Origin of the sequence: Nocardioides zhouii (assembly GCF_004137345.1) — a bacterium.
Lineage (GTDB): Bacteria > Actinomycetota > Actinomycetes > Propionibacteriales > Nocardioidaceae > Nocardioides > Nocardioides zhouii.
The window spans coordinates 227,094-282,259 of record NZ_SDWV01000002.1 but is presented as its reverse complement, the minus strand read 5'-3'; the positions used below and the strand labels follow the sequence as shown (position 1 = coordinate 282,259).

Below are 55,166 nucleotides of genomic sequence, written 5' to 3'. Positions count from 1 at the left end.
CGAGGCCAACGAGCTCGCGTGGCGGCTGGCCACCGAGGCGACCGGCGGCACGGGGGCGCTGATCGTCCAGCACTCCTACCACGGCACGACGCGCTGGATGGCGGACCTCAGCTCCAACGAGTGGCCACCGGGACACCGGCCCGACGCCGTCGGCACATTCCGCGCGCCCGTCGACCCGGGCGACCTCGGCATCGGGAGCACGACCGACCAGGTGCGCGCGGCCGCTCGTGCGCTCGCCGACGGCGGGCACCGCCCTGCACTGCTGCTCGCCGACTCGGGCTTCACGAGCGAGGGCGTGCACGACGCCCCCGCGACGTACTTCCAGGGACTGCTCGCCGGCGCCCACTCGGAGGGCGCGCTCTACCTCGCCGACGAGGTGCAGATCGGCTACGGCCGCACCGGACCTGGCCTCTGGCGGTTCGCGCAGTCGGGCGTCGTGCCCGACCTGGTCACCCTCGGCAAGCCCATGGGCGCGGGCTACCCGGTGGGCGCGGTCGTCACCCGGCGCGATCTCGTCGACCGGTTCGCCGAGCGCTACGACTACTTCTCGACCTTCGCCGCCACCCCCGCGGCCGCGGCCGCCGGCAACGCGGTGCTCGACGTGCTCGAGGACCGACGCCTCCCGGAGCGAGCCCTCGTCACCGGCGCCCACCTCCTCGACCGGCTGCGCGACCTCGCGCCTACGACGGACGTGCTGGGCGACGTACGCGGGATGGGCCTGGTCGCCGGTATCGACGTGGTCGACCGACCGACCGCGCGCCGCCTGCTCGAGGCGCTCGTCCGGCAGGGCGCGCTCGCCGGCCTCACCGGACCGGGTGGCGACGTGCTCAAGGTGCGCCCGCCGCTGGTCTGGGACACCTCCCACGCCGACCTCTTCGTCGACTGCCTTGGCCGGGCGCTGGAGGACCTGTCGGGCTCCTCGACGCCGGGGTAGTGACGCCGGGGTAGTCCAGTGAGGGATGGCTGCAGAACGGTCAGTCCTTCAGCCAGATCTCACTGGACTACTACGCCGCAACAGCCAGAAGTCACTGGACTACATCGGGCGGACACGTAGCGGCTCCGGGCTAGCCTCGGGCGCATGGCACCCACGATCGCGACCAACACCGAAGTCGGCCTCGAGCAGCTGCTGGACTTCGTACGCCCACGGCACCGGATGGTCCTCCTGACGCGGCGCAGCGACGGCGGCCCGCAGGCATCGCCGGTCAGCGGCGGCGTCGACGACAGCGGCCGCATCGTCATCGCGACGTACCCGCAGCGCGCCAAGACCAGGAACGCGCGGCATCGTCCCGAGGTGTCGGTCGTGGTGCTGTCGGACGAGTGGGACGACGCGTGGGTGCAGGTCGACGGGGAGTGCGAGGTCCTGGACGCCACTGACGGCGACGAGGCGCTCGATGCGTTCGTGGAGTACTTCCGCAACATCTCGGGCGAGCACTCCGACTGGGACGAGTACCGCGCCGCCATGGTCGACCAGGGCAAGTCGTTGCTGCGGATCACCCCGACCCGCTGGGGGACCGTCTCCACCGGAGGCTTCCCCGCCGAGGTCGCCGCGCGCCGGCAGGAGTGACGCAGGCGCGACGGCGCTTTCACCCCCTTTGTCACGATGGAGGGCATGCAGACCGCGCAGCGCCACGACGCTTGGCAGCAGTCGGCGGTGCTCGTGGGCGCCTTCGTCGCCGTGCTGTGGGGTCTCGAGATCCTCGACACCGCGTCTGACCACGCCCTCGATGCGTACGGCATCCAGCCCCGCTCCGAGGAGGGACTGGTCGGCATCGCGGCCGCCCCGCTGCTGCACTTCGGCTTCGGCCACCTGGTCAGCAACACCGTGCCGGTCGCGGTCCTCGGCTTCCTGACCCTCGCCACCGGCATCGCCCGCGGCCTGCTCGCCACCGCGATCATCTGGGTCGTCGGCGGCCTCGGGGTGTGGGTCTTCGCGCAGCCGGACAGCAACCACGCCGGCGCCTCGGTGCTGATCTTCGGGTGGATCGTCTACCTCGTCGTGCGCGGCTTCCTCAACCGACGCTCGACCGAGATCCTCATCGGCGTCGTGGTGTTCCTGCTCTACAGCGGCGCGCTGCTCGGCGTCCTGCCCGGCCAGCCGGGCGTCTCCTGGCAGGGCCACCTGTTCGGTGCGATCGGCGGGTTCGTCGCGGCGCGACTGCTGACGAACCGCAGCCGCGACGACCTCGCGTACTGAACCCCGAGCGCGGTGAAGACCTCGCTGGTGGGTACGGGACCGCATGACACGCACCCCACGTCCGCTCGCCGGAGACAGCCGCGTCGTCCTCGTGACGGGGGCCTCGAGCGGCATCGGTGAAGCCGTGTGCCGGGTCGCGGCCGCGCATGGCGAGCACGTGGTGCTGCTGGCCCGTGGCCGCGGCTCGCTGGAGCGGGTGGCCGAGGAGTGTGACCGGCTGGGTGCGGCGTCCACGCTCGTCACGCCCGCCGACATCGGTGACGACGCCGCGGTGGCAGCTGCCGTCTCTGCCGCCGTGGCACGCCACGGGCGTCTCGACGTCGTGGTCAGCTGTGCGGGAGTCGTCGCCTACGGCTCGCTCGTCGACGTCCCGGCCGCCGTCTTCGACGGCGTGATCACGACCAACGTCCTCGGCCCCGTCAACCTCGCTCGCCACGTGCTGCCCGTGCTGCGCGAGCAGGACGCAGGGAGCATGGTGCTCGTCGGGTCGGTCATCGGTCACGCCGCAGTGCCGGACATGGCGGCGTACGTCGTGAGCAAGTGGGGTCTGCGCGGTCTCGTCCGTCAGCTCCGCGTCGACAACCGCGACCGTCCGGGCATCCGCTTCGGGTACGTCGCGCCCGGGGGAGTGGACACCCCGATATACCTGCAGGCGGCGACGTACGGCGACTCCGTGGGCCGCCCGCCCTTCCCCGTGGCCTCGCCCGAGCGGATCGCCGGCCGCGTGCTCGCGGTCGCCGACCACTCGTGGCGCGGTGGCCAGGTCGGCATCGCCAACCAGGTGATCCGTCTCGGGTTCAGCACGGTGCCGTGGGCCTACGACCGCCTGGTCGGGCCGCTGTTCGCGGTCGCCGCCCAGGACCAGGTGGCTCCCGTGGTGCGCGGACCGGGCAATGTGCTCGAGTCGCAGCAGGACGGCAACCGGTTGCGGGGTGGGCAGGGCAGCGCCGTGCTCGGGACCTTCCGCAACATCGTCGCGCTGGCACGGCGTCGCGCCCGCCGTCGCGTGCAGCGCCGACGCTGACCGCGTTCGGTCAGCTCGAACCTGGCGTCAGGAGTCCGTCGCCGGCCCGGTCGGGTTGGCGCCGCCCTCCGACTCCCAGCCCTCGTCCTTGCCTGCGTCGTGGGCAGGGTCGTCGTCGGCGTCGGGCACGTTCGTGGGGTCCTGGTCGAACTGCGACTGCGGGTCGCTCTGGGTGTCAGGAGTCGTGTCGTCGGGGGTGGTCATGGCGTTTCCTCAGCGATGGCGTACGTGTGTCTGTCCCGTACCCCGTGGCCACAGAAAAAGTCGTCACATGCTGCATGCCTCTCCGGTCGATGGGTACGAGCAGATCACGTCGGGGCCGCCTCGCCGCGGCCTCGACGGCCGGTCTCACACGAGACCCGTCGGGGATGCCCTCCCGTACGCCGTGCGAGGGCTCCCCGACGCTCGTGCATCGGCTCGGCGGGGATGGGGTACGGCCGTCACATGAGCGACCTCACCTGCCTCGTCCTGAACTGCACCCTCAAGTCGTCTCCCGCGGAGTCCAGCGCCCAGCTGCTCGGCTCGCAGGTCCTCGAGGCCTTCGGCGACCTCGGCGTGACCGGCTCGATCGAGCGGGTCGTCGACCACGACGTCCGCTTCGGGGTCAGCACGGACGAGGGTGACGGGGACGGGTGGCCGGCCCTGCGCCAGAAGATGCTCGACGCCGACATCTTCGTGCTCGTGACACCGATCTGGATGGGGCAGCCCGGCTCGGTCTCGAAGATGGTGCTCGAGCGGCTCGATGCCGAGCTCTCCGAGACCGATGACGAGGGGCGGCTGCTGACCTTCGGCAAGGTGGCGGGCGTGGGTGTCGTGGGCAACGAGGACGGCGCCCACCACACCAGCGCGGAGCTCTTCCAGGCCCTCAACGACGTCGGCTTCACGCTGCCCGCGCAGGCGGTGACCTACTGGGTCGGTGAGGCCATGCAGGCCGTCGACTACCAGGACCTCGACGAGACGCCGGAGAAGACGGCCGGGACCACCGAGGTCCTCGCCCGGCACGCCACCCACCTGGCCCGGCTCCTGAAGCAGGCGGCGTACCCCGTCGGCGAGTGATGCTCCGGGTCGGATCGGACCGCCCCGCCGGTGCCGATGGTGGGGGCGTACCCCGTTGGACGGGACTCATGCGCGCACGCCCGGGCGGGTGTGGTGGCCGCTGGGTGGGGGGAGGAGAGTCGACGTTCGCACCCATCGACGTCGAGGGGGAACGCATGGAGCTGCTGCCCCAGAGCAAGGAAGCCCTGGACGAGTACGTCACGCCGTCAGTCGACGACGTGGAGGGCTTGCTGCGGGTGATCGAGGGCTGGGCCGTCCGCACCGTGCCGGAGTGTGTCGCGCTGAGCGTCACGATGCTCGACGACGACCTCACCTTCACGCTTGTCGACACGGATGCCGGCGCCGACCTGACGGTCGCACCGGGACGAGAAGACGCGGGTGCTCGTTCCGACGACCTGCACTACCTGATGGACGAGGGCGGCTGGGCCGAGATGGCGCGCGAACGCGCCTTCGCCGGCATCGCCAGCACGATCTGCCTACCCGTGGTCGAGGCGGGGCGCGCCGTGCTCAACATCGACCTCTACGCCTCGACGGCGCATGCCTTCCACGACCGGATCGACGGCCTGGTCGCAGCGCTGGGTGCGTGGCAGGCGGGTGCCGTGACCAACGCCGACCTCGGGTTCGACACCCTCCGGCGAGCCCAGGCGGCTCCCGCACGCCTGCGTGAGCAGCGCCTGGTGGACGTCGCCATCGGGCTGGTCGCCGCCCGCGTGGGCGTCACCACCGACGACGCGTGCGGGATGCTGGAGCAGGCAGCTGAGGAGGCCGGCATCACCGAGGCCCAGGTCGCAGCCGTTGCCCGGGTCCTGCTCGCCTGAACGACCGCCGTTGCACGTCCCACCACTCGGTGGCGTATGTGCCACGCCCATCGGGGTACGTCAGGTCATGGAACGACACGGAAACCCCCCCGCCAGGCACATCAAGGTCGCCCTCATGGACGAGAGCGAGCTGGTGGTGCACGGCATCCGCTCGATGTTCGAGCCGCACTCCGCGGTCATCTCGGTAGTCGCCTACCGCACCGCCGGACCGGCTCCGCTGTCCGACCTCACCCTCTACGACCCGTCCGCCCACCGGCGTACGGCGGGAGCGCGCGGCGTGCCCGGGCGGTTCCCGACCCGCATGGTCGCCTACGGCTGGGACTGCAGCCCCGAGGCCGTCTCCACCGAGATGTCGCGCGGCGCCGCGGGCTTCGTCAGCAAGTGGCTGCCCACCCGCCGACTCATCTGGAACCTCCTGCAGGCCGCCGAGGGCCGCGTCGTCGTCGACGCCTGGACCGGTCGGGGCGAACCGACCCGTCCCACCAACGACACCTGGGCCCTGACCCACCGCGAGACCGAGGTGCTCTCGATGATCGCCTCGGGCCTGGCCAACCGCGAGATCGCCGAGCAGACGAACCTCAGCATCAACTCGGTGAAGTCCTACATCCGCGGCGCGTACGCCAAGATCGAGGTCACCTCGCGCTCGCAGGCGGTCCTGTGGGCCATCCAGCACGGGCTCCTGATGTCCCCGAACACCGAACCTGCCGCGCCCCGCATGGTGCGACCTGTCGGCGCGCGGCTGAGCGCGTCTGCCTGACCGCGACCGCACGCTAGTCGTACTCGGGGTCGCCCTCGACATCTGCCGGCCGGGCCTCGTGGCCGTCGCGGCCCCTGGTCCGGCGCAGCTCCTTCATCTCGGCCTCGAAGACGTGGCGCTGTCCCTCGACCAGCTGGTCGAGGGCACGCTGGTGGAGCTCCTTGGCCCGCGCGTAGAAGCCGTCGTCGAACAGCTCGACCATCTGGAACGACCACATCCCCGGCAGCGGATTGGCGCCGAGCAGGTCCCGGTCGATCGCTCCTGCCAGGTCGTCGTGCCCGGCGTCGCGCAGGTGGTCGTACGCCTCCTCCATCGTGCTCTCGGCGCTGCCCATCAGCCGGTGGAAGGCGAAGAGGTGGCCACGGGCGTCCTCGACGTGGTCGAGCGCTGCCGACAGCTTGCCGAGCGCCTCGACCGTCTCGTCCGTGACGCCCTCCGGACGGCGGTGCTCGGGAGCCGGCTGGTCGGGGCGTTCGTCGTCGGTCACGGTCCGAGGGTCGCAGCACATCTATCGATCCCGTCACCCCACAATGGGCGGGATCGCCCGGCCCGAGCGCATGCTCACCTGCGGGTTGGGCACTGTCCAACCATGAGAGCAGTCACGTGGCAGGGCAAGCAGGACATGCAGGTCATCGAGGTTCCGGACGCGGTGATCGAGCAGCCGACCGATGTCGTCGTGGACATCACGTCGACCGGACTGTGCGGGTCGGACCTCCACCTCTACGACCCGTTGTCGCCGTTCATGACGGCGGGCGACATCGTCGGCCACGAGTCGATGGGGATCGTGCGCGAGGTGGGCTCGGCGGTCCAGACCCTGCAGGTGGGCGACCGGGTCGTCGTCCCCTTCAACATCAGCTGCGGGTCGTGCTGGATGTGCGACCGCGGGCTGTTCAGCCAGTGCGAAACCACCCAGAACACCGACACCGGCACGGGCGCCAGCCTCTTCGGCTACAGCAAGCTCTACGGGCAGGTGCCCGGCGGGCAGGCAGAGATGCTGCGCGTGCCCTTCGGCGACGCACTGCCGATCAAGGTCCCGCACGGGCCGCCGGACGACCGGTTCCTCTTCCTCTCCGACGTCCTGCCCACTGCGTGGCAGGCCGTCGAGTACGCCGACGTCGAGGACGGCGGCACGCTGGCGATCATCGGCGCGGGTCCGATCGGCGACATGGCCGCCCGCATCGCCCTGCACCGTGGCCTCGACGTCATCGTCGTCGACTCGGTCCGCGAGCGGCTCGCCCGCATCCACGGCCGCGGGGGCAGCACGATCGACCACACCGAGGTCGACGGGGTGGGGGACGCCATCCGGGAGATGACGCACGGCCGCGGTGCCGACGCCGTGATCGACGCGGTCGGCATGGAGGCTCATGGCTCGCCCGTCGCCGAGACCGCCCAGAAGGCGCTCGGCCTGCTGCCGAAGAAGGTGCAGGAGAAGGTGATGCTCAACGTGGGTAGCGACCGGCTGGCAGCCCTTCTGAGCGCCATCGACTCGGTACGTCGCGGCGGCACGATCAGCATCTCCGGCGTGTACGGCGCCCCGACCGACCCGCTCCCGATGTTCGAGCTCTTCGACAAGCAGATCCAGCTGCGCATGGGCCAGGCCAACGTCCACCGGTGGAGCGACGAGATCCTCGCCCTGCTCCAGCAGGACGAGGACGTGCTCGGTGTCGAGACGTTCGCGACCCACCACCTGCCGCTCACCGACGCCCCCGAGGCCTACCGGAAGTTCCGCGACAAGGAGGACGGCATGGTCAAGGTGGTGTTCACGCCGTGAGGATGCCGAAAGCTCGCGGGCCGCTCAGTGAGTGGGTCGTGGCCCGGCTCGCCGAAGGCGATACTTACCTTGGTGGGTCCGCACCGCTGCCTGCCGATCAGGACGACGAGGCCATCGCCCTCTGGACCCTGCATGAGCTGTCCTACCGCGGCTTCGAGGACGCGTCGGACGACGCCGAGCGCAACCCCGTGGTCGTCGTCGTACGCCATGACCTCGAGTCGTCGCTCGAGCGACGGCTGCGCGGCCGGTGGGACCACGCGGACAGGCCGAACCTGCCTGCCGCTGCCGACGTGCCGGCCGAGCTCGAGGAGCTGGTCGCGTCCGACGACGGACCCTCCCTGGCCGACCACGTACGTCGCTCCGCCGACGTGGACCAGGTCCTAGAGCTGCTGCGCCAGCGCTCGGTCTACCAGCTCAAGGAGGCCGACCCGACCGCCTGGGTCGTGCCGCACCTGCCGACCCGGGCCAAGGCGGCGCTGATGGAGCTGCAGTTCGACGAGTACGGCAACGGCAATCCCAACCTGCTGCACGCGCACCTGTTCGCGAAGGGCCTCGAGTCCGTCGGCCTGCGCTCGGAGTACGGCGGCTACGTCGACGACGCCCTGCCCGAGACCCTCGAGCTCAACAACGCGCTCTCGATGTTCGGCATGCAGCGACGCCTGCGAGGCGCGGCGATGGGTCACCTCGCCGCCTTCGAGATGACCAGCTCGCTGCCCGCCCGCAAGATCGCGCAGGGCCTCGGTCGTCTCGGGCTGGACGGCGACATGGTCGGCTACTACGACGAGCACGTCGAGGCGGACGCCGTCCACGAGCAGCTGGCCGCACGCGACATCTGCGGCACCCTCGCGGAGGACGAGCCCGACCAGGTCGCGGAGATCCTCTTTGGGGCGTTCACCTGCCTGGACCTCGAGTCGCGGGTCGCGACGGCGCTCTTCCGCGCGTGGGGTGTCGAGCGATGAGTGAGGCCGACTTCGACCACCCCGACATCGTGCTGGAGCCCCACGGGCCGATGCTGGTGCGCGGCGCATCGACCATCCGGGACGCCGAGGGCACGCTGCACCGCGTCGAGCGGCCGGTGGTGGCGCTGTGCCGCTGCGACAAGTCGAGCCGGAAGCCGTGGTGCGACGGGACGCACAAGGTCATCCCGCGCCGCTAGGGCGTACGTCGTCGCCGCGCCAGCCGCGTGCGGTGGTGCCACAGGGCCGCACGTGCGGCATTCGCGCCGGCTGCGCCGTGGACGCCGCCGCCGGGGTGCGCCGATGCCGAGCTGAGGTAGAGCCCGGCCACACCGGTGGCCGCCCGCCCGCGCATCGCCGGCACGGGTCGGAAGACCAGCTCCTGGTGGAGCTGCGAGGTGCCTCCGTTGACGGCACCGCCGATGAGGTTCGCGTTGCGCGCCTCCAGCTCGTGGGGACCCAGCACCCGGCGGGCGGCGACGAGGGCGCCGAAACCGGGCGCCCTCGTCTCCAACCGTGCCTGCATGCGGTCGGCGAACCGCTCCAGGTCGTCGTGGCCCCAGCGGCCGCTGACCTCACCGCCGGCGTCGCTCCGGGTGGCACCGGGTTGCGGCACGTGCGTGTAGGCCCAGAACGACTCGGTGCCGGCCGGGGAGCGCGAGGCGTCGCTGGTCGTCATCTGGCCGGTCAGCATGAAGGGACGGTCGGGCACCACGCCCGAGGCGACCTGGGCGAGCGTCTGCGTCATCTCGTCCACGGAGTCCGCGACGTGCACTGTTCCGGGCGCGGCGGCAGGGGCAGGTGCGCCGGCCCAGGGGACGGCTCCGGTCAGGGCCCAGTCGACCTTGACCGTGCCGGGGTCGAGCTCGAAGTCCCGCATCCCGCGCACCACCCGTGCCGGCAGGTCCTCCTTGCGCACGAGCCCTCCGAAGAGGCGCGGGGCCACGACGTCGGCGACGACCACCGGGGCGTCGTACCGCTCGCCGTCCCGGGTCGCGACACCCGTGACCGCACCACCGCGTACGACGACGCGAGTGACCGGTGTGCCGGTCTCGAGCCGGCCGCCGAGGCTGGTGAACCGTGCGACGAGTGCGTCGGTGAGGGCCTGGGCGCCACCCTGCGGGACCGGGAAGCCGACGGTCTGTCCGAGCATCGTCATCAGGACCCCGAAGCCCCCGGACCCCGGCGATGACAGCGGGAAGTCGGCATGGCCGGCGTTGCCGGCCAGCAGCAGTCGTGCGGCGGGTCCGCCGAAGAGCTCGCGACCCAGCGAGGCGACCGGCGTGGCCATCATCCGGACCGTGTCGAGGCCACCCGACCGCGCGAGCCCCGGCAGCAGCCGAGCGCCGGCCCGCACCGGCGGGAACGGCGAGGTGAGGGCGTCGACCAGCGGCTCTCCGATGCGGTCCCAGGTGCGGCAGAGGTCCAGCCATGCCTCGCCGTCACCGGCGTGCAGCGCATCCAGCCCGGAGGCCGTCAGCTCCCGGTCGCGGTGCAGCAGCGCCCACTGGCCGTCACCGAACGGGTGCCCGAGCACGGCCGGGGCGTGCTCCCACACCAGGCCGTGCTGCTCGAGCTGTAGCGAGGTCATCGCCCGCGAGGCCACGGCCAAGGGGTAGAACGCGCTGAACGTGTCGTGGACGAAGTCGGGGTGCAGCTCACGATCGCTGCGTACGGCGCCTCCCGGCGTGGACTGCGCCTCCAGCACCAGGACGTCCCACCCGGCGTCGGCCAGCAGGTTGGCCGCGACGAGGCCGTTGGGACCCGCCCCGATCACGATGGCGTCGTGGCGGTGTCCCGACGTCACCGGGTCCGGCCCTCCACCAGCATGGCGAGGCGGCGCAACGTCTCGATGTTGCGCACGTGCAGCTGCACGTCCTGCACGGGCTTCGGGATGAGGGCTCCGGGGCCGGAGGTCGCCTGCTCGACGATCGTCACCATCGTGTCGGTGCCGCGGGGCTCCAGGATGATCTCGACATGGGCCTGGCCGGCCGGCCATCCACGCGCCAGCAGCAGCAACCGATGGCCCTCCTCCACCTCCAGCACCTCGGTCGTGTCGTCGATGAGCAGTGGCCACGAGCCGACGCTGTGGTGCAGTCTCGTCCCGACCGCGGGCCAGCCCGCGTCGACGTCACGCATCCGTGCCGCACCGACGACGAACAGGGCGTAGAGCCAGCCGTCGGCGAGCACTGACCACACCTGCTCCGGGGTCGCGGACACCGGACGGCTGGTCGTGCTCATCTGCTGCTCTCCTGCATGCCTCCGCCGTACCCCGACGGCACCGACACATACGGCCGCGCTTGACCGCGATCCAGCACGACATGCTGCGAAGATGTTGCTGTGCGGGAATCGTTGACCTCGCGATCCGACGCGACGACGTCGGACCTGAGTGACGCGCCGCCCCGGACGGGGTCGCGGGTCGGCCGCCGCATCGGTGTCGCCGTCCTCATCACGATCGTCCTCGCGGCCGGCTTCGACGCGCTGGGCCCCCGCGCGGGTGACACCTCTGCTGTCGGCGGTGGATATGCCGTGGGCCTCGAGTACGCGCAGATCGCTCGAGCTGGCGAGCCGGCGCCGCTCACTCTGACCATCACCACCGACACCGGGTTCGGCGACTCGGTGCAGGTCCGCTTCTGCAGCACGTACTTCGACCATCTCGACTTCCAGTCGTGGTACCCGAACCCGTCCGCGGAGACGTCCGAGGCGGACTGGGTCGTCTACGAGTTCGACCCGCCACCGGCAGGTCGGTCGTTGCGCGTCGCGCTCGACGCCAGGGTGGCGCCCGGGCAGCTGGGCGGTCTCGACAGGTGCGAGGTCAGCGTGCTCGACAAAGACGAACCTGTGGTCACGGCGACCTGGACGACGTGGAGGATGCCCTGATGGACATCCTGGTCCGCTCGCTCGTGATCTTCGCGTTCCTGTGGTTCGTGGTCCGGGTCGGCGGCAAGCGCGAGGTCGCACAGCTCTCGGCGTTCGACATGATCCTGCTGATCACGGTCGGCGACCTCGTCAGCCAGGGGATCGTGCAGGAGGACTATTCCGTGACCGCGGCGATCATCGCGGTCGCAACCTTCACTCTCGCCGGCATCCTCCTCAACGACCTGACCTTCCGGTTCCCGCGCTTCCGGCCGTGGCTCGCCGGCCGTGCGCGCGTGGTCGTCCGTGACGGTGAGCCACTCCTCCAGACGCTCGCCGGCGAACGGATGACCATCCAGGACCTCCACGAGGCGGCACGGCAGAACGGCATCCGCAGGCTGCGCGACATCGAGCTCTGCGTGCTGGAGAACGACGGCTCGTTCTCCTTCTTCACCCGCAACGACGACAAGGACGACAAGGACGGATCGTCCGGTGGTCCGGACCCCCTCGGCTAGGCGGCCGGGGCTCAGCCGGGCAGGGCGCCGTGCTCGAGGACGTGCTCAGCGACCTCGCCGATCTTCGTACGCCGGCTGCGCGCGGCCGTACGGAGCGCGTTGAAGGCGACCACCGGGTCGACCGACTGCGTGGCCATCACGTAGCCGACGGCGCGCTCGATCACCACCCGGTAGTCGAGGGCGTACTGGAGCTGTCGGGCCAGCTCGCCGGCCGTGTGCGCCTGCAGCGCGGCCGTGAGCGTCGTGGCGATCACCTCGGCGTACTGCGCGAGGGCAGCCACCTCGCTGTCGTCCCAGTCATGGGCCGACTCGCGGTAGACGTCGAGCGTGCCGACGGGCACGCCGCCGATCCGCACCGGAGTGCCGAGCACCGCGCGCACCGGCAGGTCCACCATCGCTCGCGACAGCACCGGCCAGCGCTCGGTCTCGGCTGTGACGTCGCTCGACGTGACCACGCTCGCCGTCACGTACGCCGAGGTGCACGGTCCTTCGCCCGCGTCGGCCTCCGTCTTCTCCAGGACCCGCCCGGCGCCGTCGCTCGCCGCGACGTAGCGCAGGAGGTCCTGGTCGTCGGCGACGAGGATCCCGGCGCCGTCCACGGCGAAGAGGGCGACGCAGGCGTCCAGCACCTGCTCGAGGGCCCCCACGACACCGTCGTGGCCCTGCCCGGTGGTGGCGAGCTGGCGCAGGCTGACCGCCAGGGCGGCAGCGTCGATGCTCATGGTCGCGATCCTAGGTGGACGGGCCTTCGGGCCAGCCGGAGGCGGGGAGCTGGTCCTCGAACCTCTCCAGGACTTGTTGGTCCTCGGGTCCGGACGTGCCGTCGTGGACGGTGACCAGGACGTGCGCGACCGTACGGACCTTGGTGTTGCTGTCCTGCGAGACCCGGAGCATGGTGCGCCACGCCTGCTCGGTGCTGCAGCCGAACTTCGCCGACAGGAGCCCGATGGCCATGCCGATGTCGCGCTGCGACTTCATCGCCTCGTGGAGGTGGGCCACCTCGTCGCGCAGGGCGTCGGGAGCGTCGGTCGCCCGGAGTGGCTGGGAGGGCTCGCCGGAAGGTGTGTGCTTGCCAGACATGCGCGTCACCTTTCAATGACGTCAGGTCCGCGGACACAGGGCGGAGCTATCGGGCTCGAATGCTCCGATATTACCCACTGCGCAACCCATCCCTAGGGGTGAGTATCCCTCGGGACGACTACCATATGCGGTGGCTCGAGAAATGGGCCACTGGCTTCGTCTCCGGGAGGGTGGACGTGCCGCACGACCGCGCGCGCAGGGGTTCACCTGCCGTCTTCGGCTTCGAGGGTTCGGGCGACGACGCCCGGGTCTGGCTGGACACGGTCTACGGCACCAACCTGCGGCTCACGGGCCCGCTCGGTGGGGTGCAGCACGAGCGCACCAACCACGGCATCGTTGCCTTCGACCACATCAGGATCGACGCGGCGTACACCTTCGACTCCGACCCGATGCCGATGCTCGTGGTGGTCGACGTCCTGCGCGGCGCCGCCGCCTACGTCCGTGACGGCATCGAGGACCAGGTGCAGGACGGCGACTCGGTGCTGGTGACTGGGTGGGACATGCCCTTCTCGGGCTCCTGCGACTTCCCCGAGCTCCGCACCACCTCGCTGTCGGGGTCGGGCCTGCTCGCTGCAGTCGAGGAGGCCGACCCCGACTTCGGCCAGCGCCTGATCTTCACCTCCTACCGCCCGCACTCGGCAGCCGCCGGTGCGCGCTGGCGGGCGACCGTCGACCAGATCACCTCGATGCTGCCCGTCGACGCGACCGCGGAGCAGGAGGAGGCGGCCGCCTGTCTCCTGGGCCACACCCTGCTCCACACGTTCCCCAACAACGTCGTCGTACGAGCCACGCTGCCCGGGGTCGACCACGACGCCGCGGACGACTCGCCCTCGACCGTCAGGCGTGCCGCCCGCATCATCGAGGCACACTCGTCCGAGGAGCTGACGCCGGGTGACCTGGCTCGCGAGTGCGGCGTCACGCCCCGCGCGCTGCAGTACGCCTTCCGCAACCACCTGGGCTGCACCCCGCAGGACTACCTGCGGAGGGTCCGCCTGGACCTTGCGCGCCGCTCCCTGCGCGACGGCACGTGGCCGTCGGTGGGCGACGCGGCAGCGGCCCACGGGTTCTTCAACCCCGGCCGATTCGCCACCTACTATCGGGAGCTCTTTGACGAGAATCCTGGACAAACCTTGGATCGAGCGGATATTTGACCGCCTGACTTCGCTTTGCGGCTGTTGCACAGGTCTGGACCAGTGGATAGTCGAGGTACTTGCTGGAGACAACGGTGAGCGAACTGCCGCCGGAAGGAACCCCATGGTTCCCGTCTCACTCGTTCCTGCACCGCCCGTACATCGCACACCGTCGTCGCCCCTCGAGGGCGCGGCCCGCTCCCGCCGCACCGATGGCATCGTCGCCGACCTGAGGCTGGTGCAGCCCCAGTCGTCGGACTCGCGTGGCCTCACGGTGACGCTCATCGAGACCAACGCCGGCGTCGCCCGGTCGATGGCGAGTCGCTACCGCAACCGCGGCATCGATCTCGACGACCTCGAGCAGGTCGCGCTGCTGGGCCTCACCAAGGCCGCCCAGCGCTTCGACCCCGGTGCCGGTCATGACTTCCTGTCGTACGCCGTCCCGACCATCCGTGGAGAGCTGCGGCGACACTTCCGCGACTCGGGCTGGATGGTGCGCCCGCCGCGCCGGGTGCAGGACCTCCAGTCCCGTATCTCTCGTGCGCAGGACGAGCTGGAGCCACGCCTCGGTAGGTCCCCCCGGCCCACCGAGGTGGCGACCCACCTGGGCGTCGGCCTCGAGGACGTCGTGGAGGCCCTCACTGCTGACGGCTGCTTCACCCCGACGTCACTCGACGGGCCGGTCGGCGACGGCTCGGCGTCCCTCGGCGACCTCCTCGGTTTCGACGACCACGCCGTCGTGGCGGCCGAGGCGCGGATCGTCCTCGAGCCCGTCATGCAGAGGTTGACCGGCCGCGACCGCCGCATCCTCCACCTGCGCTTCGTCGAGGAGCGCACCCAGCAGGAGATCGCCGAGGAGATCGGGCTGACCCAGGCCCAGGTGTCCCGCGTGCTCACCCGCATCCTGGCGAGCCTCCGGGCCGACCTGACCGAGCGCCCGCCCGCCGCCTGATCGCCTGGCCCCGCGCTGTAACGCCGGGTTACTGCTTGTACCCACCCTGATGCACGGGGGTGGGTACAAGCACCAACCCTGCGTTACAAGGGCAGCGGGGGCGTCAGGAGTCGAAGCCGAGGCCGGCCGCGTCGAGCGCGCGCAGGTACGGGTTGCGACGACCGCGGCGGTGGTCGGCCCGGTCGAGCGACCAGCGGGTGAGGTTGATCCCGGCGTACGCGAACGGCTCGGGCGGGAACGGCAGCGGTCGCTCGCGCACCATCCGCAGCGACGTCCGCTCGGTCGGCTCACCGGCGAGCAGGTCGAGCAGGACCTCGGCGGCGAAGCGGGTGGCGCCGACGCCCAGCCCGGTGAACCCGGCGGCGTGGGCCACGCGGTCGTCGTGGGTGAGCCCGTAGAACGCGGTGAACTGGGTGCACGTGTCGATCGCGCCGGCCCAGCGGTGGCTGAACCGCACGTCCTCGAGCTGCGGGAAGGTCGCGAGGAAGTGCGACGCGAGCCGGGCGTGGCTCTCGGGCCGGTCCTCGTGGCGCGCGGCGAGCCGGCCACCGGCCGGGTAGATGGCGTCGTACCCGCCCCACAGGATGCGGTCGCCGGCCGTCCGCCGGGAGTAGTGGAACTGGTTGGCGAGGTCGCCGAGTCCCTGCCGCCCGGCCCAGCCGATCGACGCCAGCTGCTCGGTGGTCAGCGGCTCGGTCATCAGGACGTAGTCGTAGACCGGCACGGTCATCAGCCGGTTGCGGCGCAGCAGCGACCGGAACACATTGGTGGCGAGGACGACGTGGTCGGAGGTGATCACGGCCCGGTCGGTGTGCACCTGCATGCCCGCGGACGTACGCCGCAGCGCGGTCGCGGCCGAGTGCTCGTGGATCTCGACGCCGAGGTCGGCAGCCACGCGGGCGAGCTCGAGCGCCAGCTTGGCCGGGTGCACCAGCGCGTTCTCGTCGGGCTCGAACGAGCCGGCCAGGAAGAGCGGGCTGTCGATCTCGGCGCGCACCTGCCCGGTGTCAAAGAAGTGCGGCTCGTCGCGCACCCAGTCCACCTGGTGCTCCTCGACCGCCACGGAGAGGGTGCCGGTGCGCTCCCACTCGCAGTCCAGGCCGAGGTCGCGGATGTCGGCCTCGAAGCCGGCGAGGTTCTCGTGGCCGAGCCGCGCCAGCACGTCGTACTCCTCCGGCCAGCGCGATCGACCGTTGTCCTCGCCGTGGGTGAGCGAGGCCTCGCAGAAGCCGCCGTTGCGCCCCGACGCGGCCCAACCGATCGTGCGCGCCTCGAGCAGCACGACCCGACGCCCGGGCTCGCGACGCTTCGCGTGCACGGCGGTCCAGAGGCCGAGATAGCCGCCGCCGACGATCGTCAGGTCCGTGCGCGTCGACGCGGTGAGCTCGGCGTACGTCGCGCGGGCATCGATGTCGTTGAGCCAGAAGACCGACTGCTCCGTGGCCGCGAGCGAGCGCTGCACCACCCGGGGATCGGGGGCGTGGCGCTCGTACGCGGTGCGGTGGGCGGGCACGCGAGGTCAGGCGGTCGCGTCGAGCGCGGCGTCCAGGATCGCCAGTCCCTCGCGGGCCTCGTCTTCGGTGGTCGTCAGCGGGGGCACGACGTGGATCCGGTTGTAGTTGGCGAACGGCAGCATGCCGCGCTCCTGGCAGGCCTTCACGACCGCCGCCATCGCCGGGCTGGACCCGCCGTACGGCGCCAGCGGCTCACGGGTCGCGCGGTCGCTGACGAGCTCGAGGGCCCAGAAGGCGCCGGTGCCGCGCACCTCGCCGATCCGGTCGTGCTTCTCGGCGAGCGCCCGCAGGCCCGGGCCGAGGACGTCCTCGCCGAGCCTGGCCGCGCGACCGACGACGTCCTCGTCCTCCATCGTGCGGATGGTGGCGACGGCGGCCGCGCACGCGAGCGGGTGTCCGGAGTAGGTGAGGCCGCCGGGGTAGGTGCGGTGCGCGAACGTGGAGTAGATCTCGTCGCTGATCGCCACGCCACCGAGCGGGACGTAGCCGGAGTTGACGCCCTTGGCGAAGGTGATCAGGTCGGGCGTGATGCCTCCGTGCTCGACGGCGAACCAGCGGCCGGCGCGGCCGAAGCCCGACATCACCTCGTCGGCGATGAGCACGATGCCGTGACGGTCGCAGATCTCGCGCACGCCGGCGAGGTAGCCGGGCGGCGGCACCATGATCCCGGCGGTGCCGGGGATGGCCTCGAGCACGATCGCGGCGACGGTTGCGGGACCCTCGAGGGCGACGACCTGGTCGAGGTGCTCGAGCGCGCGCTGGCACTCCTCGGCCTCGGTGGTGGCGTGGAAGGCGCTGCGGTAGAGGAACGGGCCGAAGAAGTGGACCGTCCCGGTCGAGCCGTGGTCGCTCGCCCACCGGCGCGGGTCGCCGGTCATGTTGACCGCGAGGTGGGTGCCGCCGTGATAGCTGCGGTAGGTCGTCAGCACCTTGTGGCGGCCGGTGTGCAGCCGCGCCATGCGTACGGCGTGCTCGTTGGCGTCGGCGCCGCCGTTGGTGAAGAAGACGTGGTCGAGGTCGCCCGGGGTGTGGCTTGCGATGAGGCGCGCGGCCTCCGAGCGCGCGCCGTTGGCGACCGCCGGGGCGATCGTGCAGAGGTGGGCGGCCTGCTCCTGGATCGCGGCCACGATCCGGGGGTGCTGGTGGCCGAGGTTGGTGAAGACCAGCTGCGAGCCGAAGTCGAGGTAGCGCGTGTCGTTCGCGTCCCAGACGTGGCTGCCCTCGGCGCGCGTGACGACCATCGGCGTGATCTCGGCCTGGGCCGACCAGGAGTGGAAGACGTGCGCGCGGTCGAGCTCGTACGCCCGCGCGGCGTCGTACGTCGTGGCGAGGTCACTGGCGGTGGAGAGGACGTCAGTCATTGCGCGGGAATCCCAGCTCGAGGCCGCCCTCGGGGCGGTTGGCGGGGTCGATCCACCGGGTGGTGACGACCTTGCCGCGGGTGAAGAAGTGGACGCCCTCGGTGCCGTGGGCGTGGGTGTCGCCGAAGAGCGAGCGCTTCCAGCCGCCGAAGGAGTAGTAGGCGACGGGCACCGGGACGGGGACGTTGACGCCGATCATGCCGACCGTCACGTCGGCCTCGAAGCGCCGGGCGGCGCCGCCGTCGTTGGTGAAGACCGCCGTGCCGTTGCCGTACTCGTTGGCGTTGACCAGGGCCACCGCCTCCTCGTACGACTTCGCCCGTACGACCGAGAGGACCGGGCCGAAGATCTCCTCGCGGTAGATGTCCATCTCCGGGGTGACGTCGTCGAAGAGCGTCGGGCCGAGCCAGAAGCCCTCCTCGCCACCGCGGGCGGCCACGTCGCGGCCGTCGACGACGACCTTCGCGCCCGCCGCCTCGCCGGAGTCGATGAAGGAGCTGACCTTGTCGCGGTGGGCCTTCGTCACGAGGGGACCCATGTCCGCTTCCTTCTCACCTCCGGTGGCCTCGCGACCACCGTCACCGATCAGCAGGGTGCGAGTCCGGTCGGCGATCCGGGCGACGAGCTCGTCGCCGATCGGGTCGACCGCGACGAGCACGCTGATCGCCATGCACCGCTCGCCGGCGCTGCCGTAGCCGGCATTGACAGCCGAGTCGGCGGCGAGGTCGAGGTCGGCGTCGGGCAGGACGACCATGTGGTTCTTCGCCCCGCCGAGGGCCTGGACGCGCTTGCCGTGGCGGCTCGCGGTCTCGTAGACATACTCCGCGATCGGGGTCGAGCCGACGAAGCTGATCGCCTGCACGTCGGGGCTGGTGAGCAGCGCGTCGACGGCCGTCTTGTCGCCGTGCAGCACGTTGAAGACGCCGTCGGGAAGACCGGCCTCCTGCCACAGCGCGGCGATCCAGTTGGCGGCGCTCGGGTCCTTCTCGCTGGGCTTCAGCACCACGGTGTTGCCGGCCGCGATGGCGATGGGGAAGAACCACATCGGCACCATCGCCGGGAAGTTGAACGGGCTGATGATGCCGACCACGCCGAGCGGGACGCGCTTGGAGTGCACGTCGATGCCGGTCGACGCCTCCTCGCTGTGGCCGCCCTTGAGCAGGTGGGAGATGCCGCACGCGAACTCGACGACCTCGAGGCCGCGCGAGATCTCGCCGATCGCGTCGGAATGCACCTTGCCGTGCTCTGCGGTGATGAGCTCGGCGAGCTCGTCCTTGCGGCTGTTGAGCAGCTCGCGGAAGGCGAACATCACCTGCGTACGCCGCGCCAGCGAGGTGGTGGCCCAGCCGCGGGCGGCGCGGGTGGCCGCGGCGATGACCTGCGCCGCGTCGGCCTCGCTGGCCAGCGCGAGGCGGCCGGTCACCTGACCGGTGGCGGGGTTGGTCACGTCGGCCCAGCCGGAGGGGGAGCCGGGCAGTAGTGCGCCGTCGGCCCAGTGCACGATGTCGTTCGTCATGCGCTCATCCTGTGTGCGCCCGCCGGCGCCGACGGGTGTCGGATCGTAGGATTCACGCGCCCCGTTCGGACAATCCGTCGCCCCGTCCCCGCGTAGGCTCACGTGTCATGGCCGAGGTGACGCCGGGTGTGACGCTCCAGGAGGCACTGGGGCTGCCCACGTTCCGGCGCGCCGTCCCCGCGGTGGTGGCGGGCGCCGCCGGCCTCGACCGGCCGATCCGCTGGGTGCACGCCACCGAGAGGCTCGACGCCGGTGAGCTGCTCCGCGCGGGCGACCTGCTGCTCACCATGGGCACGGGCCTGCCCGCCGACGACGACAGTGCGGGGCTCGCGGCCTTCGCCGAGGGCCTCGTCGACGTCGGCGCGGTGGGCATCGTGGTCGAGCTCGGCCGGCGGTGGGCCGCAGACCTGCCCCCCGCACTCGTCGAGGCGTGCGAGCGGCACGGGCTGCCGCTGGTGGCGCTCGGCCAGGAGACGCGCTTCGCCGCCCTGGCCCAGGAGATCGGCGAGCGCGTCGTGGACCGCCAGCTCAGCGAGCTCCGCGAGGCTCAGCGCGTGCACGAGACCTTCACCGAGCTCAGCAACAGCGGGGCCGGTCCCGTCGAGATCCTCCAGGCGGTGCAGCGGATGGCCGCCGGTCCTGTGGTGGTCGAGAACGCCCAGCACCGGCCGCTCGACTACTTCGCCGGGCCCGACGAGGCCGGCGGCTTCCTCGACGGCTGGCCGGCGCGGTCGCGCCGGGTGGAGGTCGCCGGCCGCACCGGCTGGGACGCCGGCAACGGCTGGCTCGTCACCCGGCTCGGCACTGCCGACCAGGTGTGGGGCCGGCTCGTGATCGGCTCGCCCACGCCACCGTCGCAGCGACTCGTCGCCGTTGCCGAGCGGGCCGCCGCCGCGCTCGCCCTCCACCGGCTCCATGACCGCGACCGCGGCACGCTCATGCGGCGTACGCACCTCGAGCTGCTGTCCGGCCTCACCGACGACCCCGACTCCGACGAGGTGCTCGGGCGCTGCGAGCTGGCGGGTTTCCCGGTCCGGCGTCGCGCCTTCGCGGGACTGGTCGTCCGCCCGCGGATCGGTTCCTCCGCGCCGGCCGACCTCGACGAGGTGGCCGCCACGGTCGTTCGGGCGGCGCACGGCCTGCGGCTTCCGGCGCTGGTCTGCGAGGTCGAGCGCGACCTGCGCGTGCTGGTCTCGGCCGCCCCCACCGCCGACGCCGCCGACCTCGTCGACCGCCTCGCCGGGCGCGTCCTGGCCCACCACGACGTCGTGCTCGCGGCGGGCCGGGTGGTGCCCGACCGTGCCGGCATCGCGCGTACGGTCACCGAGGCCGGCCAGGTCGCCGACGCGGCGCCTCAGGTCCGCCGCGAGCAGGACCCCGACGTGCACCGGCTCGCCGACCTCCACCTGCGCGGACTGCTCGCGCTGCTCGGCGAGGATGACCGGCTGCGGCTGTTCGTCGACCGCGAGCTCTCCGCGCTCCAGCAGCACGACCGCGCCGACGGAGCGCGCACCGACCTGCTCGCCGCGCTGCGGGCGCTGGTGCTGCACCCGGCGAGCAAGACCGAGGCCGCCGCGAGCCTGCACCTGTCGCGGGCGGCGTTCTACGACCGTCTGGCCCGGATCGAGGCGATCCTCGATGCCGACCTCGACGACCCCGACGTACGCGTGTCGCTCCACGTGGCCCTGCTGGCGGCCGAGCTGTCCGGCACAACGTCCGGTCGAGAGGCGAAGTGACGACAGATCGTCGGCCGACGCCCGCCTCGGACACGGGGGACGATGGCCAGATGTTCCGTGTGCTCGATGTCGCCGCCGCGGTGCCGACGTCACCCCTCGACCCCGGCACCGTCCTCGACGGCGCCCCCGAGGCGGGCTCGCGCGCACTGGCCGCCGTCGCCGGCGTCGAGGTGGGCGTGTGGGAGATGAGTCCCGGCACGGCCACGGACGTCGAGGTCGACGAGGTGTTCGTGGTGCTGTCCGGCTCGGCCACGGTCACCTTCGAGGACGGCGAGCTCGTCGAGCTCGGTCCCGGCAGCGTCGTACGCCTCCGGGCGGGCGAGCACACCACCTGGGTCGTCCACGAGACGCTTCGCAAGATCTACGTCGCCTGAAAGGCACACCTCACATGACCGAGACGATCCGCAACTTCATCGACGGCGAGCTCGTCGAGTCGGCAGCGACCGACTTCATCGACCTGGTCGACCCCGTCACCGGCGAGGTCGACGGGCGCTCCCCGGTCTCGACGCCGGAGGAGGTGGACCGGGCGTACGCCGCCGCGGCGCGCGCCTCGGAGTCGTGGAAGCGGCTCACGCCGGGTCGCCGCCAGGCCTACCTGCTCGACCTGGCCACCGCGGTCGCCGAGCGGCGCGACGAGATCAGCGAGGTCCAGGCGCGCGACACCGGCCAGCCGGTGCGCTACATCGCGAGCGAGGAGGTCGACCAGGGCGTCGACCAGCTGCGCTTCTTCGCCGGCGCTGCCCGGCTGCTCGAGGGCAAGTCGGCGGGGGAGTACCTCGAGGGGCACACCTCGAGCATCCGCCGCGAGCCGATCGGCGTGGTCGGCCAGGTGACGCCGTGGAACTACCCCTTCGCGATGGCCATCTGGAAGATCGCCCCTGCCCTCGCCGCCGGCAACACGATCGTCCTCAAGCCGAGCGACACCACCCCGCGCTCGACCGTGCTGCTCGCCGAGATCGCCGGGGCGATCCTGCCGGCGGGCGTCCTGAACGTCATCAACGGCGACGCCAGCACCGGCCGGCTCCTCGTCGAACACCCGACGCCGGGCCTGGTCGCCATCACCGGCTCGGTGCGGGCCGGCATCGAGGTCGCGTCGTCGGCCGCGAAGAACCTCAAGCGTGCGCACCTCGAGCTCGGCGGCAAGGCGCCCGTCGTGGTGATGCCCGACGCCGACCTGCCCCGCGCAGCCGAGCTCATCGCGGCCGCGGCCTACTTCAACTCCGGCCAGGACTGCACCGCCGCGACCCGCGTCATCGTGCACGAGAGCATCCACGACGAGCTCGTCGCGCTGCTCGTCACCGAGGCCGAGGGCACGCGTCCCGGCCCGCCGTCCGACGCCGAGGCCGACTACGGCCCGCTCAACAACGGCGCCCACTTCGCCAAGGTCGAGGCGTTCCTCGCCGACCTGCCCGACCACGCCGTCGTACGGACCGGTGGCAAGCGCCACGGCGACACCGGCTACTTCTTCGCGCCGACCGTCGTCACGGGCGTACGCCAGGACGACCGGATCGTGCAGGAGGAGGTCTTCGGGCCGGTGCTGACGGTGCAGGCGTTCGCCGAGGAGGCGGAGGCGGTCACGTTGGCCAACGGCGTGCCGTACGGCCTGGCCGCCAGCGTCTGGACCCGCGACCACGGCACCGCCGATCGGCTGACCCGCGAGCTCGACTTCGGGTGCGTGTGGGTCAACACCCACATCCCGTTCGTCTCCGAGATGCCGCACGGAGGCTTCGGCCACTCCGGCTACGGCAAGGACCTGTCGGGCTACGGCTTCGACGACTACACGCGCATCAAGCACGTGATGACCGCGCACTACTGACCCGTTCTCAGGCGGGGGATCCCACGTCGAAGACGTCGAGCAGCTGGGCGAGCGTGCGGTAGCAGCCGACGAGCACCACGAGCTCGGTGATCGTCGTGGTACCGAGGACCCCGACCAGCTCGGCGTACTCCTCGTCCGTGAGGCGCGGGCTGTCGGCCAGCAGGCGCCGGCAGAGCATGTACGCCGCCTCCTCGACCGCGTCGGTCGAGCCGAACGTGCCGCCGGCGAGGGCGCCGATCTCGACGTCGGTCAGTCCGACGGATCGGCCGACGCGCTCGTGCGCGTGCCGCTCGAAGGCGCTGTCGGTCGCCGCAGCGACCGTGAGGATCGCGATCTCGCGCACCCGGTCGGTCAGCCCGGTGCCGTAGCGGATCGCGCTGCCGAGCTCCTGGAGCGGAGCGCCGAGGGCGGGCTCGTGGAGCATCACGCCGAACGGGCCGGTCAGCGCGCCGTCGGGCGTGGTGAGTGCGAAGTGCTGCGGCCCGCTGCCGCGCGGCCCGCCGACGATGTCGTCGTACAACGCCCGCTGGGCGTCGCTGAGGTCGGCAGGGGTGAGGTCGGGCAGGCGCATGCGGTGATCTCCTCGTGACGGCGCCCGGCGCGGAGGCCGGGCGCCCTCATGATGCCTGCGAGGTCACTTCTTGAAGGCGTCCTTGACGTTCTCGCCGGCCGACTTCAGGTCGGAGGCAGCCTGGTCCTTCTTGCCCTCGGCCTTGAGCTCGTCGTTGTTCGTGACGTCGCCCGCGACCTCCTTGGCCTTTCCGGCGATGTCCTGGGCGGCGTTCTTGGCCTTGTCGGCGATACCCATCGTGGGCTCCTTCTCTCGGTGTGGTGGTGCTGTCGAGGGTTGGTCGTGCGGAGCCGGCCAATCGTCACGCGAGTGTGAGTCAGGTCTCCTGCTCGGGCATGCTGGTCCGCATGCGCTTCACCGAGCACGAGCTCACCGTCGCCGTCACCTCGGCCGCCAAGGTCGTCGCCGGCGGGAAGGTGCGCCGCAAGGCCAAGGACGACGCGTGGGAATCGATGAGCAAGATCGAGCGCTACCACCTGCTCGAGGCCGTCGGCAGCCAGGTGCTGCCCGTCCTGCTGGCACTGCCCGACATCGAGGTGCCGGCCGGGACGCGGCCGTCCTTCACTGACGCGCAGATCGCAGCCGCCGTCGAGGGGACGCTCGGGGAGAGCGGCGTCGGTCGGCTGCGGCAGAAGGTGGCGGTGGCCGCGCGCCTCACCCTCGTACGCACGGCGCTCGCGCAGCTGCCGGTCCGGCAGGACCCGGACGCGCTGATCGTCCCCGACTCGCTGTGACCCGGCCCACTTCTCCCACGTGACCTGAGAACCCTGAGACGGGCGCTCAGGTTGGGTGCGTACGGTCGATGGCGATGAATCACCTCATGTTTACCCGTAGTGTCCTCGGCCTCGTCGCCGCCACCAGCATGCTCGTCCTGTCCGCCTGTGGCGGCGGGAGCGACTCGTCCTCCTCGGGCTCCTCCGACAAGGACGCCTCCGCGAGCGAGTCGTCGAGCGCCAGCGCCGACCCCTCAGCCGACGCCGCCGGAGGACCGGACCTGTCCGGGATCCCCGACGTCGTCGCCGAGGTCAACGGCGAGGAGGTCACCAAGGACGAGTTCGTCCCGATCTACGAGGCGGCATTCCAGCAGGCCGCGGCCCAGGCGCAGACGAGTGGCCAGGCTCCCGACGAGGAGGCGCTGCGGCAGGAGACGGCCGACAACCTGATCTCGGCCGAGCTCCTCGCGCAGGAGGCCGAGACGCGCGGCATCGAGGTCAGTGACGGCGAGATCGACGCCGAGCTCACGAGGCTCGCCGAGGAGAACCAGCTGCCCTCTGCCGAGGAGCTGCTCGCCGCCATCGAGAAGAACGGCGTCAGCGAGGAGCAGGCTCGCTCCCAGGTCGAGACGCAGCTGCTGGTCGAGCAGCTCGTCGAGGACGAGGACGGCGGCCAGGGCCCGACCGAGAAGGAGCTGCGCGCGATCTACGACCAGGCCAAGCAGCAGGCGGCCGCCCAGGAGGGCGGCCAGAAGATCCCGCCGTTCGACCAGGTCCGCGACCAGATCGAGGAGCAGGCGAAGACCGAGCAGGTCAGCAAGGTCGCCAACGCGCTCGTCCAGGACCTCCGTAAGGACGCGGACATCACGATCAACCTCTGAGCCTCGCCTCTGTCGCGATCCCCGGATAACCGGGGAAACTGAAGCTTCCAGTGCGAAGTTTCGCGGGTGAGGCTCCAGTTTCCCCGGGTACCCGGGGAAACTGACAGGGCTCCGCCGCGTCTGCCGGCTCAGACGTTGCGCCGGTACTGGCCGCCGACCTCGAAGAACGCCTCGGTGACCTGCTGGAGCGAGCAGACGCGGGCGGCGTCCATGAGGACGGCGAAGACGTTGTCACCGGCGATCGCGGCGTCCTTGAGCCGGGCGAGCGCCTCCTGAGCCTCGGCGCCGTGCGCGGCCTGGAAGGCGCGTACGCGCGAGAGCTGCGACTCCTTCTCGGCCTCGGTCGCGCGGGCCAGCTCGATCTCGTGGGGCTGGGCGTCGGCGGCCGACTCCTTCACGAACGTGTTGACGCCGATGATCGGCAGCGAGCCGTCGTGCTTGCGGTGCTCGTAGAGCATCGACTCGTCCTGGATCCGGCCGCGCTGGTATCCGGTCTCCATCGCGCCGAGCACGCCACCGCGCTCGTTGATCGAGTCGAACTCGGCGAGCACCGCCGACTCCACCAGCTCGGTGAGGTCGTCGATGATGTACGAGCCCTGGAGCGGGTTCTCGTTCATCGCAAGACCCCACTCGCGGTTGATGATCAGCTGGATCGCCAGCGCGCGGCGTACGGACTCCTCCGTCGGGGTCGTCACCGCTTCGTCGTACGCGTTGGTGTGGAGGCTGTTGGCATTGTCGTAGATAGCGATGAGGGCCTGCAGCGTGGTGCGGATGTCGTTGAAGTCCATCTCCTGCGCGTGCAGCGAACGGCCGCTCGTCTGGACGTGGTACTTCAGCTTCTGCGAGCGCTCCGAGGCGCCGTACTTCTCCTTCATCGTGACCGCCCAGATGCGGCGGGCGACGCGGCCGAGCACGCTGTACTCGGGGTCCATGCCGTTGGAGAAGAAGAACGACAGGTTGGGCGCGAATTCGTCGATCTTCATCCCGCGCGCGAGGTAGGCCTCGACGTAGGTGAAGCCGTTGGCCAGGGTGAACGCGAGCTGGCTGATGGGGTTCGCCCCCGCCTCGGCGATGTGGTAGCCGGAGATCGACACCGAGTAGAAGTTGCGCACCTGCTGCTCGATGAACCACTCCTGGATGTCGGCCATCATCCGCAGGCAGAACTCCGTCGAGAACAGCGCCGTGTTCTGGCCCTGGTCCTCCTTGAGGATGTCGGCCTGCACGGTTCCGCGGACGTTCGCCAGTGCGTACGCCGCAACAGTGGCGCGCTCCTCGGCTGACGGCTCGCGGCCCTCGCGGTCGGTGAAGGCCGCCACCTGCTGGTCGATCGCGGTGTTGAGGAAGAACGCCAGCACGGTCGGGGCCGGGCCGTTGATGGTCAGCGACACCGACGTGGTGGGCGCGACGAGGTCGAAGCCGTCGAACAGCTCCTTCATGTCGTCGAGAGTCGCGACCGAGACGCCGGACGTGCCGACCTTGCCGTAGACGTCGGGGCGCGGGTCGGGGTCGCGACCGTAGAGCGTCACCGAGTCGAACGCCGTCGACAGGCGGGTCGCGTCGTTGCCGTGGCTGAGGATCTTGAAACGGCGGTTGGTGCGCGCCGGGTCGCCCTCGCCGGCGAACATCCGCGCCGGGTCCTCGTTGTCGCGCTTGAACGGGAAGACACCGGCGGTGAAGGGGTAGTAGCCGGGCAGGTTCTCGTTGCGCCAGAACTTCACGAGCTCGCCGTGGTCGGCGAAGCGGGGGAGCGCCACGCGGGGGATCTTGTTGCCGCTGAGCGACTCCCGGGTCAGCTTGGTGTGGATCTCCCGGTCGCGGACGACCACGACCTGCTCGTCCCCGGAGTAGGACTCGACGACCGCGGGCCAGCCCGCGATCTGGTCGGCGACCTCGTGGGGGACGGCCTTGCGTGCGGCCTCGAGCAGCGCGGGCACGCCGCCCGCGTCGGCCTCGCCCAGGGCGTCGGCGACGTACTGGACGCGCTGCAGGTTGCGCGCCGCCTCGGCCAGCTCGGACGTACGCCCGTGGTAGCCGCGGACGGTCTCGGTGATCTCCGAGAGGTAGCGCACGCGGTCGGCGGGGACGACCTGGCGGATGCCGGAGGAGTGGCGTACGTCGACGTGCGGCAGCGTGCCCTCCTGCACCTCGAGCCCGGCGTCGGCGAGCTCGGCGCGGAGGTGCTGGTAGAGCGCCGTGACGCCGTCGTCGTTGAAGGTCGCGGCGCTGGTGCCGAAGACCGGCATCTCGTGGGGCTGTTTGCCGAAGGCGTTGCGGTTGCGGACGAGCTGGCGGCCGACGTCGCGCAGCGCGTCCTTGGCGCCGCGGCGCTCGAACTTGTTGATCGCGACGGTGTCGGCGAAGTCGAGCATGTCGATCTTCTCCAGCTGCGACGCGGCGCCGAACTCCGGCGTCATGACGTAGAGCGAGTGGTCGACGAGCGGCACGATGCCGGCGTCCCCCTGGCCGATGCCGGGCGTCTCGACGATGACCAGGTCGTGGCCGGCGGCCTTCATCACGTCGATCACGTCGCCGAGGTGCTCGGGCACCTCGTGGGCGCCGCGGGTGGCGAGCGAGCGGAAGAAGACCCGGTCGCCGTCGAGCGAGTTGGCGCGGATCCGGTCGCCGAGCAGCGCCCCGCCGCCCTTGCGGCGGGTCGGGTCGACGGCGATCACCGCGATGCGCAGCTTGTCCTGCTGGTCGGTGCGGAAGCGGCGTACGACCTCGTCGGTGAGCGACGACTTGCCCGAGCCGCCGGTGCCGGTGATGCCGAGCACGGGCACGACGCGACGCTGCGCTGCCGCCCGGATCTCGGTGAGCATCGCTTCGTCGAGGCGACCACCCTCGGCCCCGGTGATCGCGCGGGCGACGGCGAACCGGTCGCCGCTCAGCACCTGCTCGACGGTGACCGCGCCCTGCGCCCAGAGATCGACGTCGCAGTCGGCGACGACGGAGTTGATCATCCCGACGAGGCCCATCTTCTGGCCGTCCTCGGGCGAGAAGATGGTGACGCCCGACTCGCGCAGGCGGGTGATCTCGGACGGCACGATCACGCCGCCGCCCCCGCCGACGACCTTGACGTGGCCGGCGCCCTGCGCGCGCAACGACTCGACGAGGTACTCGAAGTACTCCACGTGCCCGCCCTGGTACGACGACACCGCGACCCCCTGCGCGTCCTCCTCCAGCGCAGCGGTGACGACCTCCTGCACGGACCGGTTGTGCCCGAGGTGGACCACCTCGCAGCCCTGGCTCATGAAGATCCGCCGCATGATGTTGATCGACGCGTCGTGGCCGTCGAAGAGCGCCGAGGCGGTGACGAGACGGATCGGGTTCACGGGGGTGTGCAGGTCGCTCATGGGTAGATAGTAGGACTTCCAACTATTACGCGCGAGTATCCGGCCGACCGCCGCTGTAACGCCGGGTTAGGAGCTGTACCCACCCCGGAGCACGGGGGTGGGTACAAGCACTAACCCGGCGTTACAGCGGGTTGGTCGGTCGGGAGGGCGGCGCTCAGGCGGAGTCGCCGAGCCCGGTCCGGAGGGCGGTCAGCCGGTCGGTCAGCTCGCGTACGTCGAGCTCGGGCAGGCCGGGGGTCTCGAAGACCTCGCCGTTGAGGGCCGTCGTGGCCTCGTCGACCGCCACCCGGCCGGCGGTGGTGAGCACGGCGCGTACGACGCGGCGGTCGGCGTCGTCGCGTACGCGCTCCACGTACCCCTGGGCGACGAGCCGGTCGACGGCGCTCGTGACGCTCGTGGGGTGCACCTGCAGCAGCGACCCGAGCCGCGACATCGGCATCGCGGCCTCGCGGGCGAAGGACAGCAGCCGCAGGACCTCGTAGCGGGCGAACGTCAGCCCGCGCGGCCTGAGCACCGCGTCGATCCGCTCCATCAGCAGCTGCTGCGCGCGCACCACCGAGGTCACCATCGCCATCCCGTCGGCGGCGTCGGACCAGCCGTGGGCCACCCACTGGCGGTGGGCCTCGCCGATCGGGTCGCGGGTCATGGCTGGAGGTTAGCCATCGATCGAGGCCAGCACGGCGTACGCCTCGACCATCGCCGGGCCGTACCAGGTGAGCAGCCGGCCCGACACCAGCCGCGTCGGGGTGGCGAGGGCCTCGGGCCCGTCCTCGGCGGTGAAGACGTAGGGCTCGTCCGGGAGGAGCACGACGTCCGCTCCGGCGTCGTCGATCTCCGCGGTCGTGACCGTCGGATAGCGCCCGTCGAGGCCGGCCAGCACGTTGGCCAGCCCGGCCCGGGAGAGGAGGTCGTCGGTGTAGGTCGACGAGCCGACCACCATCCACGGGTCGCGCCAGATCGGGACGGCCACCGAGAGCCGGACGGGAGCAGGCGTCGACCAGAGGGCCCGCGCCTCGATCAGCCACGGGGGATCGGAGAGGCCCAGCGCCGTCGTGAAGAGCCGCGACATCGAGTCGAGCGACTCCTCGACCGTCTCGATCCGGGTCACCCACACCGCGATGCCGGACTCGCGGAGCCGGCGTACGTCGAGCTCGCGGTTCTCCTCCTGGTTGGCGACGACCAGGTCGGGGGGGAGGGCGCGGATCGCCGCCAGGTCGGGGTTCTTGGTGCCGCGCACCCGCGCGACGTCGAGGTCGGCGGGGTGCGTGCACCAGTCGGTCGCGCCCACCAGGACGTCCGGGGCGGAGGCCGCCAGCGCCTCGGTCAGGGACGGCACGAGCGAGACGACGCGGACCGCCGAGCCGGTCAGCGGGACGTCGTGGCCCAGGTCGTCGCGCATGACACGAACGCTACTGGCCGAGGGGGTGATGGGCGCGGGGCCCGGGACGTGGTGGAGTTGGCCCTATGAGCAAGCACGCCCGGTCCGCGGCAGTGCTCCCCGTCGACGGCGTGGAGCAGGCAACTGCCGAGGAACGGACCTTCCCGGCCGTCAACCCCGCCGACGGCGAGGTGCTGTGGCAGGTGCCGGACGCCGGGCTCGCCGACATGGATGCCGCCGCTGCGGCTGCCCGCCGCGCCTTCATGGAGACGACGTGGAGCACCGACACGGCCCTCCGCGCCGACGCGATCCGTCGCCTGCAGGCCGCGCTGGCCGACCGGTCGGACGACCTGGCCCTGCTCGCCGCGACCGAGACCGGCGTCCCGGTGGCGCTCCGCGCCGACCACCTCGACGCGCCGATCGCCCAGCTCCGGGTGCGGCACCCGGACCAACAGGCCGGCGTCGCGGTCGTCCTGACACCGGCGACCTCGCCCTTCGCCGTCGCGATCGCCGAGATCGGCCGCATGCTCGTGGCCGGCGGCACGGTCGTCCTCAAGCCTGCTCCCGAGGCGGCCAGCGCCGCCCTCGAGCTCGGCCGGATCGCCCTGGACATCCTGCCGCGCGGGGTGCTCAACGTCGTCACCACCCGCGACGTCGACGCCGCGATCGCGCTCGCCCTCGACCCCCGCGTCGACGAGGTGTCCTTCACGGGCTCGTCGGTCACCGGCGAGCGGGTGCTGGTCGCGGCGGGCCGCGCCGGCAAGGTCGTACGTGTCGACGTCGGTGGCCAGGTCCCACTGCAGCTCACCGACGACGACGACCTGGCCTCGCTCGTCTCGGCGGCGGCACTCGCGGTCGCCGCGAACGCGGGCCAGGGCTGCCGGCTCCCGTCCACGGTGGTCGTGCCCGAGCACCGCTACGACGAGGCCCTCGCCGCCGCGGTCGCCGCGATGGAGCAGGTGGCGGTCGGCGACCCGGCCGACGACAGCACGCTCTGCGGTCCGGTCCGCTCACGGGTGGGCCGCGACCGGGTCCTGCGCTACCTCGCCCTCGCTCGCGCGGAGGGCGGTGAGGCGGTCCTCGGCGGTCAGCCGCTCGACCGCGCCGGGTGGTGGGTCGCGCCCACCGTCATCGGCGGGCTGACCACGAACTCGCGCCTGGTGCGCGAGGAGCTGCTCGGCCCGGTTCTCATGGTCGTGCCGGACAAGTGAAACACCGTTCAGAGTGCGCCGGCGCCCCCACGTCTCGCACGCAATGAATCCCCTTTGGATACAGTCCCGGGCCGGTCGCGGCGACGCCGTTTTTATTGCGTGAGACCTAACCAGACCCTGTGGTAATCGACGCGCTCACAGACCATTGACCCTTTGGTGACCCGGCGCTACTCTGGCCATTCCTCGTACGCTTGGAAGGCCTTGAACATGAGCAAAACGCGTCAGCCCGCGCTTTCAGCGATAGTTTCCTTGTTCATCGTGTTGGCGTGGGCGGCGCCTGCCTCCGCAGCGGATGGGTATCAGGAGACGTATGCGGGTATCCCTAGCAGTTCTTTCGGATGTGATGACTTCACGTCAATGCTGGGGAAAGACACGCCGAGCCTAAATGACCCCGCGTGGGGCCAGGCTTGCTTCTACTTCGACACCGACGAATGGTACGTGTTGGACAAGCAGTCCGACGGGAGGTCGGTGGGCGTTCAATGGCGATTGATTGACGGCTCAAGAAGTGGACTCATTCGGGACAAGCTCGGCGCGGGTGTGAACTCGATCTTGAACAAGTCGTATCCCAATGGCACCGCAGTCAAGTGGCGTATCGGGCACTGCAACACCTCGGGCGGCAAAACGTGCACCAATGCGTCTGACTTCACATGGCAGGCAGGAACTCTTTGTTCAAGGACGTCGACGCCCGGCGGTTACGCCTGCCAGTGGTGAGGGGACTGTGGAGCCGCATCATCTCTGGATTCCTCTCGAGACCTTTGTCGTGGCGATATGGCTTCACGAGTTCAAACTCACCGTCGTCTGAACAAAGCTAAGGCGCTCGACTTCTAGCGATAGTTGCCGCTTGAAGGCTGCTCTATGTCGGCGCGGATCTAACCATCGGCACGTGCATGATGCCGTCCTCGTCGAACTCAGGACCGGTCACCTCGAAGCCGTAGCCCGCGTAGAACCCGGTCAGCCCGGTCTGCGCGTCGAGCCGCACCTCGCGATCGCTGCACACGGCCATCGCCTCGTCCATCAGCCGCGCGGCCAGCCCGCGACCACGCGCCACCGGGGCGACCACGACCCGGCCGATGCGCGCCCACCCGCCGTCGTCGAGCACCCGAAGCGTGCCGATGACGACGTCGTCCTCGACCAGCACCACGTGGCGGGTCGCCGGTTCGAGGTCGCGCCCGTCGAGGTCGGGATAGGGGCAGTCCTGCTCGACCACGAAGACCTGCTGCCGCAGCCGCCACACCTCGTACGCCGTCCGTGGCGCGAGGTCGTCGAAGGATGTCGTCAGCACACGGACCGTCATCGCAGGAAGTCCACGACCTGGGTGAAGGCTCGACGTGCCTCCGGGATGAACGGCAGGAGGCCGTAGACGTGGATCAGGTCGGGCTCCTCGATCGAGGTCAGGTCCCAGCCGGCCTCGGCCGCACGTCGCGCCAGCAGCCGGCAGCCGGGGTGGAGCAGGTCGCGCGTGCCGTAGAGCATGAGTGACGTCGGCAGGCCGGACAGGTCGGCGAGTGCGGGCGAGACCTCCGGGCGACCGAGGTCGTCGGCCGAGCCCGCCCACCACAGCGCGTACGCCTCGAGCTTGCTGTAGAAGAGCCATGGGTCGATCGCGTCCGCCGCGCGCGTCTCTGGGGTCGAGGTGGTGAGGTCGACCCAGGGGGCGTGGAGCACGAGGTGGGTCGCCGGTGCGAGGCCGCGGTCGCGCATGGACAGCGCCATCGCGAGCGCGAGGCCTCCACCCGCGGAGTCGCCCGCCAGCACGATGCCGCCCGGTTCGGCCGCCCAGTGGGCGGCATCCGCGACGAGGGCGTCGTGGGAGTCGGCCCACGTGTGCTCGGGAGCCAGGGGGTAGTCGGGCATCACGATCCGCGCGCCGATCGCATCGGCGAGCCGCGTGGCGTACTGCACGTGGACCGCGTCGATCGGCGCCATGAAGGCCCCGCCGTGCACGTAGTAGAGCGTGCGGTGGACGTGCCGGTGGCGCGGCGTCAGGACGTAGGAGGGGAAGCCGATGTCGGTGACGGTGACGTCCCAGTTGCGGGCGAAGCGGGGCGTCCCCCGCGTCGGCAGGCTCCGTGACAGGGATCGGTGCTCGGTCTCGACCCGGGCCCGCTCGGCCGGCTCGCTGTCGAGGTCGCCGGCCCTGCGGAGCCGCGGGATCACCCGGGCGAGGAGCTCGTGACGGCGGCTGGGCATGCGGGCAGCGTAGGGGCCCGGCTGCAGCAGCAGTACGCTGGCGGCACAAGACAGGGGAGCACGCGCAGGCGTGCTGAGAGTGCGGACCAGCCGCAGACCCTACGAACCTGATCCGGTTAGCACCGGCGATAGGGAGTCACCATGCACCAGTCATCCGTTCGCGCTGCCCTCACGACGGCGGTGGCCGCTCTGGCCCTCGCCGGCTGCAGCCTCAGCGGCGGCGACCCGTCGGGGCCGACGACCTCGGCGGCCGACGGGTCCGACGGCACGACCGGCGGCACCGTCGTCCTCGCCACCCACGAGTCCTTCGCCCTGCCGAAGAAGCTCATCCGCCGCTTCGAGGAGGAGAGCGGCTACACCCTCGAGGTCCGCGCAGCCGGTGACGCCGGCACGCTCGCCACCAAGCTCAGCCTGACGGCGGACAACCCGATTGCCGACGCCGCCTTCGGCATCGACAACACCTTCGCCTCGCGACCGCTCGGCGAGGGCGCGTTCGCGCCGGTGACGCCGTCGGTCACCCCGCCCGAGGAGTACGCCCTCGCGGAGGGCGGCGACCGGCTCGTACCGATCGACTCGGCGAGCGTGTGCGTCAACGTCGACACCGCCTGGTTCGACGCCGAGGGGCTCGAACCCCCGCAGATGCTCGACGACCTCACCGACCCGGCGTACGCCGACCTGCTGGTGACGCCGGGCGCCTCGACGAGCAGTCCGGGCATGGCGTTCTTCCTCGCGACGGTCGCCGAGCACGGCGACGACTGGCCCGCGTACTGGACCGACCTGCTCGCCAACGGCGCCAAGGTCGTCGACGGTTGGGAGGACGCCTACTACGGCGACTTCACCGCCGGGTCCGAGACCGGCACCCGCCCGATCGTCGTGTCCTATGACTCCTCCCCGGCGTTCACCGTGAAGGACGGCCGGACCACGACGGCGGCCCTGCTCGACACCTGCTTCCGCCAGGTCGAGTACGCCGGCGTGCTGGCCGGCGCCGACAACCCCGAGGGCGCGCAGGCGCTCATCGACTGGATGCTCAGTGACGAGGTGCAGAGCGCCCTGCCGGAGTCGATGTACGTCTTCCCCGTCATGCCCGGCGCGACGGTGCCGGACGACTGGGCCGAGTTCGCCCCGCAGCCCACGGACCCGTACGAGGTCTCGCCGGAGGAGATCGCCGCGAACCGCGAGCAGTGGCTGACGGAGTGGACCGACGTCGTGTCGCGATGAGTCTCGATACGACCGCGCTCGTTCCTCGCGCGGTCACTCGACCACCGAATCGGAGGGTCGTCGGGCTCCTGCTGCTGGCCGCGGGGCCGGTGCTGGTGCTCGGCCTGCTCTTCGTCCTCCCGGTGACGGGCATGGTCGCGGAGGGGTTCGTCGTCGACGGCCGCTTCGCCCCCGGCGCCGTGCTCGAGGTGCTGGCCCGCCCGCGCGTGCACCGGGTCGCGTGGTTCACCGTGTGGACCTCGGGCGTCGCGACCGCCCTCGCCGTCGTCCTCGGCCTGCCGGCGGCGTACGCCCTCCACCGGCTCGCGCTGCCCGGCCGCGCCGCGGTGCGCGCCGCGCTGCTGGTGCCGTTCGTCCTGCCGACCGTCGTCGTCGGGGTCGCCTTCCGCCAGCTGCTGGGGGAGGGCGGGCCGCTCGGGTCGCTCGGCCTCGACGGCACGCCGTTCGCCATCGTCTGCGGGCTGGTCTTCTTCAACGTGGCCGTCGTGGTGCGCACCGTCGGCGTCGCGTGGGAGGCCCTCGATCCCCGGCCCGGCCAAGCCGCGGCCGCGCTGGGGGCGTCGCCGTCGCAGGTGCTGCGCACCGTGACGCTGCCTGCCCTGCGGCCGGCGATCGTGGGCGCCGCGAGCATCGTCTTCCTGTTCTGCGCGACGGCGTTCGGCATCGTGCTGACCCTCGGCGGCGTCCGCCACGCGACCGTCGAGACCGAGATCTACCTGCTGACCACGACCGTCTTCGACCTGCAGGCCGCGGCCGCACTCTCGGTGCTGCAGATCGTCGTGGTGGTCGGGCTCCTGGCGCTCGCCGCGCGACTGCGGGCCGTGCCGGACCCGACTGCCCACCGGACGGCGACGCCCGCCCGGCCAGTACGTCGTGGCGACACGCCCGTCGTGGTCGCGACGCTGCTCGTGCTTGCGGCGATGCTCGTGCCGATCCTCACGCTGGTCGTCGGCTCGCTGCGTGTCGACGGCGGATGGGGCCTGGCCAACTACCGCGCGCTGTCCGGGACCGGGGACGACCAGGCGCTCCTCGTGCCCGTCACCTCGGCCCTGGCGACCAGCCTGCGTACGGCCGTCGACGCGACCTGGATGGCCCTGCTCGTCGGCGTTGTCGTCGCCGCGATCGTCACGCGCCGCTCGCACTCGGTCGCCGAGCGCCGGGTGCGCTCGACGCTCGACGGCTTCTTCATGCTGCCGCTCGGGGTCAGCGCGGTGACGCTCGGCTTCGGCTTCCTGATCACCCTCGACCAGCCGCCGGTGGACCTCCGCGACTCGCCGTTCCTCGTGCCGATGGCCCAGGCCCTCGTCGCGCTCCCACTGGTCGTACGGACGCTGACGCCGGTGCTCGGCGGCATCGACGACCGGCAGCGCCAGGCCGCCGCGTCGCTGGGTGCGTCGCCGTGGCGCACCCTGCTGACGGTCGACCTGCCGGTGGCGTGGAAGCCGACGCTCGCCGCGGGTGGCTTCGCGTTCGCGGCGTCGCTGGGCGAGTTCGGCGCCACCTCGTTCCTCGCGCGCGACGACAGCCCGACGCTGCCCGTCGTGATCTTCCGGCTCATCGGGCACCCCGGCGCGATGAACTTCGGGATGGCCCTCGCCGCCTCCGTCGTCCTCGCCGCCACGACCGCTGTCGTGATGCTCGCCGTCGAGCGGCTGCGCGTGCCCGGTGTGGGAGCGTTCTAGCGATGCTGAACCTGACGGACGTGACCGTTTCCTACGGCGAGACCACCGCCGTCGACGACGTGTCCCTCGACCTCGCCACCGGTCAGGTGCTCGCGGTGCTCGGTCCCTCCGGCTGCGGCAAGTCCACCCTGCTCCGCGCGGTCGCCGGCCTCGAGCCGGTCGCGTCGGGCTCGATCGCCTGGGACGGCACCGACCTCGCGGGCACGCCGACCCACAAGCGCGGGTTCGCGCTGATGTTCCAGGACGGCCAGCTCTTCGCCCACCTGACGGTGGCCCGCAACGTGGCGTACGCCCTCCGGCTGCGGCGTACGCCCTCGGCCCGGACGGCCGCCCGGGTCGGCGAGCTGCTCGAGCTGGTCGGGCTCGCGGGCTACGACGACAGGCTGCCCGGCACCCTGTCCGGCGGCGAGCGGCAGCGGGTCGCGCTGGCCCGCGCCCTGGCGGTCGAGCCGCGGCTGATCCTGCTCGACGAGCCGCTCTCGGCCCTCGACACGAACCTGCGCGAGCGGCTGGCGGGCGACCTGCGCACGATCCTCCGCGCTGCCGGCACCACCGCGCTCCTGGTGACGCACGACCACGAGGAGGCCTTCGCCCTCGCCGACCGCCTCGCGGTGATGCGGGACGGGCGGGTCGTGCAGTCGGGCGCGATCGACGAGGTCTGGCGCGAGCCGGTCGACGAGGCGACGGCCCTGTTCCTCGGCTACGCCCGGGTCGTACGAGGCGACGCTGCGAGCCGGGTGCTGGCCGCGGCGGGGATGCCCCCGGCGTACGCCGTCGCGCTGCGCCGCTCGGCGCTGGTGCTCGACGAGGCGGGCACCCTCGCGGCGCGCGTCGAGTCGGCGCGGGTGACTCCCGAGCAGGTGCGCCTCGTCGTGGAGGTCGACGGCATCGGCGTCCTCGACGCGGTCGCGCCGCTGGGCAGCCGGGTGTCGCCCGGCGACGAGGCCACGCTCCGCGTCGATGTGACACGTCTCGCGGCTCTGCCGCTCACGCCGATCAGGTCAGCGCCTTGACCGCTCCCTAGACTGACCCGCGTGTATCGACCCGCCTATGCCCTGCTCGTGGGAGTCGCCGCCACCATGGGCGCTCTCGCGCTGGCGGCGTCCCTCACCCTCGACCGGCCGCTCGTCGACCCCGAGGGCTTCCTGGGCCCGGCCGTCGTACGCCTGCCGCTGATCGTGCTCGGCGCCTTCCTGCTCGACCTGCTGCCTCGCACGCTGTACGGCTCGCGGATGAAGCCGGCGCTGATGCCGGCGATCGCCAAGGAGCGGGTGCGCACCCACTGGGACCGTGAGCGGATCACCCTCACGGTGCTCGGGCTGGTGTCCTTCTACATCACCTACGTCTGCTACCGGAACCTCAAGTCGTTCCTCCCGTTCATCATGGGCGAGGACATCAAGGACAAGTACGACCGCTCACTGCACCTCGTCGACCGCGCGCTGATGTTCGGCCACGAACCGGCGACGATCCTCCACACCATCTTCGGCTCGGGGATCTCCGCGCACTTCCTGTCGACGATCTACCTCTGGTTCCTGCCGCTGGTGCCGCTGGCGCTCGCGGCCTGGCTGGTGTGGTCGCGCAACATCACCTTCGGCTACTGGTTCGCCACGTCCCAGTGCCTGGCGTGGGCGCTCGGCACCGCGTCCTACTACGCCCTTCCGACCCTCGGGCCGGGCTTCAGCTACAGCTACCTCTACACCGACCTCCCCGTCACCGGCTCGAGCCAGCTGATGAAAGCGCTGTCCTACGGACGCAGTGGAGTGATCCGTGACGGCCTCGAGGGCTCCGTCCAGTCCGTTGCCGGCTTCGCGTCCCTGCACGTCGCGATCACCCTGCTGGTGGCGCTGATGGTGCAGTACACGCTCCGCAACCGGATCCTCCACATCGTCTTCTGGGCCAACTTCGCGATCACCGTCGTCGCCACCCTCTACTTCGGCTGGCACTACATCGCCGACGACCTCGCCGGCGTCGTCATCGCCCTCTTCTCCTTCTGGCTCGGCGGACTCGCGAGCGGGCAGAAGTTCGACCGGCACGGGTTGGCCTCCCACCCGACCTCCACGACCTCCCAGGTTCCCGTCGACGCCGAGTGAGGCGTCCGTACGTGTAGGAGTCCCCGCTTAAGCGGTGACTCCCGCGCTCCTGTGCTGTTGCAACGGCCGATATGCGCAGGAGTTCGCACACCTCGAGGTCGGTCGCGGGAGAACTACATTGTTGTAGTTTGCAAGCCGACACGCCGGTGGCAGGTGAAGGAATTGGGGAAAGTGTTCCCAGTGTGACGAAAGTTCTCTAACGTGGCTCGCGTTGCCCGTGCGAAGGGGAAGTCGCACGGGCGTCCGAGACCCCGAGGGAACCCCCGTGCCCGTCGCTCCACCGCTCCGCCACGCACCCGCGCCGCGTCGTACGACGTCGCGCTGGGCGATGGCCGTGGTCGTCGTGGCCGGTCTGGCGCTGGGTGGGCATGGGGCCGCCTTCGCCGACGACGACTCGGTGCCCACCGAGGCCGACGTCTCCGCCGCGAAGCGGGAGGCGGCCGACAAGGGTCGCGACGTGGCCGCGGTGCAGGCCGACCTGATCCGGGCCAACCTCGCGCTCGACGGCGCCGGTGACCGTGCCGCCCAGGCCGCCGAGGCGTGGAACGGTGCCCGGTGGCGTGCCGAGGAGGTGCGGCAGGAGGCGTCCGACGCGCAGGACGCGGCCGACGCCGCCCGTGACGACGTCGCCGAGCAGCGCGAGCTGTACGCGTCGACGGTCGTCCGCTCGTACGAGGAGTCCTCGCAGATCCAGGGGCTCTCCGCCGTGGTCGAGGCCGACGGCATCCAGTCGCTCATCGACCGCAGCATCACGGTGAGCAACACCTCGCAGGTGCTCGACCAGCAGTACGACGCCTTCAGAGCTGCCTCCGCGGTCGCCGACGTCACCGCCATCACCGCCGAGCAGGCCGCCGAGCGCGCGACCACGGCCGAGCTCGAGGCCGAGCAGGCCCGCGACGCGGCCGCCGAGGCGCAGGCCGAGGCCGGCACGCAGGCCGAGGAGATCTCGGCGACCAAGGCCGACCTGATCGCCGAGATGGCGGAGCTCGAGGGCATCAGCGTCCGGCTGGCGGAGAAGCGCCAGAGTGCGCTCGAGAAGGCCGCGGCCGAGGCTGCTGCCGCCGCCGCGCAGGCCGAGGCGGAAGCCCAGGCGCAGGCCGAGGCGGAAGCCCAGGCCCAGGCCGAGGCGGATGCCCAGGCCCTTGCCCAACAGCAGGCCCAGCAGACCCCTACGCCCACACCCACGCCGTCCAGCAAGCCGACGCCCACCAGCAAGCCGACGCCGACCCCCACCGCGAGCCCCACGCCGACGCCCACGGCCACCCCGACCCCGACCCCGACGCCGACCGCGACCCCCACCCCGACCGTCACGCCGACGCCCACCGTCACCCCCACTGTCACCCCCACCGTCACCCCGCCGACCACCCCGCCGCCCGCACCGGGTGGCGGCGCGCCGGCGGCGATCGCCTTCGCGGCCTCGCAGATCGGCAAGCCCTACGCGTACGGCGCTTCGGGCCCCGACTCGTGGGACTGCTCCGGCCTGACCGCGGCGGCGTGGGCCCAGGGCGGCAAGGCGATCCCGCACTACTCGGTCGCGCAGTACACCCAGTCGACGCGGATCACTGCGGCCCAGCTGGCGCCCGGCGACCTGGTGTTCTGGGGCTCGTCCAGCAACCCGACCTCGATCTACCACGTCGCGATCTACATCGGCGACGGCCAGATCATCCACGCGCCGCGTACGGGCCGCGACGTCGGCCAGGAGTCCATGTACTACTGGCGAACCCCCAACTTCTTCGCGCGGCCCTGAGGGGGACGTGCGCCCCTCTCGTGGGTAGGGGCGCGCGTCACCTCACCTTGCGGGCGAAACGGGCGGCGAGCTCGCCGGGGTCGAGCTCGCCGTCCAGCACGAGCCGGGTCGGCCAGGCCGATGTGTCGATGTCGGACAGCTCCTCGAAGAGCGCGAGGTCCCTGGCGTACGTCTCCGCGAGCCGGCTGACGTCGTCGGCCGTGGGTGCCGTGCCCGGCACCAGCTCGGCGCCTGCGTGCCAGTTCCGCAGCGGCGGCACGCGCTCGAAGCGCGGCAGCTCGAGGAAGTCGGTGGTGCGGTGGACCGTGGCCTCGAAGTCGCCGAGCATGTCGCGCAGCTCGAGCAGCAGCCACTGCTGTCGACCGAACAGCTCGAAGCCGCGTTGCAGCTGCTCGCCGTAGAACCCGCGGGCGATGCCGGTCATGTGCCGCCACCGCATCGTGCGTACGTCGTCGGGCACCTCGTCGGGCAGCGAGGTGTGCGGCCACTCGGTGAGGAAGTCGGGCCAGTCCGGCCAGGCGAGGTTGCGCGAGCGCAGCATCACCCAGTGGGAGAACAGCCGCTCGAGCGGGTCGCGGAAGACCGCGACCAGCGGCATGCCCGTGTCGAAGGCGTGCATCCGCTCCAGCGCGTGCGGCCAGTAGAGATAGGTCGGCGAGGAGTCTCCGACGAGGCGGTGGATCGGCGCCCGCCGCGGCGCGGTGTAGTCGCGGCCGTAGTCCGGCGCCGACCAGTCGACGGTCTCGTCGTCGAAGTAGTGGCGCTCCTTGTCCGGCGGCTGGCACACGAGCCGGTGCTGGTTCAGCGTCACCGCCAGCGTCGACGTGCCGCCCTTCTGCACGCCCACGATCGCGTAGTTGTAGGCCATCGTCCCCAGGTGATCGCCCGGAGGGGTGGCTTCTGACACGTTCATCGCGGCGAACCTACCTGCAGGACTACTTTGTCGGTATGGCCACCGAGCAGGTCCCGCCCCTCGCGGACGAGATGCCCACTGTCCAGCCCGAGCCCGCCCGGGTGCGCAGCGACGAGAGCGGGGTCCATGCCGGCGACAAGGGCTACCAGCAGCCCGAGGTCGACGTCGCCGCCCTCCGTACGCTCCTCGACGGCCGCTACGCCGAGGTGCGCGACCTGGTGCGGGCCAACCTCGCCGAGCACGCGCAGGTGCTCGTCGACGAGGAGGAGATGTCCACCGCCGACTTCCGTGAGCGAGTCAAGGACGTCGTGGTGATGATGGCGGGCACCGGCCAGACCGGGATGGGCTTCCCCGAGGAGTACGGCGGGGGCGGCGACATCGGCGCCTCGATCGCCGCCTTCGAGACCCTCGCGATGGGCGACCTGTCGGTGCTGGTCAAGGTCGGCGTGCAGTTCGGACTCTTCGGCGGCGCGATCCTCCAGCTCGGCACGAAGACCCACCACGACGCCCACCTCGCCGACCTCGTGAGCGGCCGCACCATGGGCTGCTTCGCGATGACCGAGAGCGGCCACGGCTCCAACGTGCAGGCCCTCGGCACCGTCGCGACGTACGACACCGCGACCGAGGAGTTCGTCATCACGACTCCCGACGACGCGAGCCGCAAGGACTACATCGGCAACGCGGCGGCCCATGCCGAGCTCGCCGCGGTGTTCGCGCAGCTCGAGGTCGACGGCGAGCGGCACGGCGTGCACGCCTTCGTCGTCCCGATCCGCTCCGGCGGGCAGGTCGTCGACGGCGTACGCATCGAGGACTGCGGACCCAAGATGGGCCTCAACGGCGTCGACAACGGACGCATCTGGTTCGACGGCGTACGAGTGCCGCGCACAGCCCTGCTCAACCAGTTCGCCGAGGTCACCCCCGAGGGCCGCTACCTCTCGCCGATCGAGAACCCCAACAAGCGGTTCTTCACGATGCTCGGCACCCTCGTGCAAGGCCGCGTCTGCGTCGGCGGGGCCGGGATCAACGCCGCGAAGGTCGCGCTGACCATCGCCACCCGCTACGCCGTGCGCCGCCGCCAGTTCGAGGCGACCTCGCCCGACGAGGAGCAGGTGCTCCTCGACTACGGCATGCACCAGCGCCGGCTGCTGCCTCTCGTCGCGCGGACGTACGCCCTCCACTTCGCGCAGGAGGTCGTCGCCGGCCAGCTCCACGACGTCTTCTCCGGCCCCGGTCCCAACGAGGAGGGCGACGACGAGCACGCCCGGCGGATGCTCGAGTCCCGGGCCGCGGCCACGAAGGCTCTCGGCACCTGGCACGCGACGCACGCCATCCAGGAGTGTCGCGAGGCGTGCGGCGGCGCGGGCTACATCAGCGAGAACCGGTTCACCGCGCTCAAGGCCGACACCGACGTCTTCACCACCTTCGAGGGCGACAACCACGTCCTGCTGCAGCTGGTCGCCAAGGGCCTGCTCACCGACTACGCCGGTGAGTTCGAGGACATGGACCAGCTCGGGATGGCCCGCTTCGTGGCCGGGCTCGCGGTCGAGACCGTCGTCGAGCGGACCTCGGTGCACAAGCTCGTGCAGTCGGTGCGCGACCTACTGCCCGGCGGCGACCGGTGGGACCAGGAGGCCGGCCTCCTCGACCCCAACTACCAGCTGGCCATGCTGCGCTTCCGCGAGGAGCACATGATCGGCGGCGTCGCGCGGCGGCTCAAGCGCGGCATCGACCAGGGATCCAACCCGGGCGCCGTCTTCTCCCGGGTGCAGGACCACGTGATCGCCGCGGCCCGCGCCCACGCCGAGCGGCTGGTGCTCGAGGCGTTCGTCGCGAAGGCCGCCGAGCTCCCCGACGGCGACCTCAAGGTCGCCGTCAACCTGCTCTGCGACCTCCACGCGCTCAGCACGATCGAGGCCGACCGCGCCTGGTTCATGGAGCACGGCCGGCTCTCGAGCGCCCGCTCCAAGGCGATCAGCCGTGAGGTCGGCTCGCTGTGTCGCAAGATCCGGCCGCTCGCCGTTGACCTCGTCGACGCCTTCGGGGTGCCGGAGGAGGTGCTGCGCAGCCCCGAGCTGCTGACCTGGACCGACACGGGCCCGGCGTGAGCCCACGCAGGACGAGGTTGCCCGGGCTGGGTGGCTGGAGCGACGACCCGCTGTGGTCCTACGTCTACCCCTGGCTCGTCGAGCACCCGCACGTCGGAGGTCCGGCGTGGCGCGCGGGCACCGGCAGCGACCTGCGCCTGATCGACGAGGCCGCGGCCGAGCTCGGAACCCTGCCCGCCGGGGCGCGCGTCCTCGACATCCCCACCGGATCGGGCGTCGCGCTGCGTGGGCTGCGGCCCGGTCAGGGCGTACGCGTCGTGGCCGCCGACATCTCGCCCACCATGCTGGCGCGGGCGCTGGACTCCGCGGCACGGCTCGGGGTGGCCGACCAGGTGATCACGACCGTGGCCGACGTCGGCGAGCTGCCCTTCGACGACGGCACCTTCGACCTCGTCGCGTCCTTCACCGGGCTGCACTGCTTCCCCGACCCGCGGCAGGCGATCCGCGAGATGGTACGGGTGCTGGCGCCCGGCGGCGCGATCACGGGCAGCTCGATCTTCACCGACACCGGCGCGCGCTACGGGCCGCTGCGACGAGGCGGCGCGCGGGCCGGGATCCTCGGCCCGATGTGCACCTCCGGCGAGGCGCGTCGCTGGCTGCAGGCCGCCGGGTGCGACACGGTAGACCTGCGGATCCACGGCGCGTTGGGCTACTTCCGCGCCACGAAGGAGGGGACACGATGACCTTCGGAGGACTGCCGACCCGCTGGGAGCCGTCGGGCGCGAGCCGCGGCGTCGCCCTGATCGCGCCCGGCCGGGCGTACTCACCGAGCGCGCCGCTCCTGGAGCTCGCGCGCCGGGCCCTGCTCCAGCACGGCTTCACCGTCCAGCAGCTCTGGTGGGACTCCACCACCCGCGGCGACGACGACGAGCCCGAGCCGTGGGTACGCCGCCACGTGCAGGCCGCGCACGCCGCCGAGGACGCCGACCACGTGCTGGTCGTCGGCAAGTCGCTCGGCACCCTCGCCGCGTCGTACGCCGCCGAGCTCGGGCTCGACGCGATCTGGTTCACCCCGCTGCTGGTCGAGCCGGAGGTGGCCGAGGCCATCGCGGCCAACGCCGGCCGTCAGCTCCTCGTCGGCGGTCTGGCCGACGATCTGTGGGATCCAGCCATTGCCCGCGAGCTCGCCGAGGCCGGCTGCGAGGTGCTCGAGGTCCCCGACGCCGACCACAGCCTGGCCACCGACGACGCGGTCCGCACCGCTGAGATCCACCTCGAGGTCGCCCGAGCCGTCGAGGCCTTCCTGTCACAGGTCTGACCCTGGCGACCTCCGGCGGACGCTGTAACGCCGGGTTAGTTGCTGTACCCACCCCCGTGCTCCGGGGTGGGTACACGTCATAACCCGGCGTTACAGCGCGACGGGCCGGCGGCGTTCGCGCTGGGCGAACCCAGAACCGGAATCCCTCTCCGGTTCCCGGGCGTTGGACAGGACATGACGCAGAACCTCTCCCTCCCCGTGGTGTTCCTCCACGACACCGTCGTGCTGCCCGGCATGGTGGTGCCCATCGAGTTCGACGACTCCGCCCGCGCGGCCATCGACGCCGCCCGCCTCGCCCACGACGGCGAGCCCGACACCGAGCCGACCCGGGTGCTGGTCGCCCCCCGCCTCGAGGACCGCTACGCCACCCACGGCGTCGTCGCGGTCGTCGACAAGATCGGCCGCTTCGCCGGCGGCAGGCCGGCCGCCGTGCTCCGTGCCGAGCGCCGCGTCGCCATCGGTGCGGGCGTGACGGGACCCGGCGCCGCCCTCTGGGTGGAGGCCGAGACGGTCCCGCGGACGGCCGACACCGACGAGCTGCGCGCCCTCGCGGAGGACTACCGCGCGCTCGTGGTCTCGATCCTGGAGCGTCGGGAGGCGTGGCAGGTGATCGAGAACGTCCGCAACGTCGAGGACCCGGACGCCCTGGCCGACATGTCGGGCTATGCGCCCTACCTCAGCGACGACCAGAAGCGGCAGGTCCTCGAGACCCCCGACGTGGGCGACCGGCTGCGCCTCCTCGTCGACTGGACGCGGGCGTACGACGCCGAGGACGAGGTCAACGACAAGATCAGCCAGGACGTACGCGAGGGGCTGGAGAAGAACCAGCGGGAGTTCCTGCTGCGCCAGCAGCTCGCGGCGATCCGCAGAGAATTGGGGGAGGGCGAGGCTGGCGTCAAGGGCGGATCCGACGACTACCGCGCACGCGTGGAGGCGGCCGACCTGCCCGAGGCGGTGCGGGAGGCCGCGATGCGCGAGGTCGACAAGCTCGAGCGCGCCAGCGAGCAGAACCCGGAGGCCGGCTACCTCCGCACCTGGCTCGACACCGTCCTGGACCTGCCCTGGAACGTGCGCACCGAGGACTCCACGGACATCGCCGCCGCCCGCGCGGTGCTGGACGCCGACCACCACGGCCTCGACGAGGTCAAGGACCGCATCACCGAGTACCTCGCCGTGCGCGCACGCCGGGCCGAGCGCGGCCTGGAGGTCGTCGGCGGCCGCGGCTCCGGGGCGGTGATCCTGCTCGCTGGGCCTCCCGGCGTCGGCAAGACCTCGCTGGGCGAGTCCGTCGCCCGCACGCTCGGGCGGAGGTTCGTCCGCGTCGCCCTCGGCGGCGTACGCGACGAGGCGGAGATCCGCGGGCACCGCCGCACGTACGTCGGCGCGCTCCCCGGCCGCATCACGCGCGCCATGAAGGAGGCCGGCTCGATGAACCCGGTCGTCCTCCTCGACGAGGTGGACAAGGTCGGTGCGGACTACCGCGGTGACCCGGCTGCCGCACTGCTCGAGGTGCTCGACCCGGCGCAGAACCACACCTTCCGCGACCACTACCTCGAGCTCGACCTCGACCTGTCCGACGTCGTGTTCATCGCGACGGCCAACGTGGTCGAGCAGATCCCCTCGGCCCTCCTGGACCGGATGGAGCTGGTCACCCTCGACGGCTACACGGAGGACGACAAGGTCGCCATCGCCCGCGACTTCCTCGTGCCGCGGCAGCTGGAGCGGGCGGCGCTGACGCCCGACGAGGTCACCGTCTCGGACGACGCGCTCGGCGAGCTCGCGGCCAACTACACCCGCGAGGCCGGCGTACGCCAGCTCGAGCGGCTGCTGGCCAAGGCGTTCCGCAAGGCCGCGACCCGGCTCGCGACGAGCGAGGTGGATCGGCTCGACATCGACGTGCAGACCCTGACCGACCTGGTCGGCCGGCCGCGCTTCACGCCCGACAGCCACGAGCGCACCGACGTGCCCGGCGTCGCCACCGGACTGGCCGTCACCGGCCTCGGCGGTGACGTGCTCTACGTCGAGACGTCCGTGGCCGAGGGCAAGGCCGGCCTCACCGTCACCGGCCAGCTAGGCGACGTGATGAAGGAGTCGGCCTCGATCGCGCTGTCATGGGTACGGGCGCACGCCGCGGAGCTCGGCATCGCGCCGGCCGCGTTCGAGCAGTCGATCCACGTGCACTTCCCGGCGGGCTCGATCCCGAAGGACGGTCCCTCAGCCGGCGTGACGATGGTGACGGCCCTCGTGTCCCTGCTCACCGGACGACCGGTGCGCTCGGACGTCGGCATGACCGGCGAGGTGTCGCTCGCCGGCCGGGTGCTGCCGATCGGCGGGCTCAAGCAGAAGCTGCTGGCCGCGCAGCGCGCCGGGCTGACCACGGTCTTCGTCCCGGAGCGCAACCGCCCCGACCTCGACGACGTACCGGCCGAGCTGCTCGCCGAGCTCGACGTACGCCCCGTGGGGCGGGTGACCGAGATCCTGGCGGAGGCGCTCGAGCCGCAGGTCCAGGGGCTCGGGACGACGAGCAGCGCCGCCTGAGCTGAGCGCTGTACCGCCGGGTTAGTTGCTGTACCCACCCCCGAGCAAGGGGGTGGGTACAAGCACTAACCCGGCGTTACAGCGGACGGCGCCGGACGATCAGGCGTCCTCGCCGAGGCTCTCGTCGGCGATGTTGTCGAGGTCGTTGCCGTGGCCCTCGGTCTTGAACCGCTCGAAGGAGGCGTGGACCTCGGCCTCGGCCTCGACGCGGCCGACCCAGTCGGCGCCTTCGACGGACTTGCCGGGCTCGAGGTCCTTGTAGACCTCGAAGAAGTGCTGGATCTCGAGCCGGTCGTACTTCGAGACGTGGTTGATGTCGCGCAGGTGCTCGAGGCGCGGGTCGTGGCTCGGCACGCAGAGGACCTTGTCGTCGCCGCCGGCCTCATCGGTCATCCGGAACATGCCGATCGCGCGACACTCGATGAGGCAGCCGGGGAACGTCGGCTGCTGCAGGATCACGAGCGCGTCGAGCGGGTCGCCGTCCTGGCCGAGGGTGTTCTCGATGAAGCCGTAGTCGGCCGGATAGGCCGTCGAGGTGAAGAGCATGCGGTCCAGGCGGATGCGGCCGGTCTCGTGGTCGACCTCGTACTTGTTGCGCTCACCCTTGGGGATCTCCACCAGCACGTCGAACGTCAGCACGTCTTCCTCCACACTCTCCGGCACGTCATCGGGCCGGGTCGACTCACCCATCACCGCGTCCGGCGAGGAGCCCGACGCGTTGTCCTGGGGGCAGTGTCGCGCACAATGGCCCCGATGCGCGAAGCGAGAGGGTCGAAAGGTCAGGGACGTGAGGTACGCCACCTTGTGACCCACTGGCTCCCGACGGTGCTCGTGCTCGCCCTCCTCGCCGCTGGGGTCGGCGCCTACCGCTTCGAGTGGGGCCAGCGCTACCTCCCGTGGCTCGCGGCCGACCCGGTGACCGAGCCCGAGGCCGTGCTCCCTCCGGCCGGGCTCGACCTCCCCGAGTGGGACGTCGCCGTGGCCGACGACGAACCCGTGGTCGGGTCGGCCGACATCGCGCCCGACAAGGTGGCTGCCGCGATCGCCCCCTACGTCACCGATCCCGACCTGGGCCGGCACGTGGTCGGCGCGGTGACCTCGCTGACGCCCGGCTCGCCGGTGTGGACGACCGGCGACGGGCGCTACCTGCCCGCCTCGACCACCAAGCTGCTCACCCTCGGCGCCGCGCTGGCCACGCTCGGCCCCGACCAGACGTTCACGACGAGGGTCGTACGCGGTGCTGGACCCCGCGAGGTGGTGCTGGTCGGCGGGGGAGACCCGCTCCTGGCCAGCCAGCCGGTCGCGCTGGCCGAGGCCGAGTCGACGTACCCCGCCCGTGCCGACGTCGCCACGTTGGCCCTCACCGCGGCGGAGGCGCTCGGCGGCACGGGACGCGTACGGGTCCGCTTCGACGACAGCCTCTTCACCGGCCCGACCGACAACCCGGCCTGGCGGCGTGACTACGTCCCCGACGACATCGTCAGCCCGATCACCGCGCTCATGGTCGACAGCGGGATCGAGCCCGACCGGCTCTCCCGGTCGGACGACCCGTCCCTGGCCGCCGCTCGTGCGTTCGCGGCTGCGCTCACCGCCGCGGGCGTGCGTGTGGTCGGCGAGCCTCAGCGGGCCGTCGTACGCCCCGGGGCTGAGGAGCTGGCCAGTGTCGAGAGCGCGCCCCTGTCGGAGATCGCCGAACGGATCCTCGACGTCAGTGACAACGAGGGAGCGGAGGTCGTCGGCCACCAGGTCGGCCTCGCCGTCTCCGGCACCGGCTCCTTCGAGGCCGGCGCGGCCGCGGTGCTCGAGACCCTGGGCGGGCTCGGGATCGACGTCTCCGGCGACGAGGTGTACGACGGCTCGGGCCTCTCGCGCCGCAACCGGGTCGCCGCCACCACGCTGCTGGCACTGATCCAGCACGCTGCGGGGCCGGACGGCGACGCGCTGCGCAACCTCGTCACCGGCATGCCGGTCGCCGGGTTCACGGGCTCGCTGACCTACCGATTCGCCGACGGCCCGGCGGTCGCGCGCGGGCTGGTGCGGGCCAAGACCGGCACCCTCACCGGCGTACATGCGCTCGCCGGCATCGCCGTCGGCCGCGACGGCGAGCCGATGGCGTTCGTGTTCGGGGCCGACAAGTCGCCCCCGTTGAAGAAGGTCGACGCGCAGGAGGCGCTCGACCGCGCGGCCGCCGCCCTCGCGGCCTGCCGCTGCTCCGCCTCGGTGGTCGAGTAGGGCGAGGAACGAGCCCGTATCGAGACCCCGGCTAGGGTCGAGAGATGAACATGGTCGACTGGGACTTCGCCGTGACCGTGGGTTCCAGGCTTGCGGGGCCCGGGCCGGAGGTGTCCGCCGCGGAGGCGCTGGCCGCCGTCGACGAGCTGCGCGAGGGAGCCGACCGCTCGACCCCGCTGGTCCAGGAGTTCACCGGCCTGCGGACCGAGGCGGGCACCGCACCCGTGCTCGTCGTCGACCGCGGCGGCTGGGTCCAGGCCAACGCCGACGGCTTCGCCAAGATCCTCGCCCCGATCGTCGACAAGCTCACCGAGAAGAAGGGCGAGCCCGGCGCGATCACCGGCGCCATCGGCTCCCGCGTCACTGGCGCCGAGGTCGGGCTCATGCTCGGCTTCCTCGGCACCAAGGTGCTCGGCCAGTTCGACCCCTTCTACTCCCCGCGCGGCCGGCTGCTGCTCGTGGCGCCCAACATCGTCCACGCCGAGCGCGAGATCGGCGCCGACCCCCACGACTTCCGGCTGTGGGTGTGCCTCCACGAGGAGACCCACCGGGTCCAGTTCACCGCCAACCCGTGGCTCGGCGAGCACCTCATGGAGCAGATGAATGCCGTGGCCGGGACGATCGAGCCCAGCGCGCTCGTCGAGGGCCTGCGCCGCGGCGCGGAGGCGATCCGCAGCGGCAACGGCTCTGTCCTCGACCTCGTCTCCTCACCCGAGCAGAAGGAGATCCTCGACCGGGTGACCGGCGTGATGTCGCTGCTCGAGGGCCACGCGGACGTCGTGATGGACGGCGTCGGCCCGACGGTGATCCCGTCGGTCGAGCAGATCCGCAAGAAGTTCAACCAGCGCCGCCAGGGCGCCGGCACCCTCGACAAGCTGCTGCGTCGCCTGCTCGGCCTCGACGCCAAGATGGCGCAGTACCGCGACGGCGCCGTCTTCGTGCGCCACGTCGTCGACAAGGTCGGCATGGCGGAGTTCAACGCCGTCTGGAGCGGGCCCGACGCGCTGCCGTCGAAGGCCGACATCGCCGACCCCGACGCCTGGATCACCCGCGTCCTGTGACGCTCCACCCCGCGCTCGCGGCGGTCCGGGTCCCGGTCCGCACGGTGCTCGGTCGCCTCGAGCCGGGGGACGTGGTGGCGGTCGCCTGCAGCGGCGGCGCCGACTCGCTCGCCCTGGCCTCCGCCGCGGTCTTCGAGGGGCACAAGCTGGGTCTGCGCGTCATCGGGGTGACCGTCGACCACGGCCTCCAGGCCGGCTCGGCCGCGCAGGCCGACCGCGTCGTCCAGCAGCTCGCGGCGATGGGCGTCGACGAGACGGTGACCGCGCGCGTCCAGGTCGACGGCCTGTCCCGGCTCGGTCCGGAGGCGGCCGCGCGGGAGGCGAGGTACGCCGTGCTCGAGGAGGTCGCGGGCCGACTCGGCGCCCGTACGGTCTTGCTCGGCCACACCCTCGACGACCAGGCCGAGACCGTGCTGCTCGGCCTCGCCCGCGGATCGGGCGGCCGCTCGCTGCAGGGGATGCGACCGGCCTTCGGCGTCTTCGCGCGCCCGCTGCTCGGCGTACGCCGTGACGACACCGTGACCGCCTGCCGGGTCGAGGGCCTCGAGCCGTGGGACGACCCGCACAACGACGACCCCGCCTTCACCCGCGTCCGGGTGCGGCACCGGGCGCTGCCGGTGCTCGAGGACGAGCTCGGCCCGGGGGTCGCGCAGGCGCTCGCCCGCACCGCCGACCAGCTCCGCGACGACACCGCCCTCCTGGACGACCTCGCCGCGGGCGTGCTCGAGGCCGCCCGCCGGCCGGGCGGCCTCGACGTCGAGGCACTCGCCGCCCAGCCGCCGTCGCTGCGCCACCGCGTCATCCACCGTGCGGCCCTGGAGGCCGGCGCACCGGCCTCCGAGCTCACCCGCCACCACGTGCTCGAGGTCGACCAGCTCATCGTCGCCTGGCGCGGCCAGCGCTGGGTCGACCTCCCCGGCCACCTGCGCGCGCTGCGCCGTGACGGCCTGCTGGTGGTCGAGCCCGCCGCACCATGATGGCAGTTCGCGGCCCTCGCCACGGACCCCACGCTCACGAGTCCTCGCCCGTTCGCGAACTGCCTGCACGGTGCTTCCGGAACTGCCCCTAGGCTGCAGCCCATGGACTCGTCCCACGTGGAGCACGACCTGGTCAACATCCTCTTCACCGAGGCGCAGATCCAGCAGCGACTGGGCGAGATGGCCCTCCAGATCACCGAGGACTACGAGGGTCGCGACCTCCTCGTGGTCGGCGTCCTGCGCGGCGCGGTGATGGTGATGGCCGACCTGGCGCGGGCGATGCCGATCCACCTGGAGATGGACTGGATGGCGGTCAGCTCATACGGCTCGGGCACGAAGTCGAGCGGCGTCGTGCGGATCCTCAAGGACCTCGACACCGACATCAGCGGCCGCGACGTGCTCATCGTCGACGAGATCATCGACACCGGCCTGACGCTCAGCTGGCTGGTCAACAACCTCTCGAGCCGCAGCCCGGCCAGCGTCGAGATCGCCACGCTGCTGCGCAAGCCCGAGGCGCTGTCGATGCCGGTCGAGCCGAAGTACGTCGGGTGGGACATCCCCAACGAGTTCGTCGTCGGCTACGGCCTCGACTACCGCGAGAGGTACCGCAACCTGCGCGACATCGGCACCCTCGCGCCGCACGTCTACTCCTGATCCGGTCGCACCGCTTCACCCCTCCTGAGAGAATGGGCGCCCGAGCGACCTGTAGCGTCGCCCCACCAACTCCGAACCGGTGAAAGTTGCCTGTGAAGCGCATATTCAAGGGTCCCTGGCTGTGGATCGTCCTCTCCGCCTTCGCGGTGCTCCTGGCGATCCAGTTCCTCGCGCCCAGTGACGGCTACGAAGAGGTCAACACCTCGACCATGACGAAGTACATCTCCTCGGGCGAGGTCGACAAGATCGAGTTCAACGGCGTGGACTTCGAGATGCGCGCCACCCTCGACGACGGCGTCCGCGACGGCGGCGCCAAGGTCGTTGCGACCTACGTCACCGGTGACGAGGAGAGGTTGATCGCTGCGGTCCAGGAGCAGTACGACAAGGGCACCATCGAGTCCTTCAAGGCCGAGACCCCGTCGCCGAGCTTCATCGGCTCGCTGCTCGCGACCCTGTTGCCCTTCGCGCTGATCATCCTGCTCTTCATCTTCCTGATGAACCAGGCCCAGGGCGGTGGCGGGCGCGGTGTGATGCAGTTCGGCAAGTCCAAGGCCAAGCTCATCACCAAGGACATGCCGAAGACGACCTTCAGCGATGTCGCCGGCTGCGAGGAGGCGATCGAGGAGCTCGGCGAGATCAAGGAGTTCCTCACCGACCCGGCCAAGTTCCAGGCCGTCGGCGCCAAGATCCCCAAGGGCGTCCTGCTCTACGGCCCTCCCGGCACCGGCAAGACCCTGCTGGCCCGCGCCGTCGCCGGCGAGGCCGGCGTCCCGTTCTACTCGATCTCCGGGTCCGACTTCGTCGAGATGTTCGTCGGCGTGGGCGCCTCCCGCGTGCGCGACCTGTTCGAGCAGGCCAAGGAGAACCCGCCGGCCATCGTCTTCATCGACGAGATCGACGCCGTCGGCCGCCATCGTGGCGCCGGCATGGGCGGCGGCCACGACGAGCGCGAGCAGACCCTCAACCAGCTGCTCGTCGAGATGGACGGCTTCGACGTCCGCGGCGGGGTCATCCTCATCGCGGCCACCAACCGGCCCGACGTGCTCGACCCCGCACTGCTGCGCCCGGGCCGCTTCGACCGCCAGATCGGCGTCGACGCCCCCGACCTCAACGGCCGTCACCAGATCCTCACGGTCCACTCCCGCGGCAAGCCGATCGCGCAGGACATCGACCTGCTGAGCATCGCGCGGCGTACGCCCGGCTTCACGGGTGCCGACCTGGCCAACGTGCTCAACGAGGCTGCGCTGCTCACCGCGCGCGGCAACCAGAAGCTGATCACCGATGCCGCCCTCGACGAGGCGATCGACCGCGTCATCGCGGGCCCGCAGCGTCGTACGCGCCTGATGAGCGAGCGCGAGAAGCTGATCACCGCCTACCACGAGGGCGGCCACGCCTTGGTCGCCGCGGCGCTGCCCGGCACCGACCCCGTGCACAAGGTGACGATCCTGCCGCGCGGTCGCGCGCTCGGCTACACGATGGTGCTGCCCGACCGCGACAAGTACTCCCAGACGCGCAGCGAGATGCTCGACAACCTCGCCTACATGCTCGGCGGGATGGCCGCGGAGGCGCTGATCTTCCACGACGTCACCTCGGGCGCCGGCAACGACATCGAGAAGGCGACCGGCCTCGCCCGGGCGATGGTCACGCAGTACGGCATGACCGAGCGCCTCGGTGCGGTCAAGCTCGGCGAGAGCAACTCCGAGCCCTTCCTGGGCCGCGACATGGGCCACACGCGCAACTACTCCGAGGAGACCGCAGCCGCGGTCGACGGCGAGATCAAGAAGCTGCTCGGCCACGCCCACCAGGAAGCCTTCGAGATCCTCGATCGCAACCGCGACGTGCTCGACACGCTGGTGCTGGCGCTCCTCGACAAGGAGACGCTCGACAAGGCCGAGATCGCCTCGATCTTCGAGGCGCTGCGGATGAGCCCGGCGCGTCCGGCGTGGACGGGCTCGCCCGAGCGCGTCCCCTCGACGATCCCGCCGGTCGACATCCCGCAGGAGATCCGCGACCGCGTCCACGCGGGAGCGGTCGCCCAGGAGGAGGAGACCCGCAGCGGCGGCGTGATCCTGACGCCGCCGGGTGCCGGGGGAGACATCCACGGTGCGCCTCAGGCCGGCCCCGACTCCCCGACTCCGCCCAGTCCGGACGCACCGTGACCGACCCCGTCACCGTGCCGGAGCGCTCGCCCGAGGACGTGCCCGACTTCGACCACCCCCGCGCCGAGGCGGCGATCCGCGAGCTGCTCGCGGCGATGGGCGAGGACCCGACCCGCGAGGGCCTGCTCGACACCCCGGCGCGCGTCGCCCGGGCGTACGCCGAGCTGACGCAGGGCCTGCGCCAGACCGCGCACGACGTGCTCACCACCACCTTCGACCTCGGCCACAACGAGATGGTGCTGGTGCGCGACATCGAGCTGTGGTCGATGTGCGAGCACCACCTCGTGCCGTTCACCGGCGTCGCCCACGTGGGCTACATCCCTGCCGTGACGGGCAAGATCACGGGCCTGTCCAAGCTCGCCCGGCTCGTCGACGTCTACTCCAAGCGCCCGCAGGTGCAGGAGCGGCTGACCACGCAGATCGCCGACTCGCTGATGGAGATCCTCGAGGCGCGCGGCGTCGTCGTGGTGATCGAGGCCGAGCACCTCTGCATGACGATGCGCGGGGTGAAGAAGGCCGGCGCCCGGACGATCACGTCGGCCGTGCGCGGCACGATGCTCACCGACCAGGCCACGCGTGCCGAGGCGATGGCGCTGATCCGCTCAGGCACCAGGTGAGCGAGGGCACCTCGCCCCGCAGGCCCCAGGTGATGGGGATCGTCAACGTCACCCCCGACTCCTTCTCCGACGGCGGCCAGCACGACACGACCGAGTCCGCGGTCCGCCACGGCAGGCTCCTGCTCGCGCAGGGCGCCGACCTCGTCGACATCGGCGGCGAGTCCACCCGCCCCGGCGCCACGCGGCCGCTGGTCGCCGAGGAGCTCGACCGCGTGGTCCCGGTGATCCGCGAGCTCGCCGGCGAGGGCGCGCTGGTCTCCGTCGACACGATGCGGGCCGAGGTCGCCGAGGCGGCGCTCGATGCGGGCGCCCGGATCGTCAACGACGTCTCCGGTGGCCTCGCCGACCCGCGGATCCTCGACGTGGTCGCCGGGTCCGATGCGACGTACGTCGCGATGCACTGGCGCGCGCACGCCGACCGGATGCGCGACTTCGCCGACTACGAGCCCGACGGCGTCGTGGAGTCCGTACGCCGTGAGCTGGGCGAGCGGCTCGACGCCGCAGAGGCCGCCGGCATCCCGCGCGAGCGGATCGTGCTCGATCCCGGGCTGGGCTTCGCCAAGCGG

At 71.6% G+C, this 55,166-nt stretch carries 55 protein-coding genes and 1 riboswitch (2 of these 56 cut by a window edge); of the genes, 37 read left to right on the top strand and 18 right to left on the bottom strand.

Translation table 11 applies throughout. The annotated features are described in order from the left end of the window. The 4 genes from EUA94_RS03140 to EUA94_RS03125 all read left to right on the top strand — a co-directional run. Positions 1-934, top strand: the 3' end of a protein-coding gene (locus EUA94_RS03140; RefSeq protein ID WP_129424568.1) for an aminotransferase class III-fold pyridoxal phosphate-dependent enzyme. 1,352 nt of this gene lie to the left of the window's left edge; 934 of the gene's 2,286 nt are visible here — the last part of the coding sequence; its start codon lies beyond the left edge, outside the window; the stop codon is at positions 932-934. 144 nt (positions 935-1,078) lie between these two features. Further along, positions 1,079-1,564, top strand: a complete 486-nt coding sequence (locus EUA94_RS03135) for a PPOX class F420-dependent oxidoreductase (protein WP_129424566.1) — start codon at positions 1,079-1,081, stop codon at positions 1,562-1,564. 45 nt (positions 1,565-1,609) lie between these two features. Then, on the top strand, positions 1,610-2,194 hold the full coding sequence (locus tag EUA94_RS03130; RefSeq protein ID WP_207210373.1) for a rhomboid family intramembrane serine protease: 585 nt from the start codon (positions 1,610-1,612) through the stop codon (positions 2,192-2,194). Between the two features lie 43 nt (positions 2,195-2,237). After that, positions 2,238-3,218, top strand: a complete 981-nt coding sequence (locus tag EUA94_RS03125) for an SDR family NAD(P)-dependent oxidoreductase (protein ID WP_129424562.1) — start codon at positions 2,238-2,240, stop codon at positions 3,216-3,218. A gap of 27 nt (positions 3,219-3,245) precedes the next feature. Here the strand turns inward: EUA94_RS03125 and EUA94_RS22005 are convergent, their stop codons facing one another. After that, entirely contained in the window at positions 3,246-3,422 is a 177-nt protein-coding gene (locus EUA94_RS22005) for a hypothetical protein (protein ID WP_165356777.1), read from the bottom strand. Positions 3,423-3,662: 240 nt separating this feature from the next. Here EUA94_RS22005 and EUA94_RS03120 point away from each other — a divergent pair, with 240 nt between their 5' ends. From EUA94_RS03120 to EUA94_RS03110, 3 genes are all read left to right on the top strand, one after another. Continuing rightward, positions 3,663-4,274 carry a flavodoxin family protein gene (locus tag EUA94_RS03120; protein ID WP_129424560.1) on the top strand — a complete coding sequence of 204 codons (612 nt, stop codon included), beginning with the start codon at positions 3,663-3,665 and terminating at the stop codon, positions 4,272-4,274. A gap of 155 nt (positions 4,275-4,429) precedes the next feature. Continuing rightward, entirely contained in the window at positions 4,430-5,092 is a 663-nt protein-coding gene (locus EUA94_RS03115) for an ANTAR domain-containing protein (RefSeq protein WP_129424558.1), read from the top strand. A gap of 115 nt (positions 5,093-5,207) precedes the next feature. Then, the gene (locus EUA94_RS03110) at positions 5,208-5,849 is read left to right on the top strand and encodes a response regulator transcription factor (RefSeq protein ID WP_129424556.1); all 642 of its coding nucleotides are present in this window, start codon (positions 5,208-5,210) and stop codon (positions 5,847-5,849) included. 13 nt (positions 5,850-5,862) lie between these two features. Here the strand turns inward: EUA94_RS03110 and EUA94_RS03105 are convergent, their stop codons facing one another. Beyond that, positions 5,863-6,336, bottom strand: a complete 474-nt coding sequence (locus tag EUA94_RS03105; protein WP_242494641.1) for a hypothetical protein — start codon at positions 6,334-6,336, stop codon at positions 5,863-5,865. 102 nt (positions 6,337-6,438) lie between these two features. Between EUA94_RS03105 and EUA94_RS03100 the strand changes: the two genes are divergently transcribed. Genes EUA94_RS03100 through EUA94_RS03090 form a run of 3 tightly spaced genes read left to right on the top strand, consistent with a single transcriptional unit; the run spans position 6,439 to position 8,776 of the window. Next, positions 6,439-7,620 (top strand): zinc-dependent alcohol dehydrogenase, encoded by a 1,182-nt coding sequence (locus EUA94_RS03100; protein WP_129424552.1) that lies wholly within the window; start codon positions 6,439-6,441, stop codon positions 7,618-7,620. Between the two features lie 2 nt (positions 7,621-7,622). After that, complete coding sequence (locus tag EUA94_RS03095) at positions 7,623-8,579, top strand: iron-containing redox enzyme family protein (protein WP_129424550.1); 957 nt, start codon at positions 7,623-7,625, stop codon at positions 8,577-8,579. Next, positions 8,576-8,776 (top strand): CDGSH iron-sulfur domain-containing protein, encoded by a 201-nt coding sequence (locus EUA94_RS03090; protein WP_129424548.1) that lies wholly within the window; start codon positions 8,576-8,578, stop codon positions 8,774-8,776. The genes EUA94_RS03095 and EUA94_RS03090 overlap by 4 nt, the downstream gene beginning before the upstream one ends. On the opposite strand, the gene EUA94_RS03085 is transcribed toward EUA94_RS03090, so the two are convergent. Both EUA94_RS03085 and EUA94_RS03080 read right to left on the bottom strand, forming a co-directional pair. Next, positions 8,773-10,383: a phytoene desaturase family protein gene (locus EUA94_RS03085; protein WP_207210372.1), complete on the bottom strand. Its 1,611-nt coding sequence runs from the start codon at positions 10,381-10,383 to the stop codon at positions 8,773-8,775. The two genes, EUA94_RS03090 and EUA94_RS03085, sit on opposite strands and share 4 nt — an antisense overlap. Continuing rightward, positions 10,380-10,817, bottom strand: coding sequence for an SRPBCC family protein (locus EUA94_RS03080; protein WP_129424546.1), 438 nt, complete (start codon positions 10,815-10,817; stop codon positions 10,380-10,382). The genes EUA94_RS03085 and EUA94_RS03080 overlap by 4 nt, the downstream gene beginning before the upstream one ends. 99 nt (positions 10,818-10,916) lie before the next feature. Between EUA94_RS03080 and EUA94_RS03075 the strand changes: the two genes are divergently transcribed. Beyond that, positions 10,917-11,456, top strand: coding sequence for a hypothetical protein (locus EUA94_RS03075; protein WP_129424544.1), 540 nt, complete (start codon positions 10,917-10,919; stop codon positions 11,454-11,456). Then, complete coding sequence (locus EUA94_RS03070; RefSeq protein WP_129424542.1) at positions 11,456-11,947, top strand: DUF421 domain-containing protein; 492 nt, start codon at positions 11,456-11,458, stop codon at positions 11,945-11,947. The genes EUA94_RS03075 and EUA94_RS03070 overlap by 1 nt, the downstream gene beginning before the upstream one ends. Positions 11,948-11,958: 11 nt before the next feature. On the opposite strand, the gene EUA94_RS03065 is transcribed toward EUA94_RS03070, so the two are convergent. Both EUA94_RS03065 and EUA94_RS03060 read right to left on the bottom strand, forming a co-directional pair. Further along, positions 11,959-12,669 carry a GAF and ANTAR domain-containing protein gene (locus tag EUA94_RS03065; RefSeq protein WP_129424540.1) on the bottom strand — a complete coding sequence of 237 codons (711 nt, stop codon included), beginning with the start codon at positions 12,667-12,669 and terminating at the stop codon, positions 11,959-11,961. 10 nt (positions 12,670-12,679) lie between these two features. After that, positions 12,680-13,027 (bottom strand): ANTAR domain-containing protein, encoded by a 348-nt coding sequence (locus EUA94_RS03060; protein ID WP_129424538.1) that lies wholly within the window; start codon positions 13,025-13,027, stop codon positions 12,680-12,682. Positions 13,028-13,203: 176 nt separating this feature from the next. On the opposite strand from EUA94_RS03060, the gene EUA94_RS03055 reads away from it, so the two are divergent. Beyond that, positions 13,204-14,178, top strand: a complete 975-nt coding sequence (locus EUA94_RS03055) for a helix-turn-helix transcriptional regulator (RefSeq protein ID WP_129424536.1) — start codon at positions 13,204-13,206, stop codon at positions 14,176-14,178. Between the two features lie 103 nt (positions 14,179-14,281). Further along, complete coding sequence (locus EUA94_RS03050; protein ID WP_129424534.1) at positions 14,282-15,109, top strand: sigma-70 family RNA polymerase sigma factor; 828 nt, start codon at positions 14,282-14,284, stop codon at positions 15,107-15,109. A 103-nt stretch (positions 15,110-15,212) separates the two neighbouring features. Here EUA94_RS03050 and EUA94_RS03045 read toward each other — a convergent pair whose 3' ends face one another. Genes EUA94_RS03045 through EUA94_RS03035 form a run of 3 tightly spaced genes read right to left on the bottom strand, consistent with a single transcriptional unit; the run spans position 15,213 to position 19,500 of the window. Beyond that, entirely contained in the window at positions 15,213-16,622 is a 1,410-nt protein-coding gene (locus EUA94_RS03045) for an NAD(P)/FAD-dependent oxidoreductase (RefSeq protein ID WP_129424532.1), read from the bottom strand. Positions 16,623-16,628: 6 nt separating this feature from the next. Beyond that, positions 16,629-17,984, bottom strand: coding sequence for an aspartate aminotransferase family protein (locus tag EUA94_RS03040; RefSeq protein WP_129424530.1), 1,356 nt, complete (start codon positions 17,982-17,984; stop codon positions 16,629-16,631). Next, positions 17,977-19,500 (bottom strand): CoA-acylating methylmalonate-semialdehyde dehydrogenase, encoded by a 1,524-nt coding sequence (locus EUA94_RS03035; RefSeq protein WP_129424528.1) that lies wholly within the window; start codon positions 19,498-19,500, stop codon positions 17,977-17,979. Before EUA94_RS03035 ends, EUA94_RS03040 begins: the two co-directional genes overlap by 8 nt. 107 nt (positions 19,501-19,607) lie before the next feature. Between EUA94_RS03035 and EUA94_RS03030 the strand changes: the two genes are divergently transcribed. The 3 genes from EUA94_RS03030 to EUA94_RS03020 are packed head-to-tail and all read left to right on the top strand — an operon-like array spanning position 19,608 to position 23,052. Further along, positions 19,608-21,236, top strand: a complete 1,629-nt coding sequence (locus EUA94_RS03030; RefSeq protein WP_129424526.1) for a PucR family transcriptional regulator — start codon at positions 19,608-19,610, stop codon at positions 21,234-21,236. Between the two features lie 50 nt (positions 21,237-21,286). Next, positions 21,287-21,610, top strand: a complete 324-nt coding sequence (locus EUA94_RS03025) for a cupin domain-containing protein (protein ID WP_129424524.1) — start codon at positions 21,287-21,289, stop codon at positions 21,608-21,610. Positions 21,611-21,624: 14 nt separating this feature from the next. Further along, positions 21,625-23,052 carry a gamma-aminobutyraldehyde dehydrogenase gene (locus tag EUA94_RS03020; protein ID WP_129424522.1) on the top strand — a complete coding sequence of 476 codons (1,428 nt, stop codon included), beginning with the start codon at positions 21,625-21,627 and terminating at the stop codon, positions 23,050-23,052. A 7-nt stretch (positions 23,053-23,059) separates the two neighbouring features. Here the strand turns inward: EUA94_RS03020 and EUA94_RS03015 are convergent, their stop codons facing one another. Both EUA94_RS03015 and EUA94_RS03010 read right to left on the bottom strand, forming a co-directional pair. Further along, entirely contained in the window at positions 23,060-23,623 is a 564-nt protein-coding gene (locus tag EUA94_RS03015; RefSeq protein WP_129424520.1) for a carboxymuconolactone decarboxylase family protein, read from the bottom strand. 63 nt (positions 23,624-23,686) lie between these two features. Next, positions 23,687-23,860 carry a CsbD family protein gene (locus EUA94_RS03010; RefSeq protein ID WP_129424518.1) on the bottom strand — a complete coding sequence of 58 codons (174 nt, stop codon included), beginning with the start codon at positions 23,858-23,860 and terminating at the stop codon, positions 23,687-23,689. A 110-nt stretch (positions 23,861-23,970) separates the two neighbouring features. Between EUA94_RS03010 and EUA94_RS03005 the strand changes: the two genes are divergently transcribed. Together EUA94_RS03005 and EUA94_RS03000 are read left to right on the top strand one after the other, a co-directional pair. Beyond that, a complete protein-coding gene (locus EUA94_RS03005; RefSeq protein ID WP_129424516.1) occupies positions 23,971-24,357 on the top strand; it encodes a hypothetical protein in 387 nt (128 codons plus the stop codon). A 74-nt stretch (positions 24,358-24,431) separates the two neighbouring features. Beyond that, positions 24,432-25,217 carry a SurA N-terminal domain-containing protein gene (locus EUA94_RS03000; protein WP_165356776.1) on the top strand — a complete coding sequence of 262 codons (786 nt, stop codon included), beginning with the start codon at positions 24,432-24,434 and terminating at the stop codon, positions 25,215-25,217. Between the two features lie 128 nt (positions 25,218-25,345). Here the strand turns inward: EUA94_RS03000 and icmF are convergent, their stop codons facing one another. The 3 genes from icmF to EUA94_RS02985 form a co-directional block, all read right to left on the bottom strand. Further along, positions 25,346-28,570, bottom strand: coding sequence for a fused isobutyryl-CoA mutase/GTPase IcmF (icmF, locus tag EUA94_RS02995; RefSeq protein WP_129424513.1), 3,225 nt, complete (start codon positions 28,568-28,570; stop codon positions 25,346-25,348). A gap of 154 nt (positions 28,571-28,724) precedes the next feature. Continuing rightward, positions 28,725-29,216: a MarR family winged helix-turn-helix transcriptional regulator gene (locus tag EUA94_RS02990; protein WP_129424511.1), complete on the bottom strand. Its 492-nt coding sequence runs from the start codon at positions 29,214-29,216 to the stop codon at positions 28,725-28,727. Positions 29,217-29,225: 9 nt separating this feature from the next. Beyond that, complete coding sequence (locus tag EUA94_RS02985) at positions 29,226-29,969, bottom strand: helical backbone metal receptor (RefSeq protein WP_129424509.1); 744 nt, start codon at positions 29,967-29,969, stop codon at positions 29,226-29,228. Between the two features lie 65 nt (positions 29,970-30,034). Here EUA94_RS02985 and EUA94_RS02980 point away from each other — a divergent pair, with 65 nt between their 5' ends. Then, the gene (locus tag EUA94_RS02980) at positions 30,035-31,159 is read left to right on the top strand and encodes an aldehyde dehydrogenase family protein (RefSeq protein WP_129424507.1); all 1,125 of its coding nucleotides are present in this window, start codon (positions 30,035-30,037) and stop codon (positions 31,157-31,159) included. A 207-nt stretch (positions 31,160-31,366) separates the two neighbouring features. Next, positions 31,367-31,870, top strand: coding sequence for a hypothetical protein (locus EUA94_RS02975; protein ID WP_129424505.1), 504 nt, complete (start codon positions 31,367-31,369; stop codon positions 31,868-31,870). Positions 31,871-32,012: 142 nt separating this feature from the next. Here the strand turns inward: EUA94_RS02975 and EUA94_RS02970 are convergent, their stop codons facing one another. Together EUA94_RS02970 and EUA94_RS02965 are read right to left on the bottom strand one after the other, a co-directional pair. Further along, positions 32,013-32,453, bottom strand: coding sequence for a GNAT family N-acetyltransferase (locus EUA94_RS02970; protein WP_129424503.1), 441 nt, complete (start codon positions 32,451-32,453; stop codon positions 32,013-32,015). Continuing rightward, positions 32,450-33,349, bottom strand: coding sequence for an alpha/beta hydrolase (locus EUA94_RS02965; protein ID WP_129424501.1), 900 nt, complete (start codon positions 33,347-33,349; stop codon positions 32,450-32,452). The genes EUA94_RS02970 and EUA94_RS02965 overlap by 4 nt, the downstream gene beginning before the upstream one ends. Positions 33,350-33,391: 42 nt before the next feature. Continuing rightward, positions 33,392-33,501: riboswitch (TPP riboswitch) on the top strand. On the opposite strand from EUA94_RS02965, the gene EUA94_RS02960 reads away from it, so the two are divergent. From EUA94_RS02960 to EUA94_RS02940, 5 genes are all read left to right on the top strand, one after another. Continuing rightward, a complete protein-coding gene (locus tag EUA94_RS02960) occupies positions 33,491-34,567 on the top strand; it encodes a thiamine ABC transporter substrate-binding protein (protein WP_129424499.1) in 1,077 nt (358 codons plus the stop codon). (Overlaps the previous riboswitch by 11 nt.) After that, on the top strand, positions 34,564-36,249 hold the full coding sequence (locus EUA94_RS02955) for an ABC transporter permease (RefSeq protein WP_129424497.1): 1,686 nt from the start codon (positions 34,564-34,566) through the stop codon (positions 36,247-36,249). The genes EUA94_RS02960 and EUA94_RS02955 overlap by 4 nt, the downstream gene beginning before the upstream one ends. Positions 36,250-36,251: 2 nt before the next feature. After that, complete coding sequence (locus EUA94_RS02950; protein WP_129424495.1) at positions 36,252-37,262, top strand: ABC transporter ATP-binding protein; 1,011 nt, start codon at positions 36,252-36,254, stop codon at positions 37,260-37,262. 21 nt (positions 37,263-37,283) lie between these two features. Further along, complete coding sequence (locus tag EUA94_RS02945; RefSeq protein ID WP_242494640.1) at positions 37,284-38,339, top strand: phosphatase PAP2 family protein; 1,056 nt, start codon at positions 37,284-37,286, stop codon at positions 38,337-38,339. 265 nt (positions 38,340-38,604) lie between these two features. Continuing rightward, positions 38,605-40,086: a C40 family peptidase gene (locus tag EUA94_RS02940; RefSeq protein ID WP_129424493.1), complete on the top strand. Its 1,482-nt coding sequence runs from the start codon at positions 38,605-38,607 to the stop codon at positions 40,084-40,086. Between the two features lie 37 nt (positions 40,087-40,123). Here the strand turns inward: EUA94_RS02940 and EUA94_RS02935 are convergent, their stop codons facing one another. Beyond that, positions 40,124-40,999, bottom strand: coding sequence for a sulfotransferase domain-containing protein (locus EUA94_RS02935; RefSeq protein ID WP_129424491.1), 876 nt, complete (start codon positions 40,997-40,999; stop codon positions 40,124-40,126). A 35-nt stretch (positions 41,000-41,034) separates the two neighbouring features. Here EUA94_RS02935 and EUA94_RS02930 point away from each other — a divergent pair, with 35 nt between their 5' ends. The 4 genes from EUA94_RS02930 (at position 41,035) to lon (ending at position 46,900) form a co-directional block, all read left to right on the top strand. Next, the gene (locus EUA94_RS02930) at positions 41,035-43,104 is read left to right on the top strand and encodes an acyl-CoA dehydrogenase family protein (protein ID WP_242494639.1); all 2,070 of its coding nucleotides are present in this window, start codon (positions 41,035-41,037) and stop codon (positions 43,102-43,104) included. Next, positions 43,101-43,787: a class I SAM-dependent methyltransferase gene (locus tag EUA94_RS02925; RefSeq protein WP_165356775.1), complete on the top strand. Its 687-nt coding sequence runs from the start codon at positions 43,101-43,103 to the stop codon at positions 43,785-43,787. Before EUA94_RS02930 ends, EUA94_RS02925 begins: the two co-directional genes overlap by 4 nt. Then, positions 43,784-44,362: an alpha/beta fold hydrolase gene (locus EUA94_RS02920; RefSeq protein WP_129424487.1), complete on the top strand. Its 579-nt coding sequence runs from the start codon at positions 43,784-43,786 to the stop codon at positions 44,360-44,362. The genes EUA94_RS02925 and EUA94_RS02920 overlap by 4 nt, the downstream gene beginning before the upstream one ends. Positions 44,363-44,536: 174 nt before the next feature. Next, positions 44,537-46,900, top strand: a complete 2,364-nt coding sequence (lon, locus tag EUA94_RS02915) for an endopeptidase La (RefSeq protein ID WP_129424485.1) — start codon at positions 44,537-44,539, stop codon at positions 46,898-46,900. 99 nt (positions 46,901-46,999) lie between these two features. Here lon and EUA94_RS02910 read toward each other — a convergent pair whose 3' ends face one another. Continuing rightward, entirely contained in the window at positions 47,000-47,590 is a 591-nt protein-coding gene (locus EUA94_RS02910; RefSeq protein ID WP_479724693.1) for an inorganic diphosphatase, read from the bottom strand. A gap of 114 nt (positions 47,591-47,704) precedes the next feature. Here EUA94_RS02910 and dacB point away from each other — a divergent pair, with 114 nt between their 5' ends. From dacB to folP, 7 genes are all read left to right on the top strand, one after another. Further along, positions 47,705-49,132: a D-alanyl-D-alanine carboxypeptidase/D-alanyl-D-alanine endopeptidase gene (dacB, locus tag EUA94_RS02905; RefSeq protein ID WP_129424483.1), complete on the top strand. Its 1,428-nt coding sequence runs from the start codon at positions 47,705-47,707 to the stop codon at positions 49,130-49,132. Positions 49,133-49,176: 44 nt separating this feature from the next. After that, positions 49,177-50,193 carry a zinc-dependent metalloprotease gene (locus EUA94_RS02900; protein WP_340640849.1) on the top strand — a complete coding sequence of 339 codons (1,017 nt, stop codon included), beginning with the start codon at positions 49,177-49,179 and terminating at the stop codon, positions 50,191-50,193. After that, entirely contained in the window at positions 50,190-51,170 is a 981-nt protein-coding gene (gene tilS / locus EUA94_RS02895) for a tRNA lysidine(34) synthetase TilS (protein ID WP_129424481.1), read from the top strand. Before EUA94_RS02900 ends, tilS begins: the two co-directional genes overlap by 4 nt. Positions 51,171-51,272: 102 nt before the next feature. Continuing rightward, the gene (hpt, locus tag EUA94_RS02890; RefSeq protein WP_129424479.1) at positions 51,273-51,824 is read left to right on the top strand and encodes a hypoxanthine phosphoribosyltransferase; all 552 of its coding nucleotides are present in this window, start codon (positions 51,273-51,275) and stop codon (positions 51,822-51,824) included. Between the two features lie 92 nt (positions 51,825-51,916). After that, positions 51,917-53,983: an ATP-dependent zinc metalloprotease FtsH gene (gene ftsH / locus EUA94_RS02885; protein ID WP_422879878.1), complete on the top strand. Its 2,067-nt coding sequence runs from the start codon at positions 51,917-51,919 to the stop codon at positions 53,981-53,983. 95 nt (positions 53,984-54,078) lie between these two features. Next, positions 54,079-54,600, top strand: a complete 522-nt coding sequence (gene folE / locus EUA94_RS02880) for a GTP cyclohydrolase I FolE (protein ID WP_242494650.1) — start codon at positions 54,079-54,081, stop codon at positions 54,598-54,600. Positions 54,601-54,632: 32 nt separating this feature from the next. After that, positions 54,633-55,166, top strand: the 5' portion of a protein-coding gene (folP, locus tag EUA94_RS02875; protein ID WP_129424655.1) for a dihydropteroate synthase. Its footprint extends 279 nt past the window's final position; 534 of the gene's 813 nt are visible here — the first part of the coding sequence; the start codon lies at positions 54,633-54,635; the stop codon falls past the right edge of the window.

Coding starts and splice junctions, on each gene's coding strand:
- EUA94_RS02955 (WP_129424497.1), top strand. CDS start 34,564: ATGAGTCTCGATACGACCGCGCTCGTTCCTCGCGCGGTCACTCGACCA.
- EUA94_RS03080 (WP_129424546.1), bottom strand. CDS start 10,817: ATGAGCACGACCAGCCGTCCGGTGTCCGCGACCCCGGAGCAGGTGTGG.
- icmF (WP_129424513.1), bottom strand. CDS start 28,570: ATGAGCGACCTGCACACCCCCGTGAACCCGATCCGTCTCGTCACCGCC.
- EUA94_RS03035 (WP_129424528.1), bottom strand. CDS start 19,500: ATGACGAACGACATCGTGCACTGGGCCGACGGCGCACTACTGCCCGGC.
- EUA94_RS03060 (WP_129424538.1), bottom strand. CDS start 13,027: ATGTCTGGCAAGCACACACCTTCCGGCGAGCCCTCCCAGCCACTCCGG.
- EUA94_RS02930 (WP_242494639.1), top strand. CDS start 41,035: ATGGCCACCGAGCAGGTCCCGCCCCTCGCGGACGAGATGCCCACTGTC.
- EUA94_RS03125 (WP_129424562.1), top strand. CDS start 2,238: ATGACACGCACCCCACGTCCGCTCGCCGGAGACAGCCGCGTCGTCCTC.
- EUA94_RS03130 (WP_207210373.1), top strand. CDS start 1,610: ATGCAGACCGCGCAGCGCCACGACGCTTGGCAGCAGTCGGCGGTGCTC.
- EUA94_RS03115 (WP_129424558.1), top strand. CDS start 4,430: ATGGAGCTGCTGCCCCAGAGCAAGGAAGCCCTGGACGAGTACGTCACG.
- EUA94_RS03095 (WP_129424550.1), top strand. CDS start 7,623: ATGCCGAAAGCTCGCGGGCCGCTCAGTGAGTGGGTCGTGGCCCGGCTC.
- hpt (WP_129424479.1), top strand. CDS start 51,273: ATGGACTCGTCCCACGTGGAGCACGACCTGGTCAACATCCTCTTCACC.
- EUA94_RS02975 (WP_129424505.1), top strand. CDS start 31,367: ATGAGCAAAACGCGTCAGCCCGCGCTTTCAGCGATAGTTTCCTTGTTC.
- EUA94_RS02985 (WP_129424509.1), bottom strand. CDS start 29,969: ATGCGCGACGACCTGGGCCACGACGTCCCGCTGACCGGCTCGGCGGTC.
- folE (WP_242494650.1), top strand. CDS start 54,079: ATGGGCGAGGACCCGACCCGCGAGGGCCTGCTCGACACCCCGGCGCGC.
- EUA94_RS03050 (WP_129424534.1), top strand. CDS start 14,282: ATGGTTCCCGTCTCACTCGTTCCTGCACCGCCCGTACATCGCACACCG.
- lon (WP_129424485.1), top strand. CDS start 44,537: ATGACGCAGAACCTCTCCCTCCCCGTGGTGTTCCTCCACGACACCGTC.
- EUA94_RS02900 (WP_340640849.1), top strand. CDS start 49,177: ATGAACATGGTCGACTGGGACTTCGCCGTGACCGTGGGTTCCAGGCTT.
- EUA94_RS02960 (WP_129424499.1), top strand. CDS start 33,491: ATGCACCAGTCATCCGTTCGCGCTGCCCTCACGACGGCGGTGGCCGCT.
- EUA94_RS03040 (WP_129424530.1), bottom strand. CDS start 17,984: ATGACTGACGTCCTCTCCACCGCCAGTGACCTCGCCACGACGTACGAC.
- EUA94_RS02910 (WP_479724693.1), bottom strand. CDS start 47,590: ATGGGTGAGTCGACCCGGCCCGATGACGTGCCGGAGAGTGTGGAGGAA.
- EUA94_RS03090 (WP_129424548.1), top strand. CDS start 8,576: ATGAGTGAGGCCGACTTCGACCACCCCGACATCGTGCTGGAGCCCCAC.
- EUA94_RS03135 (WP_129424566.1), top strand. CDS start 1,079: ATGGCACCCACGATCGCGACCAACACCGAAGTCGGCCTCGAGCAGCTG.
- EUA94_RS02935 (WP_129424491.1), bottom strand. CDS start 40,999: ATGAACGTGTCAGAAGCCACCCCTCCGGGCGATCACCTGGGGACGATG.
- EUA94_RS03010 (WP_129424518.1), bottom strand. CDS start 23,860: ATGGGTATCGCCGACAAGGCCAAGAACGCCGCCCAGGACATCGCCGGA.
- EUA94_RS03020 (WP_129424522.1), top strand. CDS start 21,625: ATGACCGAGACGATCCGCAACTTCATCGACGGCGAGCTCGTCGAGTCG.
- EUA94_RS03015 (WP_129424520.1), bottom strand. CDS start 23,623: ATGCGCCTGCCCGACCTCACCCCTGCCGACCTCAGCGACGCCCAGCGG.
- EUA94_RS03100 (WP_129424552.1), top strand. CDS start 6,439: ATGAGAGCAGTCACGTGGCAGGGCAAGCAGGACATGCAGGTCATCGAG.
- EUA94_RS02965 (WP_129424501.1), bottom strand. CDS start 33,349: ATGCCCAGCCGCCGTCACGAGCTCCTCGCCCGGGTGATCCCGCGGCTC.
- EUA94_RS22005 (WP_165356777.1), bottom strand. CDS start 3,422: ATGACCACCCCCGACGACACGACTCCTGACACCCAGAGCGACCCGCAG.
- EUA94_RS03120 (WP_129424560.1), top strand. CDS start 3,663: ATGAGCGACCTCACCTGCCTCGTCCTGAACTGCACCCTCAAGTCGTCT.
- EUA94_RS02950 (WP_129424495.1), top strand. CDS start 36,252: ATGCTGAACCTGACGGACGTGACCGTTTCCTACGGCGAGACCACCGCC.
- EUA94_RS03000 (WP_165356776.1), top strand. CDS start 24,432: ATGAATCACCTCATGTTTACCCGTAGTGTCCTCGGCCTCGTCGCCGCC.
- EUA94_RS03065 (WP_129424540.1), bottom strand. CDS start 12,669: ATGAGCATCGACGCTGCCGCCCTGGCGGTCAGCCTGCGCCAGCTCGCC.
- EUA94_RS03110 (WP_129424556.1), top strand. CDS start 5,208: ATGGACGAGAGCGAGCTGGTGGTGCACGGCATCCGCTCGATGTTCGAG.
- EUA94_RS03005 (WP_129424516.1), top strand. CDS start 23,971: ATGCGCTTCACCGAGCACGAGCTCACCGTCGCCGTCACCTCGGCCGCC.
- EUA94_RS02980 (WP_129424507.1), top strand. CDS start 30,035: ATGAGCAAGCACGCCCGGTCCGCGGCAGTGCTCCCCGTCGACGGCGTG.
- EUA94_RS02920 (WP_129424487.1), top strand. CDS start 43,784: ATGACCTTCGGAGGACTGCCGACCCGCTGGGAGCCGTCGGGCGCGAGC.
- EUA94_RS03070 (WP_129424542.1), top strand. CDS start 11,456: ATGGACATCCTGGTCCGCTCGCTCGTGATCTTCGCGTTCCTGTGGTTC.
- EUA94_RS03030 (WP_129424526.1), top strand. CDS start 19,608: ATGGCCGAGGTGACGCCGGGTGTGACGCTCCAGGAGGCACTGGGGCTG.
- EUA94_RS02990 (WP_129424511.1), bottom strand. CDS start 29,216: ATGACCCGCGACCCGATCGGCGAGGCCCACCGCCAGTGGGTGGCCCAC.
- EUA94_RS02970 (WP_129424503.1), bottom strand. CDS start 32,453: ATGACGGTCCGTGTGCTGACGACATCCTTCGACGACCTCGCGCCACGG.
- EUA94_RS03025 (WP_129424524.1), top strand. CDS start 21,287: ATGTTCCGTGTGCTCGATGTCGCCGCCGCGGTGCCGACGTCACCCCTC.